At 54.0% G+C, this 57,108-nt stretch carries 58 protein-coding genes and 1 pseudogene (2 of these 59 cut by a window edge); 29 read left to right on the top strand and 30 right to left on the bottom strand.

Features of this window, described 5'->3' with window-relative positions; genetic code table 11:
- Positions 1-693: the 5' portion of a DUF481 domain-containing protein gene (locus tag M987_RS14725; RefSeq protein ID WP_014069898.1), read on the bottom strand. The gene continues 66 nt to the left of window position 1, outside the view; the window shows 693 of its 759 coding nt (coding positions 1-693); the start codon lies at positions 691-693; the stop codon falls past the left edge of the window.
- A 294-nt stretch (positions 694-987) separates the two neighbouring features.
- On the opposite strand from M987_RS14725, the gene pfkB reads away from it, so the two are divergent.
- The 3 genes from pfkB to M987_RS14710 all read left to right on the top strand — a co-directional run bounded on the left by pfkB (position 988) and on the right by M987_RS14710 (position 3,280).
- Positions 988-1,920, top strand: a complete 933-nt coding sequence (pfkB, locus tag M987_RS14720) for a 6-phosphofructokinase II (RefSeq protein ID WP_014069897.1) — start codon at positions 988-990, stop codon at positions 1,918-1,920.
- A gap of 103 nt (positions 1,921-2,023) precedes the next feature.
- Positions 2,024-2,314 (top strand): type V toxin-antitoxin system endoribonuclease antitoxin GhoS, encoded by a 291-nt coding sequence (gene ghoS / locus M987_RS14715; RefSeq protein ID WP_064555877.1) that lies wholly within the window; start codon positions 2,024-2,026, stop codon positions 2,312-2,314.
- 105 nt (positions 2,315-2,419) lie between these two features.
- The gene (locus M987_RS14710) at positions 2,420-3,280 is read left to right on the top strand and encodes a fructosamine kinase family protein (protein ID WP_014069895.1); all 861 of its coding nucleotides are present in this window, start codon (positions 2,420-2,422) and stop codon (positions 3,278-3,280) included.
- A 36-nt stretch (positions 3,281-3,316) separates the two neighbouring features.
- Here the strand turns inward: M987_RS14710 and M987_RS14705 are convergent, their stop codons facing one another.
- A complete protein-coding gene (locus M987_RS14705) occupies positions 3,317-3,853 on the bottom strand; it encodes a YniB family protein (protein WP_014069894.1) in 537 nt (178 codons plus the stop codon).
- A gap of 149 nt (positions 3,854-4,002) precedes the next feature.
- Here M987_RS14705 and hxpB point away from each other — a divergent pair, with 149 nt between their 5' ends.
- From hxpB to M987_RS14685, 4 genes are all read left to right on the top strand, one after another.
- Positions 4,003-4,674, top strand: a complete 672-nt coding sequence (gene hxpB / locus M987_RS14700) for a hexitol phosphatase HxpB (protein ID WP_014069893.1) — start codon at positions 4,003-4,005, stop codon at positions 4,672-4,674.
- 136 nt (positions 4,675-4,810) lie between these two features.
- Entirely contained in the window at positions 4,811-5,572 is a 762-nt protein-coding gene (gene kduD, locus M987_RS14695; RefSeq protein ID WP_014069892.1) for a 2-dehydro-3-deoxy-D-gluconate 5-dehydrogenase KduD, read from the top strand.
- Between the two features lie 94 nt (positions 5,573-5,666).
- Positions 5,667-6,257, top strand: coding sequence for a metal-dependent hydrolase (locus M987_RS14690; protein ID WP_014069891.1), 591 nt, complete (start codon positions 5,667-5,669; stop codon positions 6,255-6,257).
- 126 nt (positions 6,258-6,383) lie between these two features.
- On the top strand, positions 6,384-7,775 hold the full coding sequence (locus M987_RS14685; RefSeq protein ID WP_014069890.1) for an L-cystine transporter: 1,392 nt from the start codon (positions 6,384-6,386) through the stop codon (positions 7,773-7,775).
- A 48-nt stretch (positions 7,776-7,823) separates the two neighbouring features.
- Here the strand turns inward: M987_RS14685 and cedA are convergent, their stop codons facing one another.
- Positions 7,824-8,078, bottom strand: a complete 255-nt coding sequence (gene cedA, locus M987_RS14680) for a cell division activator CedA (RefSeq protein ID WP_071881293.1) — start codon at positions 8,076-8,078, stop codon at positions 7,824-7,826.
- 188 nt (positions 8,079-8,266) lie between these two features.
- On the opposite strand from cedA, the gene katE reads away from it, so the two are divergent.
- Complete coding sequence (katE, locus tag M987_RS14675; RefSeq protein WP_014069888.1) at positions 8,267-10,516, top strand: catalase HPII; 2,250 nt, start codon at positions 8,267-8,269, stop codon at positions 10,514-10,516.
- A 90-nt stretch (positions 10,517-10,606) separates the two neighbouring features.
- Here the strand turns inward: katE and chbG are convergent, their stop codons facing one another.
- The 7 genes and pseudogenes from chbG to osmE form a co-directional block, all read right to left on the bottom strand.
- Positions 10,607-11,365 (bottom strand): chitin disaccharide deacetylase, encoded by a 759-nt coding sequence (chbG, locus tag M987_RS14670; protein WP_014069887.1) that lies wholly within the window; start codon positions 11,363-11,365, stop codon positions 10,607-10,609.
- Between the two features lie 11 nt (positions 11,366-11,376).
- Positions 11,377-12,732: a 6-phospho-beta-glucosidase gene (locus M987_RS14665; RefSeq protein ID WP_014069886.1), complete on the bottom strand. Its 1,356-nt coding sequence runs from the start codon at positions 12,730-12,732 to the stop codon at positions 11,377-11,379.
- A gap of 111 nt (positions 12,733-12,843) precedes the next feature.
- A pseudogene (gene chbR, locus M987_RS14660) lies at positions 12,844-13,674 on the bottom strand (transcriptional regulator ChbR); the annotation flags it as partial.
- Between the two features lie 17 nt (positions 13,675-13,691).
- The gene (chbA, locus tag M987_RS14655) at positions 13,692-14,039 is read right to left on the bottom strand and encodes a PTS N,N'-diacetylchitobiose transporter subunit IIA (protein WP_014069884.1); all 348 of its coding nucleotides are present in this window, start codon (positions 14,037-14,039) and stop codon (positions 13,692-13,694) included.
- A 47-nt stretch (positions 14,040-14,086) separates the two neighbouring features.
- Positions 14,087-15,445 carry a PTS N,N'-diacetylchitobiose transporter subunit IIC gene (gene chbC / locus M987_RS14650; protein ID WP_014069883.1) on the bottom strand — a complete coding sequence of 453 codons (1,359 nt, stop codon included), beginning with the start codon at positions 15,443-15,445 and terminating at the stop codon, positions 14,087-14,089.
- Positions 15,446-15,524: 79 nt separating this feature from the next.
- Positions 15,525-15,842 carry a PTS N,N'-diacetylchitobiose transporter subunit IIB gene (gene chbB / locus M987_RS14645; RefSeq protein WP_014069882.1) on the bottom strand — a complete coding sequence of 106 codons (318 nt, stop codon included), beginning with the start codon at positions 15,840-15,842 and terminating at the stop codon, positions 15,525-15,527.
- Positions 15,843-16,123: 281 nt separating this feature from the next.
- Positions 16,124-16,468, bottom strand: coding sequence for an osmotically-inducible lipoprotein OsmE (osmE, locus tag M987_RS14640; protein WP_014069881.1), 345 nt, complete (start codon positions 16,466-16,468; stop codon positions 16,124-16,126).
- Between the two features lie 231 nt (positions 16,469-16,699).
- Here osmE and nadE point away from each other — a divergent pair, with 231 nt between their 5' ends.
- Positions 16,700-17,527, top strand: a complete 828-nt coding sequence (gene nadE, locus M987_RS14635; RefSeq protein ID WP_014069880.1) for an ammonia-dependent NAD(+) synthetase — start codon at positions 16,700-16,702, stop codon at positions 17,525-17,527.
- A 117-nt stretch (positions 17,528-17,644) separates the two neighbouring features.
- Positions 17,645-18,523, top strand: a complete 879-nt coding sequence (gene cho / locus M987_RS14630; protein WP_014069879.1) for an excinuclease Cho — start codon at positions 17,645-17,647, stop codon at positions 18,521-18,523.
- On the opposite strand, the gene ves is transcribed toward cho, so the two are convergent.
- The 7 genes from ves to astC form a co-directional block, all read right to left on the bottom strand.
- Positions 18,501-19,058 (bottom strand): environmental stress-induced protein Ves, encoded by a 558-nt coding sequence (ves, locus tag M987_RS14625; RefSeq protein WP_014069878.1) that lies wholly within the window; start codon positions 19,056-19,058, stop codon positions 18,501-18,503. The genes cho and ves overlap by 23 nt on opposite strands.
- A gap of 298 nt (positions 19,059-19,356) precedes the next feature.
- Positions 19,357-19,851, bottom strand: coding sequence for an ATP-independent periplasmic protein-refolding chaperone Spy (spy, locus tag M987_RS14620; RefSeq protein ID WP_014069876.1), 495 nt, complete (start codon positions 19,849-19,851; stop codon positions 19,357-19,359).
- Between the two features lie 371 nt (positions 19,852-20,222).
- The gene (gene astE, locus M987_RS14615) at positions 20,223-21,188 is read right to left on the bottom strand and encodes a succinylglutamate desuccinylase (RefSeq protein ID WP_014069875.1); all 966 of its coding nucleotides are present in this window, start codon (positions 21,186-21,188) and stop codon (positions 20,223-20,225) included.
- 10 nt (positions 21,189-21,198) lie between these two features.
- Entirely contained in the window at positions 21,199-22,524 is a 1,326-nt protein-coding gene (gene astB / locus M987_RS14610) for an N-succinylarginine dihydrolase (protein WP_014069874.1), read from the bottom strand.
- A complete protein-coding gene (astD, locus tag M987_RS14605; RefSeq protein WP_014069873.1) occupies positions 22,511-23,998 on the bottom strand; it encodes a succinylglutamate-semialdehyde dehydrogenase in 1,488 nt (495 codons plus the stop codon). Before astD ends, astB begins: the two co-directional genes overlap by 14 nt.
- Positions 23,995-25,029, bottom strand: coding sequence for an arginine N-succinyltransferase (astA, locus tag M987_RS14600; RefSeq protein ID WP_014069872.1), 1,035 nt, complete (start codon positions 25,027-25,029; stop codon positions 23,995-23,997). Before astA ends, astD begins: the two co-directional genes overlap by 4 nt.
- Complete coding sequence (gene astC / locus M987_RS14595; protein WP_014069871.1) at positions 25,026-26,246, bottom strand: succinylornithine/acetylornithine transaminase; 1,221 nt, start codon at positions 26,244-26,246, stop codon at positions 25,026-25,028. The genes astA and astC overlap by 4 nt, the downstream gene beginning before the upstream one ends.
- Positions 26,247-26,679: 433 nt before the next feature.
- Here astC and xthA point away from each other — a divergent pair, with 433 nt between their 5' ends.
- The 6 genes from xthA to M987_RS14565 all read left to right on the top strand — a co-directional run bounded on the left by xthA (position 26,680) and on the right by M987_RS14565 (position 32,880).
- On the top strand, positions 26,680-27,486 hold the full coding sequence (gene xthA / locus M987_RS14590) for an exodeoxyribonuclease III (RefSeq protein WP_014069870.1): 807 nt from the start codon (positions 26,680-26,682) through the stop codon (positions 27,484-27,486).
- A 6-nt stretch (positions 27,487-27,492) separates the two neighbouring features.
- The gene (locus tag M987_RS14585; protein ID WP_014069869.1) at positions 27,493-28,173 is read left to right on the top strand and encodes a TVP38/TMEM64 family protein; all 681 of its coding nucleotides are present in this window, start codon (positions 27,493-27,495) and stop codon (positions 28,171-28,173) included.
- Between the two features lie 22 nt (positions 28,174-28,195).
- On the top strand, positions 28,196-29,359 hold the full coding sequence (locus tag M987_RS14580; protein WP_041162216.1) for an ABC transporter substrate-binding protein: 1,164 nt from the start codon (positions 28,196-28,198) through the stop codon (positions 29,357-29,359).
- Positions 29,332-30,867, top strand: coding sequence for an ABC transporter permease family protein (locus M987_RS14575; protein WP_014069867.1), 1,536 nt, complete (start codon positions 29,332-29,334; stop codon positions 30,865-30,867). Before M987_RS14580 ends, M987_RS14575 begins: the two co-directional genes overlap by 28 nt.
- Complete coding sequence (locus M987_RS14570) at positions 30,867-31,487, top strand: ATP-binding cassette domain-containing protein (protein WP_014069866.1); 621 nt, start codon at positions 30,867-30,869, stop codon at positions 31,485-31,487. The genes M987_RS14575 and M987_RS14570 overlap by 1 nt, the downstream gene beginning before the upstream one ends.
- Before the next feature lie 85 nt (positions 31,488-31,572).
- Complete coding sequence (locus M987_RS14565; protein ID WP_014069865.1) at positions 31,573-32,880, top strand: rhodanese-like domain-containing protein; 1,308 nt, start codon at positions 31,573-31,575, stop codon at positions 32,878-32,880.
- Here M987_RS14565 and M987_RS14560 read toward each other — a convergent pair.
- Both M987_RS14560 and M987_RS14555 read right to left on the bottom strand, forming a co-directional pair.
- A complete protein-coding gene (locus M987_RS14560) occupies positions 32,877-33,494 on the bottom strand; it encodes a CDP-alcohol phosphatidyltransferase family protein (protein WP_014069864.1) in 618 nt (205 codons plus the stop codon). The two genes, M987_RS14565 and M987_RS14560, sit on opposite strands and share 4 nt — an antisense overlap.
- Positions 33,487-34,056, bottom strand: coding sequence for a carboxymuconolactone decarboxylase family protein (locus M987_RS14555; protein ID WP_014069863.1), 570 nt, complete (start codon positions 34,054-34,056; stop codon positions 33,487-33,489). Before M987_RS14555 ends, M987_RS14560 begins: the two co-directional genes overlap by 8 nt.
- 75 nt (positions 34,057-34,131) lie before the next feature.
- Between M987_RS14555 and M987_RS14550 the strand changes: the two genes are divergently transcribed.
- Positions 34,132-34,548: a pyrimidine (deoxy)nucleoside triphosphate diphosphatase gene (locus M987_RS14550; RefSeq protein WP_014069862.1), complete on the top strand. Its 417-nt coding sequence runs from the start codon at positions 34,132-34,134 to the stop codon at positions 34,546-34,548.
- Here M987_RS14550 and M987_RS14545 read toward each other — a convergent pair.
- Positions 34,508-34,765 carry a YnjH family protein gene (locus M987_RS14545; RefSeq protein ID WP_425359148.1) on the bottom strand — a complete coding sequence of 86 codons (258 nt, stop codon included), beginning with the start codon at positions 34,763-34,765 and terminating at the stop codon, positions 34,508-34,510. The genes M987_RS14550 and M987_RS14545 overlap by 41 nt on opposite strands.
- A gap of 242 nt (positions 34,766-35,007) precedes the next feature.
- Here M987_RS14545 and gdhA point away from each other — a divergent pair, with 242 nt between their 5' ends.
- Positions 35,008-36,351, top strand: coding sequence for an NADP-specific glutamate dehydrogenase (gene gdhA, locus M987_RS14540; RefSeq protein WP_014069860.1), 1,344 nt, complete (start codon positions 35,008-35,010; stop codon positions 36,349-36,351).
- A 69-nt stretch (positions 36,352-36,420) separates the two neighbouring features.
- Here the strand turns inward: gdhA and M987_RS14535 are convergent, their stop codons facing one another.
- From M987_RS14535 to M987_RS14525, 3 genes are all read right to left on the bottom strand, one after another.
- Entirely contained in the window at positions 36,421-38,328 is a 1,908-nt protein-coding gene (locus tag M987_RS14535; RefSeq protein WP_014069859.1) for a DNA topoisomerase III, read from the bottom strand.
- A gap of 4 nt (positions 38,329-38,332) precedes the next feature.
- Positions 38,333-39,376: a selenide, water dikinase SelD gene (gene selD, locus M987_RS14530; RefSeq protein WP_014069858.1), complete on the bottom strand. Its 1,044-nt coding sequence runs from the start codon at positions 39,374-39,376 to the stop codon at positions 38,333-38,335.
- A 116-nt stretch (positions 39,377-39,492) separates the two neighbouring features.
- The gene (locus M987_RS14525) at positions 39,493-40,044 is read right to left on the bottom strand and encodes an NAD(P)H nitroreductase (protein WP_014069857.1); all 552 of its coding nucleotides are present in this window, start codon (positions 40,042-40,044) and stop codon (positions 39,493-39,495) included.
- Positions 40,045-40,211: 167 nt separating this feature from the next.
- Here M987_RS14525 and sppA point away from each other — a divergent pair, with 167 nt between their 5' ends.
- The 4 genes from sppA (at position 40,212) to chiD (ending at position 45,263) form a co-directional block, all read left to right on the top strand.
- Positions 40,212-42,068, top strand: coding sequence for a signal peptide peptidase SppA (gene sppA / locus M987_RS14520; protein ID WP_014069856.1), 1,857 nt, complete (start codon positions 40,212-40,214; stop codon positions 42,066-42,068).
- A gap of 60 nt (positions 42,069-42,128) precedes the next feature.
- Complete coding sequence (ansA, locus tag M987_RS14515) at positions 42,129-43,145, top strand: asparaginase (RefSeq protein WP_014069855.1); 1,017 nt, start codon at positions 42,129-42,131, stop codon at positions 43,143-43,145.
- 9 nt (positions 43,146-43,154) lie between these two features.
- A complete protein-coding gene (gene pncA, locus M987_RS14510; protein WP_014069854.1) occupies positions 43,155-43,796 on the top strand; it encodes a bifunctional nicotinamidase/pyrazinamidase in 642 nt (213 codons plus the stop codon).
- A gap of 210 nt (positions 43,797-44,006) precedes the next feature.
- Positions 44,007-45,263: a chitinase ChiD gene (chiD, locus tag M987_RS14505; RefSeq protein WP_014069853.1), complete on the top strand. Its 1,257-nt coding sequence runs from the start codon at positions 44,007-44,009 to the stop codon at positions 45,261-45,263.
- 59 nt (positions 45,264-45,322) lie between these two features.
- On the opposite strand, the gene M987_RS14500 is transcribed toward chiD, so the two are convergent.
- Positions 45,323-45,601: a YeaC family protein gene (locus tag M987_RS14500; RefSeq protein WP_014069852.1), complete on the bottom strand. Its 279-nt coding sequence runs from the start codon at positions 45,599-45,601 to the stop codon at positions 45,323-45,325.
- 41 nt (positions 45,602-45,642) lie between these two features.
- Positions 45,643-46,056 carry a peptide-methionine (R)-S-oxide reductase MsrB gene (gene msrB / locus M987_RS14495; protein ID WP_014069851.1) on the bottom strand — a complete coding sequence of 138 codons (414 nt, stop codon included), beginning with the start codon at positions 46,054-46,056 and terminating at the stop codon, positions 45,643-45,645.
- 341 nt (positions 46,057-46,397) lie between these two features.
- Between msrB and gapA the strand changes: the two genes are divergently transcribed.
- Both gapA and M987_RS14485 read left to right on the top strand, forming a co-directional pair.
- Complete coding sequence (gene gapA / locus M987_RS14490) at positions 46,398-47,393, top strand: glyceraldehyde-3-phosphate dehydrogenase (protein WP_010430074.1); 996 nt, start codon at positions 46,398-46,400, stop codon at positions 47,391-47,393.
- Between the two features lie 75 nt (positions 47,394-47,468).
- Entirely contained in the window at positions 47,469-48,353 is an 885-nt protein-coding gene (locus M987_RS14485; RefSeq protein ID WP_014069850.1) for a D-hexose-6-phosphate mutarotase, read from the top strand.
- Between the two features lie 51 nt (positions 48,354-48,404).
- On the opposite strand, the gene M987_RS14480 is transcribed toward M987_RS14485, so the two are convergent.
- The gene (locus tag M987_RS14480) at positions 48,405-49,259 is read right to left on the bottom strand and encodes an aldo/keto reductase (protein WP_014069849.1); all 855 of its coding nucleotides are present in this window, start codon (positions 49,257-49,259) and stop codon (positions 48,405-48,407) included.
- Positions 49,260-49,348: 89 nt separating this feature from the next.
- Positions 49,349-50,095, bottom strand: coding sequence for a MipA/OmpV family protein (locus tag M987_RS14475; RefSeq protein ID WP_014069848.1), 747 nt, complete (start codon positions 50,093-50,095; stop codon positions 49,349-49,351).
- A gap of 432 nt (positions 50,096-50,527) precedes the next feature.
- Between M987_RS14475 and yeaG the strand changes: the two genes are divergently transcribed.
- Together yeaG and M987_RS14465 are read left to right on the top strand one after the other, a co-directional pair.
- Positions 50,528-52,462 (top strand): protein kinase YeaG, encoded by a 1,935-nt coding sequence (gene yeaG, locus M987_RS14470; RefSeq protein WP_014069847.1) that lies wholly within the window; start codon positions 50,528-50,530, stop codon positions 52,460-52,462.
- Between the two features lie 95 nt (positions 52,463-52,557).
- On the top strand, positions 52,558-53,841 hold the full coding sequence (locus M987_RS14465; protein ID WP_041162043.1) for a YeaH/YhbH family protein: 1,284 nt from the start codon (positions 52,558-52,560) through the stop codon (positions 53,839-53,841).
- Between the two features lie 33 nt (positions 53,842-53,874).
- On the opposite strand, the gene M987_RS14460 is transcribed toward M987_RS14465, so the two are convergent.
- Positions 53,875-54,771, bottom strand: coding sequence for a diguanylate cyclase (locus tag M987_RS14460; RefSeq protein ID WP_014069845.1), 897 nt, complete (start codon positions 54,769-54,771; stop codon positions 53,875-53,877).
- Between the two features lie 161 nt (positions 54,772-54,932).
- Here M987_RS14460 and M987_RS14455 point away from each other — a divergent pair, with 161 nt between their 5' ends.
- The gene (locus M987_RS14455; protein WP_014069844.1) at positions 54,933-55,433 is read left to right on the top strand and encodes a YbaK/prolyl-tRNA synthetase associated domain-containing protein; all 501 of its coding nucleotides are present in this window, start codon (positions 54,933-54,935) and stop codon (positions 55,431-55,433) included.
- Positions 55,434-55,454: 21 nt separating this feature from the next.
- Here M987_RS14455 and yoaI read toward each other — a convergent pair whose 3' ends face one another.
- Complete coding sequence (gene yoaI, locus M987_RS25060) at positions 55,455-55,559, bottom strand: small membrane protein YoaI (RefSeq protein ID WP_088201837.1); 105 nt, start codon at positions 55,557-55,559, stop codon at positions 55,455-55,457.
- A gap of 148 nt (positions 55,560-55,707) precedes the next feature.
- On the opposite strand from yoaI, the gene M987_RS14450 reads away from it, so the two are divergent.
- The gene (locus tag M987_RS14450; protein WP_014069842.1) at positions 55,708-56,154 is read left to right on the top strand and encodes a DUF441 domain-containing protein; all 447 of its coding nucleotides are present in this window, start codon (positions 55,708-55,710) and stop codon (positions 56,152-56,154) included.
- Here the strand turns inward: M987_RS14450 and M987_RS14445 are convergent.
- The gene (locus M987_RS14445; protein ID WP_014069841.1) at positions 56,138-56,929 is read right to left on the bottom strand and encodes an AraC family transcriptional regulator; all 792 of its coding nucleotides are present in this window, start codon (positions 56,927-56,929) and stop codon (positions 56,138-56,140) included. The genes M987_RS14450 and M987_RS14445 overlap by 17 nt on opposite strands.
- Before the next feature lie 99 nt (positions 56,930-57,028).
- On the opposite strand from M987_RS14445, the gene M987_RS14440 reads away from it, so the two are divergent.
- A protein-coding gene (locus M987_RS14440; protein WP_014069840.1) for a CynX/NimT family MFS transporter crosses the window boundary here: on the top strand, positions 57,029-57,108 show its 5' end (the start). It continues 1,111 nt past the right edge of the window; the window shows 80 of its 1,191 coding nt (coding positions 1-80); it begins with the start codon at positions 57,029-57,031; the stop codon falls past the right edge of the window.

Raw genomic sequence — 57,108 nt, 5'->3', positions numbered from 1 at the left:
TGAAGAGTTCCAGGTCACGTTGTAAGCCACTTTTAAACCAAAGTGTTCATTGATTGCTACATTCAGCGCCGTTTCAGAGTTTAGCGTTGTATCATCGGCACCGAATACAGAAACACCCTGAGTAAATTTGGTGTTGTCGGTCATCTGCCAGGCATAAGTACCAGACGCATAGCCTAACGGTTGGGTTTTGGTATCGCCATCGGTGTACTCGTCATAACGTACACCAGGACCGAATTCAAAACGGAAGCTGTGAACAGGCCCGTTCAGGAACTGGCGACCATAACCTGCGGTGAAGACATCACGCTGGCGATAGCCATTGTACCGGTCGGTTAACCAGCTGGCCTGGCCGAACAGGTAGTCGTAATCGGTCATATTGTAACGGCTACGTCCACCTACTGCGTATTTTTCGGAAGAGCGTTCGTCGTTAGCGGAGGTGTTGCTGGCGTTACCCCATAAGGACCAGGCCGTGTTGCTACCGTACCAGGTCAGCGTGCTGTCCGCCGTCAGCGAAGAACTTTTCGTGTTACCGGATTGCGCCAAATATCCGGCGTTCAGGTTACCTTCAAAGGGCTTTTGCGCCGTGGTGGGATCGTCCATGACAGTAAAAACGGTATCATCGGCGGTCGCATTCATTGACGCAAACACGCCACCCGCCAGCATCAGTGCAGCGGGTACTGTCTTCAAAAGCTTCATTTTATTAAGGAGTCCGTACAACAAAAAAAGAGACCATCACGGTCCCGGAAACTTTCTTGAGGATCAATGACAAGGCGTCCAGAGAAAGGTAAGAAATTATAAAAAGGCTCAAATAACATAGCAATGTTTTCTTATTTCATTTTTTGAATAAGAACGATCCCAAAACGCGTTTTATTTTATAAAACAATTTGGTTACTTTTTAATTATTCATAATGAAAATCATGATGTTAATTACTTTGCCTTCTGATGAATTGGTGCCAGTATTACTGATACCCATACTAAAAGGAGGTAATGATGGTTTCTATTTATACACTCACGCTCTCCCCTTCCCTCGACTCCGCCACCCTGACGCCGCAGATTTACCCGGAAGGTAAACTGCGCTGTAGCGCCCCTGTATTTGAACCAGGCGGCGGTGGGATCAACGTGGCGCGCGCCATTACGCACCTCGGCGGAAAGGCGACGGCAATATTCCCCGCCGGCGGCGCTACCGGGGAGCATCTGGTCGCACTGCTGGCAGATGAAAAGGTCGCAGTTTCAACCGTTAACGCCCAGGACTGGACGCGGCAGAACCTGCACGTCCACGTGACATCCAGCGGCGAACAGTACCGTTTCGTTATGCCCGGCGCGAAACTGAGCGAAGATGAATTCCGCCAGCTTGAGGAAAAAGTTCTGGCCATCGAGAGTGGTGCCTTGCTGGTCATTAGCGGCAGCCTGCCGCCTGGTGTCAAAACGGAAAGGCTGACGCAGTTGATCCGGGCCGTCCAGAAGAAGGGGATCCGCTGCATTGTTGACAGCTCTGGTGAAGCACTTCAGGCCGCCTTAGAGCCAGGGCAACTTGAGCTGGTCAAACCCAACCAGAAAGAACTAAGTGCGCTGGTCAACCGTGAGCTCACCCAGCCTGACGATGTCCGCACTGCGGCGCAAGAACTGATTCACAGCGGCAAAGCCCTGCGCGTGGTGGTGTCTCTTGGTCCACAAGGGGCGTTAGCCGTTGATGGCTCCGGTTTTGTGCAGGTGGTCCCGCCGCCGATGAAGAGCCAGAGCACCGTGGGTGCAGGCGACAGCATGGTGGGTGCAATGGCGCTGAAACTGGCGCAAGGGGCCTCGTTACTGGAGATGACGCGCTACGGTGTGGCGGCAGGTAGCGCAGCAACGATTAACCAGGGTACACGGTTGTGTTCTCTTGCCGATACGCTAAAAATTGTGGATTACCTTTCCAGAAGTTAAGACATTCTCCCCTTCTTCATGGAGGGGAAATGCTCCCCGGGTTCGCCAAACGCGTACTATCGACTATGCTAAGAAAACTTTCATGATAACAATGAGGTGAAATATGAGCAGTGGAGATATCACTCGCTATGTCATAACCGTCAGTTTTCATGAAGCATCACTGACCGAACTCAATGAAATCAACAACGCCTTTACTCGTGCCAATTTTTTACTCACGCTAACGGATGAAGAAGGCAATATTCATGAACTCGGCACGCTGACATTTGGGCTGATAAGCGCGTTATCCAGAGATGAAGTCAGCGCGCTGGCAAGCAGCCTGATTGAAAGTGCCACCCACAAAACAGCCGACATTGACGTAGACACCTGGGAAAACTGGCAAAAAAAAGAACAATAAGTGCCCTGCGTGGATCCAAACGGCTCAGGTGTGCGTTAGTTCGTATTTTTTTACAGCGGTTTTGCGCTAACTTTATGATCTGGCAGACAACATGGGAGAGACATCATGTGGCAGGCTATCAGTCATCTTTTAAGTGAGCAACTGGGTGAAGGTGAAATTGAACTGCGTAACGAACTGCCAGGCGGAGAGATCCACGCCGCATGGCATTTACGCTACGCAGGACGTGATTTCTTCGTAAAATGTGATGAACGGGAGCTCCTCCCTATCTTCACGGCCGAAGCCGACCAGTTAGAGCTGTTATCCCGCAGCAAGACCGTTACGGTACCTCAGGTCTGGGCGTTAGGCAGCGATCGTGACTACAGCTTCCTGGTCATGGATTATCTCCCTGCCCGTCCGTTAGATGCCCATAACGCCTTTATCCTCGGGCAGCAACTGGCGCGTCTGCACCAGTGGAGCGACCAACCCCAGTTTGGGCTCGATTTTGATAACGATCTCTCCACCACTCCGCAACCCAATGCCTGGCAACGCCGCTGGTCAACTTTCTTTGCCGAACAACGCATCGGCTGGCAGCTTGAGCTGGCTGCGGAAAAAGGGCTGGAATTTGGCAATATCGACGCCATTGTCGAGCACGTTCAGCAACGTCTTGCTTCGCATCAGCCTCAGCCTTCGCTTCTGCATGGCGATTTATGGTCAGGAAACTGCGCGCTGGGGCCAGATGGACCGTATATTTTTGACCCGGCCTGCTACTGGGGCGACAGAGAGTGCGATCTTGCCATGCTGCCGCTCCATCCTGAGCAGCCTGCGCAAATCTATGACGGGTATCAGTCAGTGTCGCCACTCCCGGCAGACTTCCTTCAGCGCCAGCCGGTTTACCAGCTTTACACCCTGATTAACCGCGCGATTTTGTTTGGCGGCGAGCACCTGGTAAATGCCCAGCGCGCGCTGGAGCGCGTACTGGCGGCATAAGACAGGAACGGGTGGCCAGATGCCACCCGTTTGTTCTTATATGAAACCGAGTAACGAGAAGAAGAAATATCCGGCCACGATAATTATCACCGGCAGGACGTAGAGCGGAAAAATCTGTAGGAAAATGGTGTGACGCGGAACCACGATGCGGGACTCAATCTGCTCGCGGCTCAATCCTTCCGCCCCTTTCGCCTGCTCCAGGATCAGTTGGTCTTCCACACCTTCACGCAAAAAACGCGTCTGGCGACTCATTCTGGCACCCGACGCCTGGAGCGCCATTGCGACAAAGATCAGCGCATAGATTATCCAGAAGCCGACATTGAGCTTCTGGTGAAAATCGGGCGTTGGTGAGTTGAACCAGAAGAAGTTTAAAAAAGGCGTATTAAAACGCATCATTTCAATCATGACATGCGCAAAATCAAGCATTACCGCATTGATACCCGGCTGTTTTTCGCTGTGATCGTACATAAACTTAAGTACGGAAATCAGCGTGGAAATCACGGCCGGAATAAAGATCACCCACCCGGCAATACGTTTTAAGACAGCAATGCGTCCAGCTTGTTGATACGTCATCAGTTCCCCTTCCAAAAGACGCGTTATTTGTGCCTAAGTCTACCTGCTGCACATCATTTTCGCCCGCTCTTTAAAGGCAATATGCTAAATTGCAGACTGCACTTAGCACTTATCGTCTGTCGTACACCCTGAATTAAGGAGAAGTTGTGATGTCGACACCGCGCCAAATTCTTGCCGCTATTTTTGACATGGATGGATTACTTATTGATTCCGAGCCGCTGTGGGATCGTGCAGAACTGGATGTTATGGCCAGCCTTGGCGTGGACATTCGTCGCCGTAACGAACTCCCCGATACGCTGGGGTTACGCATCGATATGGTGGTTGAACTTTGGTACGCCCACCAGCCGTGGGTTGGGCCTGGCCGCGACGAAGTGACTGCGCGCATCATCAATCGCGCTATTACGCTAGTGGAAGAGAATCGCCCGTTGTTGCCTGGCGTGCGTGACGCAATCGCCCTGTGCAAAGCGCAAGGCCTTAAGGTTGGGCTGGCTTCGGCTTCTCCGCTGCATATGCTGGAAAAAGTGCTGACCATGTTCGAGCTGCGTGACAGCTTTGATGCGCTGGCATCGGCAGAAAACCTCCCTTACAGCAAGCCGCATCCGCAGGTCTACATGGACTGCGCCGCGAAGCTTGGGCTTGATCCTCTCACCTGCGTTGCGCTGGAAGATTCCGTTAACGGCATGGTGGCATCAAAGGCTGCGCGGATGCGCTCAATTGTCGTCCCTGCCGAAGAAGGCCAGCATGATCCGCGCTTTGCGCTTGCTGACGTTAAACTTGCCTCACTGACCGACCTGACCGTGCAACACCTGCGCGGTATATAACGCATTTCCTCAGGCAGCACCCGCTGCCTGAATTTGCAAATCAAAAAATAAAACATCGTTTCATTTTATTTGCTTTTCTGCTTATTGCCTCCTATTCTTGGGTCAGAACGACAATAACCCTACTTCTGAGGCACGTATGATACTGGATACCTTCACTCTTTCTGGAAAAGTGGCCATCGTCACCGGGTGCGATACCGGGCTTGGACAAGGCATGGCCGTTGCCCTGGCTCAGGCCGGGTGCGATATCGTGGGGGTAAACCGAAAAATTCCTGAAGAAACGGCCGCCCGGGTCACCGGCCTCGGCAGACGTTTTTTGGCGATCCGGGCCGACCTCGGCAAGCAGGAAAGTCTCCATGACGTCGTCGCGAAAGCGGTTGCAGAGATGGGGCGCGTCGATATTCTGGTGAATAACGCGGGCACCATCCGCCGTGAAGACGCGCTTTCCTTCAGTGAAAAAGACTGGGACGAGGTCGTTGACCTGAATCTGAAATCAGTCTTCTTCCTTTCTCAGGCGGTCGCCCGGCAGTTTATTGCCCAGGGCCAGGGCGGTAAAATCATCAACATTGCCTCCATGCTCTCGTTCCAGGGCGGCATCCGTGTTCCCTCTTATACGGCCTCGAAAAGCGGCGTGCTTGGCATCACTCGCCTCCTGGCAAACGAATGGGCGGCTCAGGGGATTAACGTCAATGCCATTGCGCCAGGTTATATGGCCACCAACAATACGCAGCAGTTACGTGATGATGAGCAACGCAGCCAGGCGATCCTGGACCGTATACCTGCGGGGCGATGGGGATTGCCCGACGATCTGCAAGGCCCGGTGGTATTCCTGGCATCACCGGCATCAGACTACATTAATGGCCACACCTTAGCCGTTGATGGTGGCTGGCTCGCGCGTTAACGTAGTTTTGTGACAAAGAGTTACACCGTCACCTCTTCCGCCCACTGTATAAAAACCCTATACTGTATGAATTGACAGTTTCCTGGGTTTTATCATGACGGCGGAAGGCCACCTGCTTTTTTCTATTGCTTGCGCAGTGTTTGCCAAAAACGCTGAGCTAACGCCCGTGCTGGCCCAGGGTGACTGGTGGCATATTGTGCCTTCAGCGGTGCTCACCTGCCTGTTACCCGATATTGATCACCCTAAATCATTTCTTGGACAGCGGTTGAAGTGGTTTTCCAAACCCATCGCCCGGGCGTTTGGTCACCGGGGATTCACTCACAGCCTGCTGGCCGTGTTTGGTCTGTTGACCCTCTTCTATTTAAAGGTTCCTGAAAGCTGGATTGTGCCCGCAGATGCCATTCAGGGCATGGTGCTCGGCTATCTGAGCCATATTCTCGCCGATATGCTGACCCCTGCGGGTGTGCCGTTACTGTGGCCGTGCCGCTGGCGGTTCCGCCTGCCGATTCTGGCACCACAGAAAGGTAACCAGCTGGAGCGCGTTTTATGTATGGCGCTTTTTGCCTATGCCGTGTGGATGCCGCAAACCTTGCCCGAAAATGGTGCAGTTCGCTGGTCTTCCCAGATGATCAATTCGCTGCAATTTCAGTTCAATCGATTTATTAATCATCAAATAGAACATTAAAGCCGCAAAATAAGCGTATTTGTCATAACCCATTCCATTTGGATATAAGCGCTACATCACACTTCTGCTAACCTTGCGCCAACAGGTTCGGTAAAACCGACCACATAATAAATCAGGAGAACGGGGATGAACTTTCCACTCATCGCGAACGTCGTTGTGTTCGCTATTTTGCTATTGCTTCTGGCTCAGGCGCGTCACAAACAGTGGAGCCTGGCGAAGAAAGTACTGGTCGGTCTGGGTATGGGGGTCGTATTTGGTCTGGTATTACAGGCTATTTATGGCTCAGATAATCCGGTACTGAAGGACTCTATTCAGTGGTTCAACATCGTGGGTAACGGCTACGTACAGCTGCTACAGATGATCGTGATGCCGCTGGTGTTTGCTTCCATTCTGAGTGCGGTTGCACGTCTGCATAACGCCACTCAGTTAGGTAAAATCAGCTTCCTGACCATCGGTACGCTGCTGTTCACTACGCTGATTGCCGCACTGGTGGGCGTTCTGGTAACCAACCTGTTTGGTCTGACCGCAGAAGGTCTGGTGCAAGGCTCTGCTGAAACCGCGCGTCTGGCGGCCATTCAGTCTAACTACGTAGGTAAAGTCGCCGACCTGACTGTGCCACAAATGGTGCTCTCCTTCATTCCGAAGAACCCGTTTGCTGACCTGACCGGTGCGAACCCAACCTCTATTATCAGCGTGGTTATCTTCGCGGCATTCCTGGGTGTGGCAGCGCTGAAGCTGCTGAAAGACGATGCCCCGAAAGGTGAACGCGTTCTGACGGCTATCGATACCCTGCAAAGCTGGGTCATGAAGCTGGTGCGTCTGGTAATGCAGTTAACGCCTTACGGTGTACTGGCCCTGATGACCAAAGTCGTTGCTGGCTCTAACTTGCAGGACATCATTAAGCTGGGTAGCTTTGTGGTTGCCTCTTACCTGGGTCTGGGCATCATGTTCGTGGTGCATGGCATCCTGCTGGGTGTGAACGGCGTTAGCCCGCTGAAATACTTCCGCAAAGTATGGCCGGTACTGACATTTGCCTTTACCAGCCGTTCCAGCGCAGCATCCATTCCGCTGAACGTTGAAGCGCAAACCCGTCGTCTGGGTGTGCCTGAATCTATCGCCAGCTTCTCTGCGTCCTTTGGCGCCACCATTGGTCAGAACGGTTGTGCAGGCCTGTACCCGGCAATGCTGGCTGTGATGGTTGCCCCTACTGTGGGTATCAACCCGCTCGACCCCGTGTGGATTGCAACGCTTGTGGGCATTGTCACCGTGAGCTCCGCAGGTGTTGCTGGTGTGGGCGGTGGTGCTACCTTCGCCGCGCTGATCGTACTGCCTGCGCTGGGTCTGCCGGTCACTCTGGTTGCGCTGCTGATTTCCGTCGAGCCGTTGATTGATATGGGCCGTACCGCACTGAACGTGAGCGGCTCCATGACCGCGGGTACGCTGACCAGTCAGTGGCTGAAGCAGACTGACAAAGCGGTTCTGGAAAGTGAAGACGACGTGGAACTGGCGCACCGTTAATCACTGCTGAATTAAAAAAACCGCCTGATGGCGGTTTTTTTATAGCTGTTATTCTTCAACCTCTTCATCCTGGCGGGTCTGTACCGCCCAGCGCTGCGCCGATTCCGGCACCGTAAACGCAGGGGAACGACGGAAGTGTTCGCCGATCAGCACAAAGGCCACGTATTTACCCCGTAGCTGCCAGACATCGCGAAAACCATCCACTTTCAGAGCATGGTCAGGCGGAGCGGGTTCAACGCGGGGCACATAGCTAATAACCTGGCGGTTTTGTTGACGAAGAGGTTTCATAAGAGACTGGTTCACTAAAGCAAATTCTGGAAACAGGAAAATTCTATGATAGCCGATCCTTCCCCCACGCGTCGCGCCTTCCATGCTTTACGCCGCTTCTTTCGTTAACAATAGCATCTGAAAACTCTGAGTTCGCCAGCCACCTCATCACATTGTTCTACCCTTAATAAGGTTTTTAGCAATGAATAAAGGAGACGCGTGCAATGTCGAACAAAGATAAAACACATCAATCACCCATTCATGGCACTGAAGAATCTCAACCGGGCATGGACTCACTCGCACCTGCGGATGGGTCGCATCAACCTTCCCCCGGCCTTTCAGCCCCAGGCGAACAACCTACGGCATCAGGAAGTCTGAAATCCCCGGATACGGGGAATGAGAAGCTGAAATCGCTTAACGCTCAGCGCAAAAACGGCGAAGACTTTGCCCTCACCACCAATCAGGGGGTACGTATCGCCGATGACCAGAACTCCCTGCGCGCAGGGACGCGTGGGCCAACCCTGCTGGAGGACTTTATCCTGCGGGAGAAAATAACCCATTTCGACCACGAGCGGATCCCGGAGCGGATTGTTCACGCTCGCGGTTCCGCTGCACATGGATATTTCCAGCCCTATAAAAGCCTGAAAGCGATCACCAAAGCGGGCTTTCTTTCCGACCCGGAAAAAATCACGCCAGTGTTTGTCCGTTTCTCCACCGTTCAGGGTGGCGCAGGTTCAGCAGACACGGTGCGCGATATCCGCGGGTTCGCGACCAAGTTTTACACCGACGAGGGCATTTTCGATCTGGTTGGCAATAACACCCCGATATTCTTCATTCAGGATGCGCATAAATTTCCTGACTTTGTCCATGCGGTAAAACCTGAGCCCCACTGGGCCATACCGCAGGGACAAAGCGCGCACGATACGTTCTGGGATTACGTCTCTCTGCAACCCGAAACGCTGCACAACGTCATGTGGGCAATGTCGGACAGAGGCATTCCTCGAAGCTTGCGCACGATGGAAGGGTTTGGTATTCACACCTTCCGCCTGATTAACGCCGAAGGTAAAGCCACCTTTGTGCGCTTTCACTGGAAGCCTGTTGCGGGCAAAGCCTCACTGGTGTGGGATGAAGCCCAAAAGCTGACCGGGCGTGATCCGGACTTCCACCGCCGTGAACTGTGGGAATCCATCGAAGCGGGAGATTACCCGGAATACGAGCTTGGACTTCAACTGATCTCGGAAGAGGACGAATTCAAATTCGATTTCGATCTGCTGGATCCGACCAAGCTTATTCCCGAGGAGCTGGTTCCGGTGCAACTGGTCGGCAAAATGGTGCTCAATCGCAACCCGGACAATTTCTTTGCCGAGAACGAACAGGCGGCATTCCACCCAGGGCATATCGTCCCCGGACTCGATTTCACCCATGATCCTCTGTTACAGGGGCGTCTGTTCTCTTATACCGATACCCAAATCAGCCGTCTTGGCGGGCCGAATTTCCACGAGACCCCGATTAACCGGCCGACCTGCCCGTATCATAATTTCCAGCGTGACGGGATGCATCGCCAGGATATCGATACTAATCCGGCGAACTATGAGCCAAATTCAATCAACGATAACTGGCCGCGTGAAACCCCACCGGGCCCGCAACGCGGCGGTTTTGAGTCTTATCCGGAGCGTGTTGAAGGGACAAAAATCCGAGAGCGAAGCCCATCGTTTGGTGAATATTATGCGCATCCTCGCCTGTTCTGGAAGAGCCAGACCCCGATTGAGCAGCAACATATTATCGCTGCCTTTAGCTTTGAACTGAGCAAAGTCGTGCGAACTTACATCCGCGAGCGCGTTGTTGACCAACTGGCGCATATTGATGTTCAGTTGGCTCATGGCGTTGCCGATAAGCTCGGCATTACCCTGAGCGACGAGCAGCGCAATGCCGTACCGCCAAAAGACGTCAACGGGCTGAAGAAGGATCCATCCCTCAGCCTGTATGCGGTGCCAGGCGGCACGATTAAGGGTCGCGTGGTGGCTATCTTGCTGAACGACAAAACACGTGCCAGCGACGTGCTGGGCATAATGCAGGCGCTCAAAACGAAGGGCGTGCACGCTAAACTACTTTATTCTCGTATGGGGGAAGTGAACGCCGATGACGATTCAGTGCTGCCAATTGCCGCAACCTTTGCCGGTGCGCCTTCCCTGACCGTGGATGCGGTAATTGTGCCTTGTGGCGATATCAACAGCCTGCTCAACAACGGTGATGCCGTTTATTATCTGCTGGAAGCTTATAAGCACCTGAAACCCATCGCCCTTGCGGGCGAAGCGCGCCAGTTTAAAGCGTTGTTAAAGGTGGCAGATCAGGGCGAAGAAGGGATTGTCGAAGGCGATAACGTCGACGATGCATTTACGACGAAGCTGTTTGAATTGCTTGCCGCGCACCGCGTGTGGTCGCGCAGCAGTAAAATTGACCGGATACCGGCGTAAAAAAGCCGGGTGGCGCTTGCGCTTACCCGGCCAACATTTCGACTGGTTTTGTAGGCCCGGTAAGGCGAAGCCGCCACCGGGCTTTTTTACTCACAGATCCCTGAACGTCCCCAGACGATACCCGCGCTCGGCAATCGCATATTTCAGCGACGCCGACGTCAGGACATCCAGCTCCGCCAGGCGTGGCCAGCAGTAGGCGCTCTTGCGCACGATGTTGTCGACAAACGCAGGATGCGCCATCACCTCTACCGAGAGTTCACCGCGCGCGACAGAATCATCCAGCACTTTCAGAAACAGTGCTTCGCTAATTTCATCACCGTAAAACGCGCTACTGAAACCGTCGGTCGTTGCCGCAGAAGATAACAACAGCCCGTGCAGCGCCTGCACTTCACGATCCACGCGCATCGCCACCCCTTTACGTTGGGCAAAATCCGCAACAATCGGGAAAATTGCCGGGATCATATGCACGTGATGATGGCTATCAATGTGCGTTGGCTCACGACCGAAGAGATCGACAAAACGGTTGAACTGACAATCCAGTTCACGGGTAATTTCCTCGAGTGGCAAGGCATTCTGCTCGGCCATTTCCCAAATCCATTTACCCAACTGTCCGTCGCGTGTCAGTCCCGGCATCGGTGAAATCGGCATCCCGAGCGTGAGGACAAAATGCATCCCCACGCCCAGCTCCGGAACTTCACTGCTCAGCGCTGCCGCATGGTCAACCGCCTCGCCGTTGACAAGCGTCGTGGTCGAAGTCACCACACCCCGACGACAGGCTTCAATGATGCCGTAGTTCTGCCCTTTCGACAGGCCAAAATCGTCGGCATTTACGATCAGCAGGTTTTCCATCGCTCTCCCTCTTAACGGTGGTTGAACTTCAGTTTCTCAACCGTTGCAGCAAAGTTTGGCAGCCATTTTTCATGCGCCAGGATCATCTCGCTCGCCAGCTGTTCTGCGTCACGATCGGAATGCACCAGCGGGCTCAGGTTCAGCGCCAGCAGGACATCATTCAGCTCGCCGCTCAGTGCCGCGTTGCTTGCCGCCACTTCAAACCCTTTGATGGTATGGATAAGTCCCATCACTTTGTCATCAAAGTGAGTGATACGCGGATGCGGTTTCGCGCCATCGCGACCCAGGATGCAGGTCATTTCAACCGCCCAGTCAGCCGGGATGTTGTCGATGTGTCCGTGGTGCGGCACGTTGACGTAGTGCTCGGCCTGTTTGTCGTTGTAGATAGCGTTGATCACTTCACAGGCCGCATCTGAATAGTACGCCCCGCCGCGCTGTTCCAGCTCTTTTGGTTTCACGTTCAGGTTTGGATCTTTGTACAAATCAAACAGTTGTTTTTCAACTTTCTGCACGACCTGCGCGCGTGCTCCGCCTTTATAGTACTCGCCCATTTCGATGGCCAGCATCTCTTTCTGCTTGAAGTAATAAAGCAGATACGAACATGGCAGCAGGTTCAGGGAACGGATCAGCCCTTCACTGAACGGCAGATCGAAGATATTTTTAACCGATGCCGCGGTCAGGCGACCGGAAGCTACGCCGTCGAGCAGTTCAGCAAAGCGCGATTTACCGTTAACAATCACATCCTTGATAAAGACCATGTGGTTCAGGCCGAACAGATCGATGGAGAGATCGTCGCTGTCGCTCAGTTCCAGCACGTCGCGGATAAACATTTTCATGCCGATAGGAATGTTACACACGCCGATAAAGCGTTTAAAACCGGTGTGACGATAGACGGCTTCGGTCACCATGCCGGCCGGGTTGGTGAAGTTAATCACCCACGCCTTCGGACAAATTTCTTCCACATCTTTGATGATGTCGAAAATCACCGGAATGGTACGCAGACCTTTAAACAGACCGCCCGCACCGTTAGTTTCCTGGCCCAGATAACCGTGGCTCAGTGGGATGCGCTCGTCCAGTTCGCGGGCTTTCAGCTGGCCTACTCGCAGCTGCGTCGTCACGAAATCGGCATCTTTCAGTGCCAGACGGCGATCCAGTGTTTTATGCACGGTTAACGGTACGCCCGCTTTTTCGACCATGCGCTTGCACAGTTCGAAAATAATATTCAGCTTCTCTTGCCCTTCTTCTACGTCCACCAGCCATAATTCGCTGACCGGCAATTCATGATAACGTTTCAGAAAACCTTCGAGTAATTCCGGGGTATAACTGCTGCCGCCGCCAATGGTTACGACTTTTAATTTCTGTTGCATAATATCTCCCTTAACGTATCAGGTTAACCGCCTGCAAAGTATAGCGCTCTCGTCCCGCTATTTTGGGCAAGCAATTACGTCAATATTTCTGGCGGATAATACCGCCGATAGTCAATTAATTACCGTCAAACTTTTCCGGTAACTGTTAGGCGTGAATGAGGTGAATTTTTTAAATGTTTTAATAAACAGGCTGGGACTACTGTAGCCGGACTCATAAGCAATGTCGGTTACGGAGTAGTTGGTAATTTCCAGCTGTTTTTTGGCAAAGTTAATGCGGATCTCATTAATAATTTGCACCGGTGTCTTACGATAATAACGCTGAGTTGCCCGGGTTAAATATTCCTGAGATTTTCCTGACAGCGTCACCATATTCTCCAGCGCATTGTCACTGAACTGGCCTTTATCGTGCATAAGCTCAACGGTGCCACGTAACCACTGTGGGATATCGTCAATCACTTGCTGCTCTTCACGATGGTGGCGCAGGCGATTCATCACGTAAAAGGTTACCGTTTCAATAAACTCATCGAACTCATTGTCACGGAAGTTAAGCGAGGCTATGACCGTTTCTATCCAGGTCATAAACTCATTTTTAACGCGATACACCTGCGACGCCACAAAGCAGAACGGCACCAGCGGCAGATAGTGTTTCTCAAAGAAGCGTTTGCTGACGCCGACATTGAGGATCCGCGTTGCGCCAAATTCGTAAAAGCTCTGGTGGTAAGAACCCATCGGCAGGAAGACAAAATCACCACGCTCCAGCAGGACACGCTTACCGTTAATCTCCTGGTAGTAACGTCCGGTCAGAACAATAGTGAACTCGTAGTAGTCATGCTGGTGCAAGCCACTGGCGCTCTCCGTCTTGTTGTAAATAACCACGTGAAAATTCTTGCCATTAAACAGTTGCTGCTCAAGTGCGGTTTTAATTTCCATCGTGCTGACCTCCTGCTTACGGCTCTGACTTAGTGCATTTTTTCGTGAAGCTCGATTAACTCAGCCACCAGCTCGCGCGCCAGCATCGAGGTCATCAGGTGATCCTGGGCATGAACCAGCACCAGACTCACTTTCATTTTCCCTTCGCCCTGGTCGCCTTCGATGAGCTTTGTCTGTACAAGATGCGCTTCATTCAGTGCGGTACGGGACTGATCCATCATGGTTTTCGCTGCGGCGAAATCGCCCTGCTTAGCCTGTTTGAGTGCGGCATAAGCCAGGCTGCGTGCTTGTCCGGAATTGATGATAAGGCCCATCACTACTTCTTCCAGATCGTTCTCTTCGGTTTCTTCAGCAACGATACTATCCAAATCTAACATCTTTTAGCTCCTTTTAGCTGGCGCGGGTTGCCCCGCGCCGGTCAAACTTAGAATTTCAGTGAGAGGGCAATATCCTCTTCGCTCTCTTCTTCATCGATGATGGTTGCAGCTTTGTTCGCAATCGCCACGAACGGCATGTAAAGCAGTGTTGCAATCCCGAGGTTGAATATCGCCAGCAGGAAGGCCGCGATGCTACCGTTGGTGTTGAAGAACGCACCCAGACCTGCCGGCATTGTCCACGGAGCAATGTTGGTGATTGGCGGGATAATACCCAGGTAATACGCCGTCAGAGTAATAGCGGCCAGCAGCGGCTGAATCAGGATGAACGGAATGAACATTACCGGGTTCATGATGATTGGCAGACCAAACAGAATCGGCTCGTTAATCTGGAAGATGCCTGATGGCAGCGCCAGCTTCGCAACCTGACGGTAGTCAGCGCGACGAGAGACAATAAAGACCGCGATGATAAGACCCAGCGTAGCCCCTGTACCACCCAGGAAGATATAGGAGTCAAGCATCGGCTTCGCCCACACATGGAAGGTTTTACCGGCTGCCAGTGCCGCATCAACGGAACCGTACTGCTGGTAAAGCGCAACGTTTTCCAGTGCCCACGGGGTCATGATGCCGCTGTCCAGCGCTGCCAGTGCCAGTGAACCATGCACGCCGAAGAACCACAGCAGAGAAGTGAAAATCACGTACGCCCAACCGACCACGCCACCCATCGACGCCAGTGGCGTAGAGATAGAGTCCATGATGATCTGGTGGAAGTTTGTACCCCAGTGAGAAAGCGCCCAGGCAATAATCCCCATGATGGAGAGAATAATGAAGCCTGGAATCAACGCGGAAAATGAACGGGAAACAGATTCAGGAACACTGTCCGGCAAGCGAATAACCCAGTTACGGCGGACAATAAAAGTGAACATCTCTGCAACCACCAGACCGATCACAATACCGGAAATAATGTTTGCACCACCCAACCAGTTAGCGCCTACAGCATACGCTTCGCCCACGCTGTAAGGGGTAACGGTCATAAAGGCAGCAACGGATAATAAGCCCGCTGCCAGCGGATCCACTTTACGCTCTTCTGCCAGCGCCATCCCGATAAAGAATGGCGCCATCAGCGACATAATACCCAACGTACCGTTGTATACGTTGCCGCCGATGGCTTTAAAACCATTAAGGGTTTCAATTGTAGAAGCGTCTAACCGAATTCCTAATGAATAAAAGAAGGAACCTTCACCAAAGCTCAGAAAAACGTTGTTAATTAAAACGAACATTGCCCCAGCCAGCGTCAACGGCATTAATTTAATAAAACCGTTTTTGATGGCATTAACGTGAGGCTGCTTTCCTATTTTAACAGCAAAAGGAAGGAGTACCTTTTCAAGTGAAGCGATGACTTTACTCATAGGAAAATACCCTTAAATGCCGCAACTCATGTTACGGCGTATTGTGTGTGAAATAACTCTTTGACGGGAAAAATAAAAATTAATTAGCAGCTTTTTTAATTGCTGCAACAGCAGCTTTCAATACACCTAAACCATCGATCTTGCCGTACAGCCCCGAGTCGATAACTTCGACCGGTTTATTTGGTAACAGACGTTGAATTTCTGGCAACATGTAAGCGATTTGCGGCCCTAACAGGACAACATCGGCACTCTGGCCCTTTTCACCCGCCAGCGTTTCAGGAAACGCTTCAATCACCACAGGGACTTCATATTTTTCAGCCTGCGCACGCATCTTGGAAACCAGCAGCGAGGTTGACATGCCCGCAGAGCAGAACAGGTAGATATGTTTCTTTTCCATAGTAACTTCCCTCTTTTTTAACCACCCGACGTCGCGTTCTCACTCGACTCGCTATCCCGGCTGACGGATGGTTTGCTTACCATTGTTTGTCGTTGGAGTGAGTATACGCAATGGTACAGAGAGGGGATAATTCTGAACAGACTCAAATTGTCTCTCATTGACCTGGCTTGTTGACTACCTTCACATTTCGGGTAAATAATTCGCGCAAAGAAATAAGATTTCCATATACATAAAAAAACCGGCCATCTGGCCGGTTTGTTAACATCCTCAGGCAAGCAGGGTTACTGCGCCTTAGGTGCCTGCGGATCGGTATCGTATTCGGCACAGGTCTGATAACCGGAATTGATCACGTGTCCAGTATCATCCAGTGCAACAAAGTAGGTTTCAGCCTTACCATCCCGTTGACCCAGGATATATGTCTGGCAGGTACCTTTTGCATGGATCATCGTAATCTCAGAAGAAGGTTTACCGGCAATCGCAGCAACCTGCGAACGCGTCATGCCTTTTTTGACATCTTTAACTACGGGCTGTGTGAACTGATCTTTGGTGCGATCGTAAGCTGTACACCCTGCCAGCATAGTCAGAACCGCCGCTGCACTTAGAATTCCTGCTACATTCTTGTTCATATTCCGTCCTCTTGTATTTCAGCGTGTTACCTAAGCATGGGATAAAAAGTACTATTGTTCAACTTTGTGAGTTTCGCCAGAGGAATTTCGGAGGATTCCGCTAAAACAAAGATAACCTGCTAAATCGCCGTAAATTCCCGCACTCAAAACTGTGATCCTTGTCGTTTTACGCCCAAAGGGTTAGTTTTAACAGATCATACATTCTGTTTAGTTCTGCATATGGAGGGCGTAATGGCTCTGCAACAAGAGATTATTCAGGCGCTTGGCGTCAAGCCAGCGGTCGATGCACACGAAGAAATCCGCCGTAGCGTCGATTTTTTAAAATCCTATTTAAAAACGAACCCTTTCCTGAAGTCACTGGTACTGGGCATCAGCGGTGGTCAGGATTCCACGTTGACCGGCAAACTGTGCCAGCAGGCTATTTCAGAACTGCGTGAAGAAACTGGAGACGTTGCGCTGCAATTTATTGCGGTGCGCCTTCCGTATGGTGTGCAGACCGATGAACAGGATTGCCAGGACGCCATTACCTTTATTCAGCCCGACCGCGTGCTTACCGTGAACATCAAAGGGGCGGTGCTGGCAAGTGAACAGGCGCTGCGCGAGGCAGGTATTGAGCTGAGCGATTTTGTCCGTGGTAACGAAAAAGCGCGTGAGCGTATGAAAGCACAGTACAGCATTGCGGGTATGACCAAAGGCGTCGTAGTCGGAACGGACCATGCCGCAGAGGCCGTTACCGGCTTCTTCACCAAATATGGTGACGGTGGTACCGACATTAACCCTATCTTCCGCCTCAACAAGCGTCAGGGTAAGCAGTTACTTGCCGCGCTCGGTTGCCCGGAACATTTATATAAGAAAGCCCCTACAGCCGACCTGGAAGACGATCGCCCTTCTCTGCCGGATGAAGCCGCGCTGGGTGTGACCTATGAAAACATCGATGATTACCTGGAAGGTAAAACGCTGGATGCAGGTATCGCGAAAATTATCGAAGGCTGGTACCTGAAAACCGAGCACAAGCGCCACACGCCGATTACGGTGTTCGACGATTTCTGGAAGAAGTAGCCACCTTTTGCCGGGTGAGTAAAAACGCCACCCGGCAATCCTCCCTGAACCACAGCCTCTTTTTTAACCACCCCACACCTGCTAGACTGTATACATAAACAGTATCCGGAGTGCTATGTGAGCAGGCGTCAATCTGCCCCGCGTCTTGAGTTTGAAGCGGCGGCTATTTATGAATATCCCGAACATCTTCGCCCCTGGCTTGAAGCGTTACCGAAACAGCCAGGTGTGTATCTCTTTCACGGTGAAAGCGACACCCTGCCACTGTATATCGGCAAAAGTGTTAATATTCGCAGCCGGGTTATGTCCCATTTCCGTACGCCGGATGAGGCGGCAATGCTTCGCCAGTCCCGGCGGGTCACCTTTATCCGGACGGCTGGCGAGCTGGGGGCACTGCTGCTTGAAGCCCGCCTGATTAAAGAACAACAACCGCTTTTCAATAAACGCCTGCGCCGCAACCGCCAGCTCTGCTCTTTACAGGTTATCAACGGCAAGCCGCAGGTGGTTTACGCACGCGACGTCGATTTCGCGCACACGCCCAACCTGTACGGCCTGTTTGCCAGTAAACGCGCTGCGCAGCAAACGATGCAGACGCTGGCTGACGATCTCCAGCTCTGTTACAGCCTGCTGGGGCTTGAAGCCACAACCAGAGGCCGCGCCTGTTTTCGCTCCGCGCTGAAGCGCTGTGCCGGAGCCTGCTGTGGAAAAGAGAGTATTGCGGATCACCAGGCACGATTTCTTGCCGGGCTGGAGGCTATCAGCATCACCTGCTGGCCGTGGGAAGGCGCCATTGCGCTAAAAGAAACCGGGGATGAAATGACACAATATCACATCATCCACAACTGGCTATGGTTGGGGGCGGTCGATAATTTAGACGACGCGACAACATTACTGCGCATACCCGCCGGATTCGATCACGATGGCTACAAAATTCTCTGTAAACCATTATTCACCGGCGAGTATGAGGTTATTTCACTCAGTGGCCTGCCAGCCAGATAATCTCGCCAAACAGCAGCGTGCCTTCGGATTCAAGCAGGCGCAGGGTATGCGTGCCGTCATCCCAGCTGGCGCCCTGATCCGCCGTCAGCAGTTTATCGCCAAGCTGCCAGGCACCGCTTAGCACAAACGCCACACCGCCACGTGAAGCAAAGGTGGTGAAGGTCCGGTCGGCCACACGCACTTTCGCTTTACAGCGATCCCGACGGGTCATGACGTTGAAGTCCATCGACATCTGGCCATCACTGAGCAGAGCCTTCACCGGCAGATCGCCTGTGAAGCTAAAGGGCTGGTGGTGCTTCAGGGTATGGCAAAATGCCTGACCGGCATCCAGCGTCACTTCCCCACCTTCCAGCAGGGTAATGACCCGGTCGACCCCCGGGAAAGACGAGAATTCGCCGTTGCTGGCGATAGTTGCAATACTGGCGCGCCAGGAAAAATCGCGCGTCGCGGGAGGAAAACAGCAAATTTCACGTGTCTCGCCGGCACCATTGCGCCAGAGACTGACCGGCATTTTACGGATATCAAAGAACTCCATCACCACTCCTGAAAGGCACAACATGTGCCAGGGCAGCAATATCACTATCGCTGCATTCTTGGTTGTTATCGTTGGGAACTCACAGACGTATTATCGGCAGCAGAACACGCAGGCCTTAGACGGGCGTAAAGAAAAAAATAACGCCATGACTCTGCTGAACATTCTCTGGAGCGACTACAGGAGGATACCGCGCTTCTGGCGGCAGACAAGTGGCTGTAAAAGAAAAAACCGCCGGTCCTGTCCACAGCGTTTGCGCTTTTGTGGACAGGATCCCGGCGGTCTTAAGGTGTTGAACCGATTATTCGGTTGGTGCTGGCATTTTACCTTCCGGCGTCGGGCGTTCTGTCAGACGCTTCTCAAAATTGGCATTAAATTGTTTTTTCTGTTCCGGGGTCAGAATGTTGTAGATCTTGTTCTGGGTTTCCATGCGAGCCAGCATTCCTGCTTTGTGCTGCTCAGCCATTTTGTCGATCTGCGCTTCGGCTTTTGCTTTATCGAAGCTATCGCTGGCGATGATGTCATGCATCGCGCGGCGTTCTTCCAGCGGCGGACGTTTCATCTGGTCACGCTGGCTTTTCATGATGTCGCGAACCTGCTGTTTCTGTGCATCAGTCAGGTTCAGATCTTTAAACATCATGTCGTGGTGCATCCCCGGCTTGCCTTTATGATGCATCATCATTTTGCCTTCAGTTGGCGCGGCAGTCGTGGTGGTCGCGGTATCTGCGGCGAATGCCATGCCGGTAGCGCCCAGAGCCAGGGTAGAAGCAACAAACAGTGCAGTTAACTTACGCATAATTTATTTCCTTACTTTCAGTTATTCTTCGGCGCTATGCCGTGTTGACGAGATTAACTTTACGGGGTTTATCGTCAATAAGTCAGAGCAACGGTAAAACAATGAAAGTGTAAAAAACAAATTTTCGCCAAATGTGGAGGAATTAAGGATAAAGCGTGGAGAGTTGAAACGAAAATATACAACACCTTGATTTTAAAGAGATTATGAAGGAGTATATAGAATCGATGATTATTTTAAAAGCAAATAACCAGGAATAATCTGCAAAAAACGGCACTCCGCAATAATAGCTAAGAAAATAAGTTTGTTAGGGTCAGAGAAAATAAACATTCAGGACTGCGGCCCTCCGCCTGCTGTCGAGGGCCGCGACGGTATTAACTGATTTTTTCCAGCATCAGCCCTGCCCGTAGGCCAAACGCAACGGAAGGGTTTGGAAACAGCACATACTCTGTTTTTTCATGCACTTCATAACGCTCATCGCCATCCTCTGCCAGTAAAACCCCCTGACGAAACGGCGTGAAGTTCAGCGTATGTGCGGCCATGTGCAGCTGGAACGCATCGCTGCGCCGCGTGATCTGTTGCACCACCCGATAGCGCTCAACATGTTCCAGACAATGTTCTGGTAAAGTTCCCCCCAGTAACGCCCGCAGCGCCAGATGCGTAGGGGCAAAACGTGAGAGGTCGTTCTGCCCGAACGGCAGCGCTTTGCCCAGCTCCAGCGTACAGGCCAGCGCGCCGAAATTGTCGCAGGTGAAGTGGGTAAATGTACCGCCGGGTGACTGATGGAATACCAGCGCCTCCAGGCCCGCATCGCCCAGCCAGGCCAGGAATGTCTCATCCCACGGCTGATTACGCTGCGGTAAAACGCCAAATCGCACGTGGTATGAAGCGCGGATCGCCGTATGCAGATCGAGATGCCAGCGGTTTTCCCCGGCAGTGGCAAAAAAATCTGACACGACATTTTCCAGCCACTGCGCGCGGTCGGTTTCATCACTTTGCGGGAACTGCGACCAGCGGCCACCAAACATCCGGTTAATGTCACTCACGACATAACGTTTGTTTTGCGCCAGCGCCTTCGGGTTTCCCAAGACCACTAGCAGCCTGCAATGCAGGGCGACATCACCGCGATACAGCGCGTGTAACAGCAAATCGACAATCTCAACCGGCGCAGTTTCATTGCCATGAATTCCGCAGGAGAGCACCAGCGACCGCTCGCTGACCTCAAACGGCGTCAGTTCAAGCACGCCCCGCCCCAGCCATCGCCAGTGGAACGAGGGGCCGTCACCTTCATGCTGCTCGGGTGTTTCATCCGCCAGCGTCAGCGCCAGTAAATTCTCCATAACGCCTCCTTTAACGCTGGAACGGGTAAACAGAGCCCAGTTGCAAAATAGTGGTGAGGTCATCCAGCGCCTCACGCCCTTCACGCAACAGTTGTGGGTCTACCAGATCAGCCTGCGTTAGCCTGTCGCGGTAGTAGCGATCCACCCAGTTGTTCAGGGTGTTAAACAAGGTTTCATTCATCATCACCGCAGGGTTAACCGCCTGCATCTCCTGCTGGGTTAACACCACGCGCAGACGCAGACATGCGGGCCCACCACCATTTGCCATGCTTTCGCGCAGGTCAAAGACCCGCAATTCATCGATAGGATTATCCGCCTTCACCAGTTCGCTCAGATAACGCCACACACCGGCGTGATTGCGAGACTCTTGTGGCAGCACCAGCACCATACTGCCGTCATCCCGGCTCAACAGCTGACTATTAAACAGGTAGGTTTCTACTGCATCCTGCACGCTTACCGCATCTGTTGGCACCTGCACTGGCATAAAGCCAGGCACGCGTTCATGCAGCGTGGCCAGGAGTTTGTCCTGATGCGCAAACGCCTGTTCATGGCAGAACAGCACCTGGCGGTTAGATACCGCAATCACGTCGTTATGGAACACGCCCTGATCGATAACATGCGGATTTTGCTGGGCAAAAATCACCTGCTGCGGGTTAACCTGATTCAGACGTGCTACCGCCTGGCTTGCCGCCAGCGTCTGACGAGCGGGATAACGAGACGGCGCCGTACTGCCCCCCTCTTCACGCCCGTATATAAAGAGTTGCAGGCCCGGTTCCCCATAGTCGCCGCCCAGACGATTGTGGTTAGCAGCACCTTCATCGCCAAACATCGCCACCTGCGGCAGCGCCGGATGCACGCTAAAATGCGCATCATTACTGAAAATAGCGCGCAGGACCCGCTCGGTGGTTTCTGCTTCAGTGGCGCGATGGAATTTGTTGTTCAGGTTTGCAACGGTCAGGTGCACTTTACCATCCAGCGTATCCGCTGATGGCGCGACGGTTGCGGCATTCGCCACCCACATCGAAGACGCGGAACTGGCCGCAGAGAGCAGAGAAGGCACCTGAGTTCCGGCTTTCTCTATCACCTGCTCATCAGTGCCGCTGAATCCCAGCTGACGCAATACTGGCACATTCGGGCGCTCCTGCGGCGGGATCACCGCCTGCGGGAACCCGGCATCTGACAGCGCTTTCATTTTCAAAAGCCCCTGCTTCGCCGCCAGCTTCGGGTTAGAAACCTGAAAACGGTGCTTTGTCGAGGCTTCATTACCAAACGACAGCCCGGCATAGTGGTGCGTAAGCCCCACCAGCCCGTCAAAGTTAACCTCACGCGCTTTCATGACCATTCCCCTGCGTAAAATCCAGACCCGGGTTCAATGTTTCCGGCAGCGTCAGCGCAGGCGTTTCGAGGCTAGCCATCGGCCACGCGCAATAGTCTGCGGCATACCACGCGCTCGCACGGTGGTTACCCGACGCCCCCACGCCACCAAACGGCGCGGTGCTTGCTGCACCGGTAAGCGGTTTATTCCAGTTCACAATCCCGGCTCGCGCTTCCAGCAGAAGCTGGTCAAATTTTTCCCGATGCGGGGAAATCAGCCCGCTCGACAGTCCGTAACGGGTGTTATTCGCCATCGCAATGGCGCTGTCAAAATCGTCATAACGCCAGACGCACAGCAGCGGGCCAAACACCTCTTCATCCGGTACGTTGCTCGCACCGCTCATCTCAATAATGCACGGCGTTAGCAGCGAAGCACCCGCCTGCACCTGTTTCGGCTCCAGCAGCGTTTTTGCCCCACGAGCCACATGATCCTGCCAGGCTTTCAGCACATTCAGCGCAGCCTGCTCGGAGATCAATCCGCCGATAAACGGTTGTGGATCGGCATCCCATTTTGCGGGCGTGAGACGCGCAGTAACCTCAACCAGACGTTTCAGGAACGCATCACCCTGCGCGCCACGTCTTACCAGCAGACGACGCGCACAGGTGCAGCGTTGCCCGGCGGTAATAAAGGCGGACTGAATAGTGAGATGCACTGCCGCATCGATGTCATCAGGATCTTCAACAATCAGCGGGTTGTTACCGCCCATTTCCAGCGCAAGGATTTTCTCCGGCTGCCCCGCCAGCTGGCGATGCAGCTGATATCCGGTTCCGGCGCTGCCGGTAAAGAGCAAGCCGTCGATATCGCTAAGCGCACTCAGCGCCTGCCCGGTTTCACGTCCACCCTGAACCAGGTTCAGCACGCCAGGCGGTAAACCAGCCTGTTCCCAGAGTTTGACCACGGCTTCACCGGTCAGCGGCGTTAACTCACTGGGTTTAAAAATCACACTATTGCCCGCCAGCAATGCTGGCACAATGTGTCCATTTGGCAGATGGCCCGGGAAGTTGTACGGCCCAAACACCGCCAGCACGCCGTGCGGACGATGGCGCAGCGTGGCCGCACCATCCGGCATCTCTGTCTGTTGCTCACCGGTACGGGTATGGTAAGCCTTCACCGAAATGGCGATTTTATTGATCATCGCCGTGACTTCAGTGGCGGCTTCCCAGCGCGGTTTACTGGTTTCCGAAGCAATAATGCGCGTCAGCTCAGCTTTATTGGCGTCGAGCAGTGCGGCAAATTTCTCAACGACCGCCTGGCGCGCGGTAAAAGGCTGTTTGGCCCAGGCCGGGAATGCGCGTCTGGCCGCCGTACATGCCTGTTCCACCTGCGCGACACTGGCATCGTTCCCCTGCCACAGCACCTCTTTGCCCACCGGGTTGGTTTTAACGCGTTGTTCACCTTCGCCCGTAACCCAGTCACCATTAATCCATAAACTCATGCTGTTTTCTCCTCAGGGCAGAGTCTTACCAGGCGAACCGTGTCGCCGGCATTACATTTCAGGGCATCCAGTTGCGCAGGCGTCAGCACCAGACGTTCACATTTCGGGTTGGTGTGGACCAGCATGGCGCGGAAATTGTCATAGTGCTCGTTGGCAACCAGGCAGGCTGGCCACTCACCCGGCGCGGGCTGGCCTTCAGAAACGCCCACGAGGCGGCTTTTGCGGATCGCACGAACCCGGTCGATATCGCACTCAAGCGTTGGCCCACCGTCGAAGATGTCCACATAGTTGCGGTAGCGGAAACCTTCTTTCTCAAGCACCGCTCGGGCAGGCGCAGTTTGCGGATGCACTTCACCGATCACCGCCTGCGCTTCGGGGCTTAAGAAATGGGTATAGATAGGATGTTTAGGCATCAGTTCGGCAATAAAGGCTTTCTGCCCGGTGCCGCACAGGTAATCCGCACGGCTAAACTCCATCGAGAAAAAGCGCTCGCCCAGGCTTTCCCAGAACGGGGAATACCCTTTGTCATCGATAACACCACGCATCTCGGCAACCACTTTTTCATTAAAACGATCGCGAAACGCGGCCATAAACATAAAGCGCGATTTCGACAGCAGATACCCGTTGCCCTCTTTGCGCCAGGCCGGATCCAGAAACAGGGTACAAAGTTCGCTGGCCCCGGTGTGGTCATTACAGAGAAAGAGCGTGGGCAACGCGTTATAGACGTTCAGTTCTTTCGATGCATGAACCATGGTGCCAACACGGTAGTTGTACCACGGGTCGTTTAGCCCAACCGCCACTTCGATCGCGCAAATCCCGGCAACGGTTCCCGTTTCAGTATCTTCCAGCACGAACACATAGCCCTGTTCGCTTTTTGGCAACGTCCCCTGCCAGGTATGCAGGGCGCGCTCAATGCGCGCCGACAGCGTTTTTTCATCAGCAGGAAGCGAGGTCAGCCCGCCTCCCGTCTTTCCGGCAAGCAGCATGAGCCCGGCGAGATCGCCGCGCTCAACGGGACGGATGACCATCATGATGACACCCCGGACTTCACATGTTCACAGGCCAGCGCAAAACGGTCTAAACCGGTTTTAACCTCTTCTTCGCTGACGATAAGCGCAGGGGCAAACCGCACCACGTTAGCACCGGCAATCAGCACCATCACGCCCATTTTTGCTGCTTCCTGTGAAATAAGTTTAGCTTTTCCGGCAAATTCCGGCGTGAGTTCGCAGCCAATTAACAGCCCCAGACCGCGGATCTCTTTAAACAAGCCCGTCTTGCTGTTGATAGCGTTCAGACGTTCGACAAACCAGTCATGGCGCTGCTTCACGCCATTAAGCACTTCTGGCGTATTGATGATGTCCAGCACCTGTCCGGCCACAGCAGAGGCCAGTGGGTTACCGCCGTAGGTGGTCCCGTGGGTGCCCACTGTCATCACGCTGGCGAATTTATCGGTGGTCAGCATCGCCCCGACCGGGAAGCCGCCGCCCAGCGCTTTAGCGGTAGAGAGTACGTCCGGCGTCACGCCGTAGTGCATATAGGCATACAGTTCGCCGGTACGACCGACCCCGGTCTGCACTTCATCGAAAATCAGCACGGCGTTATGACGATCGCACAGCTCACGCAGCCCTTGCAGGAAGGCTGTTTGCGCCGGAAGCACGCCGCCTTCGCCCTGCATCGGCTCAACAATCACCGCACAGGTGGTATCGTCAATCAGCCCAGCGGCCGATTGCAGATCGTTGTAAATGGCGTGGCGGATATCCGGTGGCAGTGGTGCAAAGTCCTGGGAGTAGGACGGCTGACCGCCCGCACTCACCGTGAAGAGCGTGCGGCCGTGGAAGGCGTTCTTGAAGGCAACAATCCCGCTCTTATGCGCGCCGAATTTATCGTGGGCATATTTACGCGCCAGCTTCAGTGCCGCTTCGTTGGCTTCCGCCCCGGAGTTACAGAAAAAGACTTTTTCTGCGAAGGTGGCATCAATCAGTTTTTTCGCCAGACGCAGCGCAGGCTCGTTGGTATAACCGTTACCTGTGTGCCAGAACTTCGCCGCCTGATCGTTCAATGCCTGACGCAGCGCCGGGTGCGCATGGCCCAGCGCGTTTACCGCAATCCCACCCGCAAAGTCGATATACTCTTTGCCCTGCTGATCCCACAGGCGCGAGCCTTCCCCACGAACCGGAATAAAAGCCGCCGGAGCGTAAACCGGCATCATCCATTCATCGAAATTTTCACGCGTAATTGACAGAGACATAGCGACCTCATCCGGTAAATAAAAGGTTGTTTAAATGTTAAATAATTGAGTGTTTGCACTGTGAATGTAGATTGCAGAGTTCGTGCCAGCCAGCGATAAAAGTGCATAAAAGGGATGATGGGACAGAATATCAACACGTTACGATATGGAGTTATTCACTGTTATTGCATAAAAAGTGAATATTTTTACGATAAGCGGCGGTTTGCCGAACGAAAACGTGAAAGACTATTCACAGGCCAAATATAATTCTGGAATTGTGATCGCCAGCGAAATTTATTGGCCGTTTACGCACCGTTTGAGGGCGTGACGCGTTGGAATGGTGCAAATTTTGCACCGTTGGCATTATCTGTCGCAGTTATTGGTCATACCCGGTAACAGATGCGCCAAATTCTGCTACCATCCATGCACTATTCACCTTGCATTGGCAGCGACTATGAAATTTGTCTCTTTTAATATCAACGGCCTGCGTGCCCGCCCTCACCAACTGGAAGCCATCGTTGAGCAACATCAACCGGATGTGATTGGCCTACAGGAGACAAAAGTTCACGACGATATGTTCCCTCTCGAAGAGGTAGCGAAACTGGGTTACAACGTCTTCTACCACGGGCAAAAAGGCCACTATGGCGTCGCGCTGCTGACCAAAGAAACACCGGTTTCCGTTCGTCGCGGCTTCCCGGGTGATGATGAAGAAGCCCAGCGTCGGATTATCATGGCGGAGATCCCCTCTCCGCTGGGAAATATCACGGTGATCAATGGCTATTTCCCGCAGGGAGAAAGCCGTGACCACCCAACCAAGTTCCCGGCAAAAGCCAAGTTTTATCAGGACTTACAGGATTATCTGAACACCGAGTTAAACAAGACCAACCCGGTGTTAATTATGGGTGATGTGAACATCAGCCCAACGGATCTGGATATCGGGATCGGTGAAGACAGCCGTAAACGCTGGCTGCGCACCGGGAAATGTTCTTTCCTGCCGGAAGAGCGCGAGTGGATGCAGCGCCTGATGGACTGGGGCCTTGTCGATACCTTCCGTGCGGCTAACCCGGAAGCACAGGATCGCTTCTCGTGGTTTGACTACCGCTCCAAAGGTTTTGATGACAACCGTGGTCTGCGTATAGACCTGCTGCTGGCAAGCTCTCCGCTGGCCGAGCGCTGCGTTGAAACCGGTATCGATTATGACATCCGCAGTATGGACAAACCGTCTGACCACGCGCCGGTGTGGGCTAAATTCAAACTGTAATTGCATGTGAACATTCGAAAAATCCTCTTCCTGTGCGCCCTTCTGGGCGCCTTTGTTTTGGCATTTTCCTTTCTGCCACCGGGAATGCTTTCCCTCGATTCGGTACGAACCCATCACCAGGCGTTGCAAGCCACGGTTGCACACTCCCCGCTGCAAAGTGCGGCACTCTATTTCGCGGTGTATGTGGTGGTGTCTGCTCTGTCTATTCCCGGGGCAGCCATTCTGACGTTACTGGGTGGTGCGCTGTTCAGCGTATGGCAAGGGATTGTGCTGGTTTCGTTTGCGTCCACGCTTGGCGCCACACTGGCAATGCTCGTGAGCCGTTACCTGCTTCGCGACTGGGTACAGCAGCGCTTTTCCCAGCAGATGAAAACCGTTAACGCCGGTATGAACCGCGATGGCGCTTATTATCTTTTTGCGCTTCGCCTGATGCCGCTGTTCCCCTTTTTCGTGGTCAACTTACTCGCCGGGCTGACACGTCTTGGCGTGTGGCGTTACTGGTGGGTAAGCCAGCTTGCCATGCTGCCCGCCACGGCTATCTTTCTTAATGCCGGACGCGAACTGGGAAATCTGACCTCCCTGCGCGATATTCTGTCGCCGGGAATGGTAATCGCCTTTACACTACTGGGGTTATTACCGCTGGTCACTCGCTGGCTATTTTCTCGCTACTTTCACTCTTTGCATTAAACAGGGAGGCATTATGCGCCGTGTGCGTTTTTGCGCGTTTCTGACAGGCCTGCTGCTGGCAAGCTCATCCTTTGCCGCGGATAGCTGGCAAGACATTCAACATCAGGCCCGTGGGCAAACCGTCTGGTTTAATGCCTGGGGCGGCGACCCGGCGGTAAACCGCTACCTTGACTGGGTAAGCGGTGAGATGAAATCGCACTACGCCATCACCCTGAAAATCGTCCACCTGGCAGATGCGGCCGATGCGGTTAAACGCATCCAGACTGAATACGCTGCCGGACGGAAAACCAACGGGTCGGTCGATCTTCTGTGGGTGAACGGTGAAAATTTTCGCACCTTAAAAGAGGCCGGTTTACTGCAAACCCAGTGGGCGCAAACGCTCCCTAACTGGCGATTCGTTGATACCCGCAAACCGGTGATGGAGGATTTCTCCCTCGCCACAGACGGCGCGGAATCGCCCTGGGGTGGCGCACAGCTGACTTTTATCGCCCGTCATGCAACCACCCCGACGCCGCTGCGAGATCCTCAGGCATTGCTGGAATATGCAACACGCCATCCTGGCAAAGTCACCTATCCGCGCCCGCCCGATTTCACCGGCACCGCGTTTCTTGAACAGCTTTTGCTGACGCTCACCACCCAACCGGATGCGCTAAAAAACGCGCCGGATACCCGTACCTTTGCGGCGGTGAGCGCCCCGCTATGGGACTATCTCGATACACTACACCCACTGCTGTGGCGTGAAGGGAAGGATTTTCCGCCCTCACCGGCACGTATGGATGCGCTGCTTGCCAGCGGAAGCCTGAATCTGTCGCTGACGTTTAACCCCGCCCACGCCCGACAAAAAGTGACCAGCGGTGAGCTACCTGCCGACAGCTATAGCTTTGGCTTTGAGCAAGGGATGATTGGCAACGTCCATTTTGTTGCGATCCCGGCAAATTCCACGGCCAGTGCGGGCGCGAAAGTGGTGGCTAACTTCCTGCTTTCCCCTGCCGCGCAGACGCGTAAAGCCGATCCCGCTATCTGGGGCGACCCGAGCGTGCTGGATACCCGGAAATTACCGGCGGCCGAAGCTGCGCAACTGAACGCTCACACCACCGACGGGCTACCGAATATGCTGGCTGAGCCGCACGCCGCCTGGGTTAATGCACTGGAGCAGGAATGGCTGCGCCGCTACGGCACGCGCTGAGCGGGGTTGTCTGGCTGGCAATGGCGGTCATTTATGTACCGCTGATCCCGGCTGGCGTGATGCTGATAACGCCAGCGTTTTCAGCTGCCAACTGGCAATCCCTGCTGAATGACCCTCAGCTACCCCAGGCATTTATCGCCACCCTGGTATCGACCCTGATTGCCACAGCAGGCTCACTGTTTATCGCCCTGTGTATGGTTACCGCCCTCTGGCCTGGCAAGCACTGGCATCGGTTAAGCACACGGCTGCCGTGGATGCTGGCCATTCCGCACGTTGCCTTCGCCACCAGCGCCCTGCTGGTTTTTGCCGAAGGCGGCCTGTTTTATCAGTACGTTACTTTTTTATCGCCCCGGCAGGACAGCGCAGGTATCGGATTAGGGTTGACGCTCGCCATCAAAGAGAGTGCGTTCGTCCTGTGGGCCATTTACGCCGTGTTGCCGGAAAAACAGCTGGCGCAGCAAAACGTGGTATTGCAGAGCTTTGGCTACGGGCGTATTCAGCGCCTGTGCTGGCTGGTTCTTCCGGCCATGGCTCCCGCGCTGGGCGCCGTGATGCTTGCCGTGCTGGCATGGTCACTTTCGGTTGTTGATGTGGCCATCGTTCTCGGGCCAGGGAATCCCCCGACGCTTGCGGTGCTGGCCTGGCAGTGGCTGAATCAGGGTGACAGCGAACAACAAATCAAAGGGACCTTATTATGCCTGCTGTTACTGTTGCTGCTGGCGATCCTGGCCGCGGCCGGTCTGTGCATCTGGAAAATGTGGCGGCGCACACTGCCGGACGTCAGCGGCGTTCGTCATAGCAGCCATCACGCTGTGCCGGTAAAAACGCTCGGCTGGTTAGTGCCGGGCTGCGGGCTGTTTTGCGCACTGGTGCTCGTTTTCCTCGCCAGGGGCAGTGATACCGCCCTCACCCCTTATGCCACCAGCTTCTCTCTGGGTATGGCATCCAGCCTGCTGGCGCTGATCATTCTCGTGTTGTGGCTGGAATGGGGGCCGCAACGTGGGGCCTTCTGGATCTGGCTTCCGCTGGCGCTTCCTGCATTACCGCTGGTGTTCGGGCAATACGTTGTTGCACTGCGACTGAGGATCGACGGGCAATATACCGCCGTCCTGTGGAGTCATTTGCTGTGGGTGATCCCCTGGATGTTGCTGGTGCTTCAGCCCGCCTGGCGTAGAATTGACCCGCGACTCGTACTGATTGCCAGAACGCTGGGCTGGTCGCGCGCCAGAATATTCTGGTTAGTCAAATGTCCGTTGCTGGCTCGCCCGGCGCTGCTTGCCGTCGCGACGGGGTTTTCCGTCAGTATGGCGCAGTACATGCCCACCCTGTGGGTGGGTGCCGGACGCTTTCCCACGCTCACGACCGAAGCTATAGCCCTCAGCAGCGGCGGCAGCCCATCCATTCTCGCTAACCGCGCGCTTGGCCTGCTGCTGCTCACGGGCACACTATTTGGCCTTGCTGCGCTCTTATCCCGGCTTGCAGGTCGCTACCGACAAGGACTACGTTAATGCTGAGCGTCAACAATCTCTCCATTGAGCCCCTTTTTCGCGAGGTTAACTTCCGTGTACCACGCGGAGAGATCGTAACGCTGATGGGGCCATCCGGCAGCGGTAAATCCACGCTTTTTTCCTGGATGATTGGTGCGCTGTCTGCGGATTTTAACGCTCAGGGCGAGCTGCGGCTGGATGGAAAACGCTGCGACACGCTCCCGGTCGAAAAGCGCGGTCTGGGGATTTTATTTCAGGACGCCCTGCTGTTTGACAGCTTTAGCGTGGGGCAAAACCTGATGCTGGCCCTGCCAGCGCATATTACCGGGCAACGACGCAAGGACGACGTGCAACATGCACTGCACTCTGCGGGGCTGGCCGGACACTACGCCAGCGATCCTGCAACGCTTTCCGGCGGGGAGCGCGCCAGGGTGAGCCTGCTGCGTGCTTTACTCGCGCAACCGCAGGCGCTGCTGCTGGACGAGCCCTTCAGTCGTCTTGATAAAACGTTACGCGCATCGTTTCGGGCCTGGGTTTTCGATGCCGTTCGCGCGCGCAATATTCCGGTGGTACTGGTCACGCATGATGAAGAGGATATCCCGCCCGGGGGTGACGTTATCCAGCTTTCTCGCTGGCAATAAACGCCCCGGCCCTGTGCTAACGCAATGTTTTCTGTTTCAGGTGAGATAACAATGAGCCCCTCTTTTACTGACGTCAGGCTTTTCGATGAAACGTGTTTCTCAACTGACTGCGCTGGCCCTGCTTTGCGGCCTCGCTTCAATGTCCTCTCTGGCGGCTGAGATGCCCCACTCCCTTACCCTGGAACAGATCCAGCAACAGCATGGCGCGGTGATCGATACGCGCGCCAGCGCGTTCTACAACGGCTGGCCGCAAACCCTGACCGGCACATCCGGGCACGAACCGGCGGCACTTAACCTGTCTGCCTCCTGGCTTGGCGCGATGAGCGACGAGCAGCTTGCCAACTGGGCGAAACAGCACCAGCTCACACCTGAAACGGCAATTGCGCTGTACGGCAGCGATGCCGATAACAAGGCAATACAAGCGCGTCTGGAAAAAGCCGGATATCGCCGTGTCTCACTGTTAAGCGATGCGCTGCAAACCGCTAGCCGCCTGCAACGTTTACCGCACTTCGAGCAGTTGGTTTATCCACAGTGGTTGCATCAGTTACAGCAGAAAAAGCCAGTCGTCGCTGCCCCGACGGGAGACTGGAAAGTGCTTGAAGCGGGCTGGGGAGCTCCGAAATATTACCTGCTAAGCCATATTCCGGGTGCTGGCTATATTGATACCAATGAGGTTGAAAGCGAGCCGCTGTGGAATAAAGTCTCTGATGACAAACTCAAAGCGATGCTGGCCAAACACGGGGTCCGCCACGACACCACGGTGATCCTCTACGGCCGTGACGTCTATGCCGCAGCCCGCGTTGCGCAGATCATGCTCTACGCGGGGGTGAAAGATGTGCGCATTCTGGATGGCGGCTGGAAAACCTGGTCAGACGCCGGGCTGCCTGTTGAACGAGGTACGCCAGCCGATGTGAAACCCGCCCCCGACTTTGGCGCACCGGTACCCGGCCAGCCGCAGTTGATGGTTGATATGGAGCAAGCCCGCGGAATGTTGCATCGTCAGGATGCTTCGCTGGTCAGTATCCGTTCCTGGCCTGAGTTCACCGGCGTCACCAGCGGCTACAGCTACATTAAGCCAAAAGGTGAAATCGCCGGGGCGCGCTGGGGCCATGCCGGCAGTGATGCCACACACATGGAAGACTTCCATAACCCGGACGGCACCATGCGCAGCGCCGACGATATTGCCGCGATGTGGAAAACGTGGAATATCCAGCCTGAACAACATGTTGCATTCTATTGTGGTACCGGCTGGCGGGCGTCCGAGGCCTTTATGTACGCACGAGCGATGGGCTGGAAAAACGTCTCCGTTTACGATGGCGGCTGGTACGAATGGAGCAGCCACCCGCAAAACCCGGTTTCCACCGGGGAGCGCGGGCCGGAAAGCTCACGCTAGCGGGTGAGCGATTTTAACGTCACGTAACCGCTCCAGATGCGCGTTGTGGTGGTAAGCCAGCACAACGCGCCAAATACCCAGGCGAAGAGTGAAAAGTGCGCCGGAAACAGACAGCACAGCACGAACAGCGCAATGGTCTCCGTTCCTTCCGTTAAGCCACCAATGTAGTAAAACGACTTGTGCGCATAGCCGGGGTTATCAATATTGTGTTTTGCAGCCAGTGCCGCAAAAGCCAGAAAACTGCTGCCCGTGCCCATAAAAGCAAACAACAGCCAGGCCGCCGCCAGCGCATTTTCCGCAGGTGCTGCCAGCGCAAAGCCAAACGGTACCAGCGCGTAGAAAAGAAAATCGAGCGCGATATCCAGAAACCCGCCTGCGTCACTTAACCCGCGACGCCGCGCCAGCGCACCGTCAAGCCCGTCCAGCAGGCGATTGAGCGCAATCGCGATCAGCGCCGCCAGATAACTGTTCAGCGCCAGAAAGGGTAGCGCCAGCACCCCAATGGCAAACCCCGCCAGTGTTAACCCGTCCGGGGAGATAAACGGCCTGTCGAGCAACGCCGCAAGCCGGTTCAGCGCCGGTTTCAGACGCGGATGCAGGTGACGGTCAAGCATCAGGTTTCCCTTTAAACGTGGCGCACAACCCTTGCGCCGGGATATCCAGCGCGGCATTAAAGCGCGCGGATAAGTTCTGAAAAGCAATTAACGCCGTCATCTCGGCAATCGCCTCATCGGTGTAATGGCGTTTGAGCTGCGTTTTTATCGTCTCATCCACCTGCGGCGGCGTGGCAGTGACTGCTTCGGCATAGGCCAGTGCAGCGCGTTCCTTTTCACTGAACATGTCGGCGTCGGGCCAGTTACTCACCGCCTGCACTTTATCCATCGCCCCGCAGCGCTCGGCCAGACGCAGGCTATTGGCATCAATGCAGAAATCACAGTGGCAAATCTGAGAGACTCGCGTCATCAGCAGGGAGCGCAGCACAGGGCTCAGGCGCGCATGACGACGCTCCAGAAAACCCACAAACAGAGCCACCAGCCAGAACAGGCGCGGCATTCGTCCCCACCAGCGGGTGGGATTCAGCACCGCGCCGTAGTGTTTTTTCTGCATCGCTGCGATCGGTTTTAAACTGACGGGAAGGTTTTTTAAGGGGGCTACCCAGGCGGGTGTCTCTTTCACCTGACTCTCCTGATGGCTGGACTCTTTGAAAGGGCACGATAATATGTCGTTTTTCGTTATCAATTATTGACGACCATGCTGAAAACCATCGATGTAGTGGCAGCCATTCTTGAAAAAGAGGGCAAAATTTTGCTGGCGCAGCGCCCGCCCCATGCCGATCAGCCCGGCATGTGGGAATTCGCTGGCGGGAAAGTGGAAGCCGGAGAAACGCAGTCCGAGGCGCTTGTCCGCGAATTACGCGAAGAGTTAGGCATTAACGCCGAACCTGCACGCTATGTGGCAAGTCATCAGCGAGAAGTCTCCGGGCGACTCATCCACCTTCATGCCTGGCATGTCCCCACGTTTGGCGGCGAGCTGACGGCGCATTACCACAGCGCGCTGGTGTGGTGTACGCCGCAGGAGGCGCTAACCTATACCCTGGCACCTGCGGATATCCCGCTACTTAACGCGTTTATCCTTTTACGCGACGCCAGACCAGCGGATTTGTGCTGACGGCTCGTTCATCACGCTGACACTGCAACAGCACGCCGTCAGCCTTCACTACCGCCCCTTCTGAATAGTTCTGATCCTGATAGATACAACACTGGTTGCAGGGCTGCGAACTTTGACCGCTGGAGCTGAATACCTCCGGCGGGACATTGACCTGTATATCCGGGCGAATTCGGTCGGCCTGCGCGCCTGCGGATAAAAGGGCAAACAAAGCGGTCATCACATAACGGTTCATAGAAGTCTCTTCCTGTTGTCTCCTGATAATGACTATAACGGTAAACCTGGCAGAACCTTTAATTTCTCTCGTCATCGTTTTTTGTTATGACCCGGACGCGATGATGAATTTCCCTTTAGGGGGAAATTTCTTCTTGCCTCACAAAGCGGTGCGGGTGATATAGTCAAAAAAACGTCATAAAACGTCTACGCAACACACATAAATTAAAATAAGAGGTTCTTATATCTATGGATCAGACACGCTCTCTGGAAACTTTTCTTGCCCACGTTCAACAGCGCGATCCGCACCAGAGCGAGTTTGCTCAGGCCGTTCGTGAAGTCATGACCACCCTGTGGCCATTCCTGGAAGAAAACCCGCGCTATCGCCAGATGTCACTACTTGAGCGCCTGGTCGAGCCGGAGCGTGTGATTCAGTTCCGCGTGACCTGGGTTGACGATCGCAATCAGGTACAGGTTAACCGCGCATGGCGTGTGCAATTTAACTCGGCAATTGGTCCGTTTAAGGGCGGGATGCGCTTCCACCCGTCCGTTAACTTATCCATTCTGAAATTCCTCGGCTTTGAGCAGACCTTTAAAAACGCCCTGACCACGCTGCCTATGGGTGGCGGCAAAGGCGGCAGCGATTTCGATCCTAAAGGCAAAAGCGAAGGCGAAGTGATGCGTTTTTGTCAGGCATTAATGACCGAGCTGTATCGTCATCTGGGCCCGGACACCGATGTTCCGGCAGGTGATATCGGCGTGGGTGGCCGTGAAGTGGGCTTTATGGCCGGGATGATGAAAAAACTCTCCAATAACAGTGCCTGCGTGTTTACCGGTAAAGGCCTCTCCTTCGGCGGCAGCCTGATCCGCCCGGAAGCCACGGGTTACGGGCTGGTCTATTTCACCGAAGCCATGCTGAAGCGCCATGGTCTGGGGTTTGAAGGGATGCGCGTTGCGGTGTCTGGCTCCGGTAACGTGGCGCAGTACGCTATCGAAAAAGCGATGCAGTTTGGCGCGCGGGTTGTTACCGCCTCCGATTCCAGCGGGACGGTGGTCGACGAAGCAGGCTTTACGGCTGAAAAACTGGCGCGTCTTTGCGAAATCAAAGCCAGCCGCGACGGTCGCGTGGCGGATTATGCCCGTGAGTTTGGCCTGACCTACCTCGAAGGCAAGCAGCCATGGGCGGTGCCGGTGGATATTGCCCTGCCGTGCGCGACCCAGAACGAACTGGACGTGGACGCCGCGCGTACCCTTATCGCCAACGGTGTGAAAGCCGTTGCAGAAGGGGCGAACATGCCAACCACCATCGCCGCAACCGATCTATTCCTGGAAGCAGGCGTGCTGTTTGCACCAGGCAAAGCCGCGAATGCAGGCGGTGTGGCAACCTCGGGTCTGGAGATGGCGCAAAACGCCGCGCGTCTGGGCTGGAAAGCGGAAAAAGTGGATGCGCGTCTGCATCACATCATGCTGGATATTCACCACTCCTGCGTGGAGTTTGGTGGAGAAGCATCACAAACCAACTACGTGCGTGGCGCGAATATCGCCGGGTTCGTGAAGGTAGCAGATGCGATGATTCGGCAAGGTGTGATCTAAGCTTTATCGTGCGGCCGGGTGCCCTCACCCCGGCCCTCTCCCACGGGGAGAGGGAGAAAACCGGCGTTATCAGGCTGCACTTTTCTTCTTTTTGAACGGCTTCTTCGCACCGCCACCCGGAGCAACCATTCCTCTGAACGTCTTCACCGGCGTACTGCGCGCCTGATCTATCAGCTGATAAAGCGTCCCCACCAGCGGCTGCATAAAGTCCTGGTAACGACACTGCTTCTCGCTGATTTGCGTCAGGATGGATTCCCAGTGCGCCGTCATGTCCGGCCTTGCCGCCAGCTCTGGCAGCGAGTGGATCAGCGCCCGTCCAGGCTCCGTCGAATGGATATAACGCCCTTTCTTCTCCAGGAAACCCCGCTTAAACAGCAGTTCGATGATCCCTGCGCGGGTCGCTTCCGTACCCAGCCCGTCGGTGGCGCGGAGGATCTTCTTCAGGTCTTTATCCTGCACAAATCGGGCGATACCTGTCATGGCTGACAACAGCGTTGCATCGGTGAAATGGCGTGGTGGCTGAGTCTGACGTTCAACCACTTCGCCCTTTTCGCAAAGCAGCTCATCATCTTTGGCGACCACCGGCAGCGGCGTGCCGTCGTTTTCTTCATCACGTTCTTTGTTGCCCAACAGGGTACGCCACCCCGCTTCTGCCAGGAAACGCGCTTTGGCGACAAACTTACCTTTGGCAATCTCCAGTTCGATGACGCATTTGCGGAACACCGCATCCGGGCAGAACTGCATCAGATACTGACGGGCAATCAGGTTATACACCTTCGATTCGTTTTCCGTCAGATTCACATTACTGGTGCGTGCCGTAGGGATGATGGCGTGGTGGGCATCCACTTTTTTATCGTCCCAGCAGCGGTTACGCGTGTCCGGATTGACGGCGGGCTGTGGTAGCAGATCCGGCGCGTGAACACCGATCGCATTCATCACCGAATGGCGCCCGGCATAATGTTCTTCCGGCAGATAGCGGCTATCCGAACGCGGATAAGTGATCAGCTTATGGGTTTCGTACAGCTTCTGGCAGATATCGAGCACGTTTTGCGCGCTCAGACCAAAGCGTTTAGCCGCTTCAATCTGCAATGCCGAAAGCGAGAACGGCAGCGGAGCAGGTTCTGATTCCCGTTTATCGTTATAGCTGGTGACAATGGCGGGCTGGCCGGTAATGCGGTTGACCACGTGGTCCGCCAATGGGCGATGCAACAACCGCCCTTCTTCATCCTGATACGACTCGCAGGCATCGCTTGGTTGCCAGGTTGCTGTAAAACGTTCCTCTTTTGGCGTCACGATGTGAGCTTTGACTTCAAAGAAGTCTTTGGCGACAAAGTTTTCGATCTCTTCATCGCGACGCACCACCAGCCCCAGCACCGGAGTCTGCACGCGTCCGACCGAGAGCACGCCCTGATACCCCGCGTTACGGCCCAGAATGGTATACGCGCGGGTCATGTTGATCCCGTACAGCCAATCGGCACGCGCACGCGCCAGTGCGGAAACGCACAGCGGGATAAACTCGCTGTTGGCGCGCAGGCGTGAAATCGCGCGCTCCACGGCCTGCGGGTTAAGGTCGTTAATCAGGCAGCGCTGGACCTGCTGGCGCTTTTCCGGTGCCAGCTCCAGGTAATCCAGCACCTCGTCCACCAGCAGTTGCCCTTCCCTGTCCGGGTCACCCGCATGAATGACTTCAGAGGCCTCATGCAGGAAGCGCTTAATGACGTTGAGCTGTTTGGTGACGGACGGACGAGGTTGCAGGCGCCATTTTTCCGGAACGATAGGCAGGTCGTTCAGATTCCAGCGGGCGTAGCGGCTGTCGTAGACATCCGGTTGCGCCTGCTCGAGCAGGTGTCCAATACACCAGGTCACCACCTGCCCGTTACCGCACTCGATAAAACCATCACCTTTGCGGTGCGGCTTAGGCAGCACATCGGCGATGGCACGGGCCAGGCTCGGCTTTTCGGCAATAAACAACCGCATCGAATTAACGGATCTCGATCATCGGGCGGCCACCGCGAGCGTCCACCAGTTCGCCGATGGCCGTCAGAGTGATACCAAACTCCGCAGCCGTTGCCTGTACTTCTGCTTCCGCGTCCGGCGTGACCGCCAGCAGCAGACCGCCAGAGGTTTGCGGATCGCACAGCAGGTCGCGCCACGCTTCTGGCATGTCACCCATCAGATGCCCATAGCTGGCAAAGTTACGCTGAGTACCGCCCGGCACTGCGCCCTGGGCAATGTAGTCTTCCACGCCCGGCAGCTTTGGCACGTCCTGATACCAGACCTGCGCCTGCACACCTGCGCCCTGACACACTTCGCTCAGGTGGCCCAGCAGACCAAAACCGGTTACGTCGGTCATGGCCTTCACGCCATCGATATTGGCAAACGCTGCACCCGCAAGGTTCATCTGACACATCACTTCCGTTGCCAGGCCAATGTGTTCTGGTTTAAGCAGGGATTTTTTCTCGGCAGTGGTGAGCACGCCAATGCCCAGCGGCTTGGTGAGGAACAGTTTGCAGCCCGCCTGCGCGGTACTGTTGCGTTTAACACGTTCAGTTGGCACCACGCCCGTTACGGCCAGGCCGAAGATAGGCTCAGGGGCATCGATCGAGTGGCCGCCAGCCAGCGCAATCCCCGCCTGCTGGCAGGCAAAGCGCCCACCTTCAATCACCTCGCGGGCGATTTCTGGAGCAAGGGTGTTGATTGGCCAGCCCAGAATGGCAATCGCCATAATCGGCTTACCGCCCATCGCGAAGATATCGCTGATGGCGTTGGTGGCCGCAATACGCCCGAAGTCGAACGGATTGTCGACAATCGGCATAAAGAAGTCGGTGGTGCTGATAATGCTGGTGCCGTTACCTAAGTCATAAACCGCTGCATCGTCACGCGTTTCATTGCCGACAAGCAGGTTCGGGTCGACAAACTTCGCCTGTTCACTGTGCAGGATGGTTTCCAGCACTTTTGGGGAAATTTTACAACCGCAACCGGCTCCGTGGCTGTATTGCGTTAAACGAATGGTTTGCTCGCTCATGGACATCTCCTGTCATTGCAATCGCGCTATGGTAGCGCTCATTCCATAAAGAGGTAAGTATGACTGTCTGAATTCTGCGGCAGATGCTCAGAATCCAGACAGTTTAGCGCGCGTTATCAGAAACGGCTGACGAAAGGCGTGGTGTCCGGCACGTTTATCGTGCTGGATGCTTTAAGCTGCGGGGTACCGAGATAGAGGAAGCCAACAATTTTGTCGTGCTCGCCGCAGGACAACCCTTCGCGGACGACCGGGCTTTCGGTGAGTGCGCCGGTACGCCAGATGCCGTTAAAGCCCTGAGCGACCGCCGCCATTTGCATCGCCATGACGGCGCAGCCCGCAGACATTTCCTGTTCCCAGACCGGCACTTTATGTTCAGCCTGGCATTTTGCGACCACCGCGATGATCATCGGTGCGCGGAACGGGCCGGTGCGCGCTTTTTCGATGCCCTTCTCGTCCTGTCCCGCGGCTACCGCACCCTGCTCCAGCAGCGCGCTGAAACGATCGCGGCCTTCGCTTTCAATAATAAAGAAGTGCCACGGCTGTAATGTGCCATGATCTGGTGCGCGCATCCCGGCACGCAGAATGTTTTCCAGCTGCTCGCCCGCTGGCGCCGGTTCGGCCAGGCGCGAAGCACTACGACGGTTAACAAGCAGTTCAAGTGCGTCCATTGGTTAGCTCCTGTCTTGAATTTTCCTAACAAAATTAACACGGCGGCAGATTTTGTTACAGCGTGACGGGCGATTCCTGCTGACAAGTGGCGGTCGGGTCATTACGATAACCCCACATTGCCGTCCACTGGCGACGGATACAGTCATTTTCTGGTTAGGGAGTATACATGCGAACCCTTTGGCGAATCTTTGCCGGTTTCTTTAAATGGACGTGGCGACTGCTCAACTTTGTCCGCGAACTGGTGATGAATGTGTTCTTCATCTTCCTGATTCTGGTTTGCGCGGGCATCTGGATGCACATCAGCAGCACAAGCCAGGCGCAGCATTCCACGCGCGGCGCATTGTTGCTGGATATCACCGGGGTCGTCGTCGATAAGCCCTCCACCAGCAATCGCCTGGGCGTGATTGGCCGCCAGCTGTTCGGCGCGACATCCGATCGCCTTCAGGAAAACTCCCTGTTTGATATCGTTGAAACCATCCGTCAGGCAAAAGACGATCGCAACATTACCGGGATCGTGCTTGATCTGAAAGATTTTGCCGGTGGCGACCAGCCTTCCATGCAATACATTGGTAAAGCCCTGCGCGAATTCCGCGACAGCGGTAAGCCGGTTATTGCCGTGGGCGACAGCTATACCCAGGGTCAGTACTACCTGGCGAGCTTTGCCAATAAAATCTGGCTCTCGCCGCAGGGCACGGTGGATTTGCACGGCTTTGCAACCAATGGGCTGTACTACAAGTCGCTGCTCGACAAGCTGAAAGTCACCACCCATGTCTTCCGCGTGGGCACGTATAAATCCGCCGTTGAGCCATTTATCCGTGACGATATGTCCCCGGCCGCCCGTGAAGCAGACAGCCGCTGGATTGGCGAACTGTGGCAAAACTATCTGGGCACGATCGCGGCCAACCGCCAGATTACGGCTGAACAGGTGTTCCCTGGTGCTCAGGGGATGCTCGACGGCCTGCGCAAGGTTGACGGTGACACCGCCAAATATGCACTTGAGAACAAGCTGGTTGATTCACTGGGTAGCAGTGCAGATATCGAAAAAGCCCTGACCAAACAGTTCGGCTGGAGCAAAGAAGACAAAAACTACAGCGCTGTTAGCATGTATGACTACACGACGAAAAAACCGAGCGAAAACGGTGATAGCGTGGCGGTGGTCTTTGCTAACGGTGCGATCATGGATGGTCAGGAAACGCCGGGGAACGTGGGCGGTGATACCACGGCTTCGCAGATCCGCGATGCGCGTCTTGATCCGAAAGTGAAAGCCATTGTTCTGCGCGTCAACAGCCCTGGCGGCAGCGTCAGCGCATCGGAAGTGATCCGTGCGGAACTGGTTGCGGCACGTGCTGCGGGCAAACCTGTGGTTGTTTCGATGGGCGGTATGGCGGCCTCCGGTGGTTACTGGATCTCAACGCCGGCTAACTACATCGTTGCCAACCCAAGCACGCTGACGGGCTCAATTGGTATTTTCGGGGTCATCAACACCGTTGAGAACAGCCTTGATTATCTGGGTGTTCATACCGATGGGGTATCGACATCACCGCTGGCGGATGTGTCCGTGACAAAATCTTTGCCACCGGAAGTGTCAGAGATGATGCAGCTCAGCATCGAGAGCGGTTACAAGCGCTTTATCACCCTGGTTGCCGACTCCCGTAAGAAGACGCCGGAGCAGATTGACCAGATTGCTCAGGGCCACGTCTGGACCGGACAAGATGCCAAAAACAATGGTCTGGTAGACAGTCTGGGTGATTTTGATGACGCCGTCGCGAAAGCGGCTGAACTGGCAAAACTCAAACAATGGCATGTTGAGTATTACCAGGACGAGCCATCGTTCCTCGATTTGGTGATGGATAGCATGTCCGGCTCTGTTCGCGCCATGCTCCCGGAAGCTATTCAGGCGTACCTGCCTGCCCCTGTGGCCACTGCGGCGAAAGCAATGAAAGCAGAGGGCGATAAGCTGGCCGCTTTTAACGATCCACAAAGCCGTTACGCATTTTGCCTGACCTGCGCTAACGTCCGTTAAAACCTGTCCCCTCTTTTCGCGAAGAGGGGATTTTTCTTTGAAGCAAAAGAACTCACTATCATGCAGAAGAAATCAATTTATGTCGCCTACACCGGCGGTACCATCGGGATGCAGCGCTCTGAAAATGGCTATATTCCTGTGTCCGGTCACCTGCAACGCCAGCTGGCATTAATGCCAGAATTCCATCGCCCCGAAATGCCTGACTTCACCATCCACGAGTATGAGCCGCTGATGGACTCCTCGGATATGACGCCGGAAGACTGGCAGCATATTGCAGACGATATCAAAGCGCATTACGACGAATACGATGGCTTCGTGATCCTGCATGGCACCGACACCATGGCGTTTACCGCGTCGGCGCTCTCTTTCATGCTGGAAAACCTCAGCAAACCGGTTATCGTGACCGGCTCGCAGATCCCGCTGGCGGAGCTGCGCTCTGACGGGCAAATCAACCTGCTGAACTCTCTGTACGTGGCGGCCAATTACCCGATTAACGAAGTTTCGTTGTTCTTCAACAACCGTCTGTATCGCGGTAACCGTACGACCAAAGCTCACGCGGATGGCTTTGATGCTTTTGCTTCACCAAACCTGCAACCGCTGCTGGAAGCAGGTATTCATATTCGTCGTCTGGGAACCCCACCTGCACCGCATACGGCGGGTGAACTGGTTGTTCACCCGATCACCCCACAGCCGATTGGCGTAGTCACCATTTATCCAGGTATCTCCGCGGATGTGGTGCGCAACTTCCTGCGCCAGCCTGTTAAAGCGCTGATCCTGCGCTCCTACGGCGTAGGTAATGCCCCGCAGAACGGTGAGTTCCTGAAAGAGTTACAGGAAGCAAGCGAGCGAGGGATTGTGGTGGTTAACCTGACCCAGTGTATGTCCGGTAAGGTCAATATGGGCGGGTATGCCACCGGCAACGCCCTGGCTCATGCCGGTGTTATTAGCGGTGCCGACATGACCGTCGAGGCCACGCTGACTAAACTTCACTATCTACTGAGTCAGGATCTGGATGTTCAGGCCATTCGTACCGCGATGATGCAAAACCTGCGCGGCGAACTGACGCCAGACGAATAAGGAGAGGTTATGGCCCAACGAGCTCTGTTACTGGTTGACTTACAAAATGATTTTTGTGCGGGCGGCGCGCTGGCCGTGGCGGAAGGCGATAGCACCATTGATGTGGCTAATTCGCTGATCGCCTGGTGTAAAACGCGTGGTGACGCCGTTGTGGCAAGCCAGGACTGGCATCCAGCCAACCACGGTAGCTTCGCCAGCCAGCATAACGTTGCGCCCTACAGCCAGGGTCAACTCGACGGGCTGGCGCAAACCTTCTGGCCCGATCACTGCGTTCAGCAGACTGAAGGCGCCGAACTGCATCCGTTACTGAATCAGAAAGCCATTGATGCCGTTTTCCACAAAGGGGAAAACCCGTCCATCGACAGCTACAGCGCGTTTTTTGATAACGGTCATCGTCAGAAAACGGCACTGGATGAGTGGTTGCGCCATCACGATATCGCCGAACTGATTGTGCTGGGGCTGGCGACCGATTATTGCGTGAAATTCACCGTGCTGGATGCGCTGGCGCTGGGTTACAGCGTTAATGTGATCACTGACGGGTGTCGCGGCGTAAACATTCAACCACATGACAGCGCGCTGGCGTTTATGGAGATGTCCACCGCCGGTGCAACGCTGTATACGCTCGAAGACTGGCTCGAGACGCAGGCGTAAGCCTTTTTAGCCGGGTGGCGGCTTCGCCTTACCCGGCCTACTTTCTCTGGTTTTGTAGACCGGGTCCCCCCGGAAACCCCTCTCCGATCTCCCATAAAGTGAACTGCCTCGCATCGCAAGCGCAGCGGCAATGCTATTCTCTTCAGGTTGTTTTTTCGCCACGCTTTTTCCGTGGCGTGGTTATGTTTGTTATGTCAAAGAGGAACTTATATGAAACGTTTGCCATTGCTGGCAGCATTACCCTTGCTTTGCGCGTCAGTTGCCTCCGCCAATACCCTGATGTCCGTGGGCTACTTTAACGGAGGTGGCGATGTTACCGCCGGCCCGGGCGGAGATATCAATAAACTCGACGTTCGTCAGATAACACACCTGAACTACTCGTTTGGCCTGGTCTATAACGACGAGAAAGACGAAACCAACGCCGCACTCAAAGATCCGGCAAAGCTCCATCAAATCTGGTTATCGCCAAAAGTGGCCTCTGATCTGGCGTTAATCCCTGCCCTGCGTAAACAGAACCCCAATCTGAAAGTGCTGCTTTCCGTCGGTGGCTGGGGGGCTCGTGGTTTTTCTGGCGCGGCGGCCACTAAAGAGACTCGCGCCGTATTTATCCGCTCTGCACAGGAGGTTGTTGATAAATACGGTCTGGACGGCATCGACCTCGACTGGGAGTATCCGGTGAACGGCGCGTGGGGGCTAGTCGCAAGCACGCCCGCCGACCGGGATAATTTCACCGCGCTGCTCAAAGAGATGCGCGAGGCCTTCGGGCATAAAAAGCTGGTTACCATTGCGGTAGGCGCTAATGCGGAAAGTCCGAAAAGCTGGGTGGATGTGAAAGCCATCGCCCCGCTGCTCGATTATATCAACCTGATGACTTACGACATGGCGTACGGCACGCAGTACTTCAACGCCAACCTGTATGACTCCAGCGCCTGGCCAACCGTTGCCGCCGCCGATAAATACAGCGTGGATTTCGTAGTGAACAACTATCTTGCGGCAGGGTTGAAACCCAAACAGATGAACCTCGGGATCGGTTTCTACGGGCGCGTACCGAAACGTGCGGTTGAGCCAGGCATCGACTGGACGAAACCGGATGCACAAAAAAATCCGGTGACACAGCCCTACTTCGGCCCACAGGAAATCGGTCTGTTCAAATCGCTCGGCTATGACCTGACCAAAGACACCTACGTGAAGTACAACGACATCGTGAAAAAACTGCTGAACGACCAGCAGAAACGCTTTACCGAACACTGGGACGAACAGGCGAAAGTGCCATGGCTTTCGGTGAACTCTGCCGACGGCAAAGCGCTGTTCGCCATCTCTTACGAGAACCCACGTTCAGTTGCCATCAAAGCGGACTACATCAAGGAGAAAGGTCTTGCCGGGGCGATGTTCTGGGAATACGGCGCAGATGACAATAATCAGTTAGCGAAACAACTGGCGGAGTCGCTCGGGATCCCGCATAAGTAGTAAGACATCAAGCCCTCTCCCCGTGGGAGAGGGCTTGATGAGGGCATCAACCCGCACTGTTATTGCATTTTCAGGGTCGCAATCGGTTTTGGCGTGATGCCAAAATCTTCTTTCAGCTCGCGCTTGCTCTTCATCACCATCTGACCCTGGGTATCGATGGTCATGTGCTGGGCGTCGGTGTTGTTACGTGCCTGCCACAACATCACCAGCTGCAAACTGTTCTCTTTTTGATCCGGGGTCAGGGCTACACCATCAGGCCATTTTCCCAGTTCAACTGCCGTCACCAGACGCTGATAAACTTCCGGTGTCATGCCACTAATCATGTCATCAATATTCATGATGTCTCCCATTCAAAGGAATAATTTGCTGAATCGTTTTTTCAACCTTTGGTCTGGTCGCCATTTTCGTCATCAGTGAAGCTTAATGACGCTGAGTTGACGCAGAAACGTTCGCCTGTTGGCTGAGGACCGTCCGGGAAGACATGCCCCAGGTGGGCATCACATTTGCCACAGCGAATTTCAATACGCTGCATCCCGTGCGACGAGTCATCCAGGTAGCGGATTGCGTCATCGCTAACCGGCTCGTAAAAGCTCGGCCAACCGCAGCCAGAATCGTACTTGGTCTGGGAGTTGAACAGGGGCGCATCGCACACCAGGCAGTGATAAACACCGTCTCGCTTATTGTGCAACAAACGCCCGGTAAATGGGGGCTCAGTCCCGTGATTCTGGGTCACGTAGAACTGCATTTCTGTGAGGTTATTTTTCAGGTCATCAGGGTTACGTTGGTTCGACATATGCTTACATCTCGCTGTAGAAACAGGCATCTTATACCCCGGATTCTAACAAAACATTAACACCCACGCGTGCACTTTTGTTCTAAACTTATGTGTCGCGAAAAGGTGGTCAGCCAAATGTGATCAATTTCACATTTTTATACTGGCAGGCCTTTAAAATTCCGGGCGCAGCCCCCATGTGGTTGCTAGCTCAAAGGGAAAGTGAGGCGAGTCAGTCGCACAAACGTTAGTCACAGGATTGATTTGTCGCAATGATTGACACGATTCCGCTTGACGCTGCGTAAGGTTTTTGTAATTTTACACGCAACCTTTTATTCACTAACAAATAGCTGGTGGAATATATGACTATCAAAGTAGGTATCAACGGTTTTGGCCGTATCGGCCGTATTGTTTTCCGTGCTGCTCAGAAACGTTCTGACATCGAAATCGTTGGTATCAACGATCTCCTGGACGCTGAATACATGGCGTACATGCTGAAGTACGACTCAACTCACGGTCGTTTCGACGGCACCGTTGAAGTGAAAGACGGCCACCTGGTTGTTAACGGCAAAACCATCCGCGTTACTGCTGAGAAAGACCCAGCTAACCTGAAATGGAACGAAATCGGTGTTGACGTTGTAGCTGAAGCTACCGGTATCTTCCTGACCGACGAAACCGCGCGCAAACACATCACCGCTGGTGCGAAAAAAGTTGTTCTGACTGGTCCATCCAAAGACAACACTCCAATGTTCGTACGTGGTGCTAACTTCGAAAAATATGCTGGCCAGGACATCGTTTCCAACGCATCCTGCACCACCAACTGCCTGGCTCCACTGGCTAAAGTTATCAACGACAACTTCGGTATCGTTGAAGGCCTGATGACCACCGTTCACGCAACTACCGCTACTCAGAAAACCGTTGATGGCCCGTCTCACAAAGACTGGCGCGGCGGCCGTGGCGCAGCTCAGAACATCATCCCATCTTCTACCGGTGCTGCTAAAGCTGTAGGCGTTGTACTGCCAGAGCTGAACGGTAAACTGACTGGTATGGCGTTCCGCGTTCCAACTCCTAACGTTTCCGTAGTTGACCTGACCGTTCGTCTGGAAAAAGCTGCTTCTTATGAAGAAATTAAGAAAGCAATCAAAGCTGCTTCCGAAGGCGCAATGAAAGGCGTTCTGGGTTACACCGAAGACGACGTTGTTTCTACCGATTTCAACGGCGAAGTTTGCACCTCTGTGTTCGATGCTAAAGCTGGTATCGCACTGAACGACAACTTCGTTAAACTGGTATCCTGGTACGACAACGAAACCGGCTACTCTAACAAAGTACTGGACCTGATCGCTCACATCTCCAAATAAGTTGAGATGAGAAACTGATCCAAAAAGGCGACTTCGGTCGCCTTTTTTATTGCTTTAAAGACAGAGGATTGCTTAATGATTAATAAAATTTTTGCACTTCCGGTAGTCGAACAACTTACCCCTGTGCTCTCCCACCGCAAAATCGATGATGCCGATATTATCGTTATTGATCACCCACGCGTTAAAGCTTCAGTTGCGCTCAACGGTGCTCACCTGCTCTCCTGGAAACCAGAAGGTGAAGCAGAAGGTCTGTGGCTGAGTGATATTACCTCGTTCAAAAAAGGCGCGGCGATCCGCGGTGGCGTACCGATCTGCTGGCCGTGGTTTGGCCCAGCGGCAGAACAAGGCCTGCCTGCGCACGGTTTTGCCCGCAATCAACAGTGGACGCTGAAAGCGCACAATGAAGATGACAACGGCGCGGTGTTGACCTTTGAGCTGCACAGCAACGATGAGACTCGTAAACTCTGGCCACACGACTTCACGCTGTATGCGCGTTTCAAACTGGGTAAAACCTGTGAAATTGAGCTGGAAGCCCACGGGGAATTCGAAACGTCTTCTGCCCTGCACACCTATTTCAACGTAGGTGATATCGGTGCAGTAAAAGTCAGCGGCCTTGGCGATACCTTCATCGATAAAGTCGACAACGCGAAAGAAGGGAAACTGAGCGATGGCGTGCAGACGTTCCCGGATCGTACCGACCGCGTTTATCTGCACCCGGAAGCGTGCAGCGTGATCCACGATACAAACCTCAATCGCCGGATTGAGGTTATCCACCACCACAATAGCAACGTTGTAGGCTGGAACCCGGGCCCGGCGCTCTCTGTGAGCATGGGTGACGTGCCGGATGACGGCTATAAAACCTTTGTCTGTGTCGAAACCGCCTGCGTTTCACCTCTGCAAAAAGCCAGTGCCGAGAAGCCTTCTCGTCTGGCGCAGACCATTAGCATTGTTAAAGGCTAATCGTCTTCAGCAGCCTCTCTCCCCATTGGGGGGAGAGGAAACTCCACACCGTTAAACCACATCTAATGGCGTTTTATGAGCCGGTGCCGGGAATGCACGCTCCAGTTTGAGCAGCTCCTGCGCGGTAAGCGTAATATCTAACGCCCCCGCATTTTCTTTTACATGTTCCACTGATGCCGCTTTCGGTATCGCAATCACGCCCTGATGACTAATGACCCATGCCAGCAGAATTTGTGCGGCGGTGGCGTGATGGTCGCGGGCAATCTCATTAACCACCGGATGATTCATTAACCCGCTGCGTAAGCGTCCGGCCTGGGCTAACGGGCAGTAAGCCATCACCGGTATGGCCTGTTGCTGGCACCAGGGCAGTAAATCGTATTCAATTCCGCGTGAAGCAAGGTGATACAGCACCTGATTAGTGGCACAGGCCGCGCCGCCCTCTACGCGCCATAATTCCTGCATGTCGTCGTAATCCAAATTCGACCCCCCCCAGCGGCCAATTTTCCCCTGTTGCTGGAGCTTCTCCATCAGTTCAACCGTCTCTTCCAGGCCAAAACCACCCCGCCAGTGCAGCAGATACAGGTCAATGTGGTCGGTGCCAAGTCGTCGCAGGCTGGCTTCACATGCCGCCATTCCCTTCTGACCGCCGGCATTCCACGGGTAGACTTTCGACACCAGATACACGTTATCGCGCAGGCCTTTAATTGCTTCACCGACAACCTCTTCAGCACCGCCTTCAGCATACATCTCTGCGGTATCAATCAGCGTGAGTCCCAGGTCAATGCCCGCACGCAGTGCATCCGCTTCGGTTTTACGCAGGCTTGCTTTTTCGCCCATATACCAGGTGCCCTGCCCGATTGCCGGAAGGGGTCGTGCACCGGAAAATGTCACCGTTTTTGCGCTCATCTCACTCTCCTGTTATCTGCACCACCATAAAGCAAACGGGGCGCAAGCGCCCCGTTTTGATGCATAGATTGCACTGTGAAAACGCACAATCAGAATTTGTAGGTCACACCCACTGAGAAGATACCGGACCAGGATTTGTCGACCATCGGGCTATCTTTCACTTCATCGCTCAGACGCACATAGCGGCCAGTGCCGTACACACTCCAGTCACCGAGGAAGTTATAGCTTGCGGTGAGTTCCAGGTACGGATCCCAGCCGTCATCAGCGCCATAGGTTTTCAGGCCGCTACGACGAGATTCGTTTTTGGACACGCCATAATAGTAGTCGTTGTAGTTCTCACTGCTGTACTGCACACCGATACCTGGCGTCAGGGTCAGTCCGCCATTGGTGTAGCGGTACAGCCAGGCCAGATCCCAGATAAAGCCGTTGCTGTTATCCAGCGTGTCGCCTGCCAGCGCGGTACGCAGGAAACCATACTGAGTGTTATGCACGTAAGAAAGCCCGGCCATCATGGAGCTTTTACGTTTGTCGAGGCGGCGCAACTGGTTGTTATCACTATCGCCTGGTTTGAAGTGCATTGGATCGTAGTACGCCATGATAGAGAGTTTGTCGGCGTTATCGTTCCACAGATAGTAGCCGCCGCCCAGGCCGTGGAACCAGAAGTTATCGCCTTCATAGGTCACGACCGGAACCGGATAAATATCGCGGTCATACTGTTTGTACGGGCTGTTAATCACGCCTACGCCCGCGCCAACAGTCCACTGATCCTCCGCCTGCGCGGTGCTAACTGAGGTGGCGGCCAATAAGCCTAATGCCAGAAGTTTGAGTTTGGTCACAATCCATTCTTTCCTGTAGTCAAATAATCAGCGGGTGCAGTGTAACCGCCCTTCCCCTACAACCCAAAATTTTTTGCCTGCTAATGAGTTTGATAAACCCGGTATTTTCCATTTTTCAGATGACCGCCCGCTTTCATTTATGTGACGACAGGATGAAAAGCGCAAAAATGCCTTATAACAAAGGCGGAAATTTTTGGATGAGTTATTGATATGTCATTGAAATTAGATTTTGCCGACATGCAAGTTTTGCAAATGCCATCTACGCTTTAATTTAAGAGGAGAAATTCCTGAGTGCCTTGTGATTCCTGGCGACCGACCTGGCACACAGGTTGCTGCTCTGGCATTACGGTGCGAGAAATTCTCTTCCGGGAGCCTCCACTACTCATACGAACGGCTCTTATCCTGTGCTAAAAAACGAAAGGACGGCATGCCATGAATATATTCGATCACTATCGCCAGCGCTATGAAGCTGCCAAGGACGAAGAGTTCACACTGCAGGAGTTTCTTACCATCTGTCGGCAAGATCGCAGTGCCTATGCCAATGCGGCAGAACGGCTATTGATGGCTATTGGTGAGCCAAACATGGTTGATACTGCCCTGGAGCCACGGCTTTCCCGTCTCTTTTCGAATCGGGTGGTCGCCCGATATCCGGCGTTTGAAGAGTTCTATGGTATGGAAGATGCCATTGAACAAATCGTCTCCTATCTGAAACATGCCGCTCAGGGTCTGGAAGAGAAGAAACAGATCCTCTATTTATTAGGCCCTGTGGGTGGCGGTAAATCGTCGCTGGCCGAACGTCTTAAAGCGCTGATGCAGCGCGTGCCTATTTATGTGCTGAGCGCCAACGGTGAACGCAGCCCGGTTAACGACCATCCGCTGTGCCTGTTCAACCCGCAGGAAGATGCGCAGATTCTGGATAAAGAGTTTGGCATCCCGCACCGCTATCTCGGCACCATCATGTCGCCGTGGGCAGCGAAACGTCTCCACGAGTTTGGTGGCGATATCACCAAATTCCGCGTCGTGAAGGTGTGGCCTTCTATTCTGGAGCAGATTGCCATCGCCAAAACGGAACCAGGTGATGAGAACAACCAGGACATCTCTGCTCTGGTCGGTAAAGTCGATATCCGTAAACTGGAAAACTACGCGCAAAACGACCCGGATGCCTACGGCTACTCGGGCGCGCTGTGCCGTTCAAACCAGGGGATTATGGAATTCGTCGAGATGTTTAAAGCACCGATTAAAGTGCTGCATCCCTTGCTGACCGCCACCCAGGAAGGGAACTACAACGGGACGGAAGGTATTTCCGCCCTGCCGTTCAACGGGATTATCCTGGCTCACTCGAACGAATCCGAATGGGTCACTTTCCGTAATAACAAAAACAATGAGGCGTTTCTTGACCGTGTGTACATCGTCAAAGTGCCTTATTGCCTGCGGATCTCTGAAGAGATCAAAATTTACGAAAAACTGCTCAACCACAGTGAGCTGGTTCATGCACCTTGCGCCCCGGGGACACTGGAAACGCTGTCGCGCTTCTCTATCCTCTCGCGCCTGAAAGAACCTGAAAACTCCAGCATTTACTCGAAAATGCGTGTCTATGATGGCGAAAGCCTGAAAGACACCGATCCAAAAGCGAAGTCCTACCAGGAATACCGGGACTACGCCGGGGTCGACGAAGGGATGAATGGTCTGTCCACGCGTTTCGCGTTTAAGATCCTCTCCCGCGTGTTTAACTTCGACCATGCGGAAGTGGCTGCGAACCCGGTTCATCTGTTCTATGTGCTGGAGCAGCAGATTGAACGTGAACAGTTCCCGCAAGAGCAAGCCGAACGTTACCTTGAGTTCCTTAAAGGCTATCTGATCCCGAAATATGCCGAGTTCATTGGCAAAGAGATCCAGACAGCTTATCTGGAATCTTACTCGGAATACGGTCAGAACATTTTCGACCGCTATGTGACCTATGCTGACTTCTGGATCCAGGATCAGGAGTATCGCGACCCGGATACCGGCCAGCTGTTTGACCGTGAATCCCTGAACGCAGAACTGGAAAAAATTGAGAAGCCGGCGGGGATCAGCAATCCGAAAGATTTCCGTAATGAGATAGTCAACTTCGTGCTGCGTGCAAGAGCGCACAACAGCGGGCGGAATCCGAACTGGACCAGCTATGAAAAACTGCGCACGGTTATCGAGAAGAAAATGTTCTCTAATACCGAAGAGCTGTTGCCGGTCATTTCGTTTAACGCCAAAACCTCAACCGATGAGCAGAAAAAACACGACGACTTTGTCGACCGTATGATGGAGAAAGGCTATACCCGCAAACAGGTTCGCCTGCTGTGTGAATGGTATCTGCGCGTACGCAAATCGTCTTAACACAAGTGCCCGGTAGCGCCTGCGCTTACCGGGCCTACAAAAAATGTCCGGCATTTCAGGACACTGCAAGTTGGCAAATGCAGTACGGGGGGTATATGACCTGGTTTATTGACCGGCGTCTTAACGGCAAAAACAAGAGCACGGTGAATCGCCAGCGGTTCTTGCGCCGTTATAAAGCGCAAATTAAACAGTCGATCTCCGAAGCCATCAACAAGCGTTCGGTGACTGACGTCGATAGCGGTGAATCCGTTTCGATCCCGACGGATGACATTAGCGAACCGATGTTCCATCAGGGACGCGGCGGCCTGCGCCATCGTGTCCATCCAGGTAATGACCACTTCGTTCAGAATGACAGAATCGAACGCCCGCAAGGTGGCGGCGGTGGTTCGGGAAGCGGTCAGGGACAGGCCAGCCAGGACGGCGAAGGTCAGGATGAATTTGTTTTCCAGATTTCGAAAGATGAGTATCTCGATCTGCTCTTTGAAGATTTGGCTCTGCCGAATCTAAAAAAGAACCAGCATCGTCAATTGAACGAGTACAAAACCCATCGTGCGGGCTACACCGCCAACGGTGTGCCTGCCAATATCAGCGTCGTGCGTTCATTGCAGAACTCACTGGCGCGACGTACGGCGATGACGGCAGGGAAACGTCGTGAACTGCGCGAACTGGAAACCAGCCTGAAAGTGGTTGAGAACACCGAGCCCGCGCAACTTCTTGAAGAGGAACGCCTGCGTAGAGAGATTGCCGAGTTACGTGCGAAGATCGACCGGGTGCCGTTTATCGACACCTTTGACCTGCGTTACAAGAACTACGAGAAGCGCCCGGAGCCGTCCAGCCAGGCGGTGATGTTCTGTCTGATGGACGTTTCAGGCTCAATGGATCAGGCCACGAAGGATATGGCCAAACGTTTTTATATCCTGCTCTATCTGTTCCTGAGCAGAACCTATAAGAACGTGGAAGTGGTTTATATTCGCCACCATACGCAGGCAAAAGAGGTGGACGAGCACGAGTTCTTCTACTCGCAGGAAACCGGGGGCACTATCGTATCAAGCGCCCTGAAACTGATGGATGAAGTCGTGAAAGAACGCTATGACCCGGCGCAGTGGAACATCTATGCAGCGCAGGCGTCCGATGGCGATAACTGGGCAGATGACTCACCGCTGTGTCATGAAATTCTGGCGAAGAAAATTCTGCCCGTGGTGCGGTACTACAGCTATATCGAAATTACCCGGCGCGCCCACCAGACACTGTGGCGTGAATATGAACACTTACAGTCGATGTTCGACAACTTTGCCATGCAGCACATCCGCGATCAGGATGATATCTACCCAGTGTTCAGGGAGCTGTTCCACAAACAATCCACTACCAGCAACGCGTAATCCAACAGCCAGCGACATCGCTGGCTGTTTTCTTTATGCGCTTACATTAAGACAATCCAGCCGCTGGTTAATCAAGATGGTACAGTTTCGGCCGCTATTTTTGCCTTTATACAGAGCCATATCCGCCCGCTCCAACACTTCCCGTAGCGGTTCATCCCGGTGGACTCGCGTTAACCCCGCCGAGAATGTAATGCGAATACGGTGTTCACCCGACATGGTTTCCACTGCGGCAATCGCCCGGCGAAGCCGTTCTGCCGCGACGGTCGCTGCACGCTCGCTCCCGGCCTGAAGCAGGATAATAAACTCTTCGCCCCCATAGCGATAAACGGACTCATCGCGACGAATATGGTCTTCCAGATTAATCGCCAGCGTTCGCAACACCATGTCACCCACTAAGTGGCCATAGGTATCGTTAATCTTTTTAAAATGATCGACATCGAGCAGCAGGAGATATAACCCATTTTCACTGTACTGGGCATTCATGCTGTCAAAAGACTCGTCCAGAATTCGGCGCAGGGGCAGCCCTGTCAGCGCATCGTAGCTGGTTCGCAATTGCAGTAAATGCACTTTATACCGCGTCAGCGAATCAGTGAATGCCAGTAGCGCGGTTTCAAACAGATCGAAATGACGCTGCCGCTGCGACGCACATTCCAGATCCGTAATAAGCTGACGGCAGGCCTGATGCACCGCGATATGTTTTTTATTAATATCGAGAAGGTAATTTCTGTCCACGCCTTCCGCTGCGAGCTGTTCATTCAGCCAGCCTCCGAATTCGCAGTGATTATGTGCCTCACCGCAGGTGATTTCTGGCAGTTCAACATCTCGGCTGGCCACAAAACGTAGCACCTTCACCAGCCATTTGAAGTGGGCATCGGTCGCACGATTCAGCCCCCGAACAATTGCGTCTATCTCCTTGTATTTCCTGTTCATTACTTCACCACTCCTGTGATAATACCGGAGCTTGATAATAACAAACTGAATTTCAACTTTTGTCACTCTGCGTATATAACCGCCAATTCTGAGGTACGCACCGGCGAAAAAATCTGTGTTAATGTACAACGCTGCGATTGGCATAAAACAGGTAAAACGCGATGTCGGATGAAGTAAAAGGTACTGATACCCACCAGCAACTTATCGCATTATTAACTCAGCAACAGGCGCAGTTTCGCGTGGTGGAACATGACGCGGTGGGAAAATGCGAAGCAGTAAGCGAAATCCGCGGAACCGATCTTGGGCAGGGCGCAAAAGCGCTGGTCTGTAAAGTGAAGGGAAATGGCGTTAAAAAGCACGTGCTGGCGATCCTTGCCGCCGATCAACAGGCCGACCTCAGCCAGCTTGCCAGCCATTTTGGTGGGCTTAAAGCATCTCTGGCCAGCCCGGCGGAAGTGGATAACCTGACAGCCTGCGTCTTCGGCGCTATACCGCCTTTTAGCTTCCACCCGGATCTGACGCTGGTCGCCGACCCGCTGCTGTTCGAGCGTTTTGACGAGATCGCCTTTAACGCGGGGTTACTGGAGAAATCCGTGATTATGGATACCCAGGATTACCTGCGCATCGCCCGGCCTGAGCTGGTTGCTTTTCGGAAAATATAACGACTGAGGCTGGCTAATCAGTCAGCCATGTTTTTCCAGAAAAATAACGGACGCCACCAGAATGATTGCAATGGTAAAAAACGAAGACGAGATAATCAGCGTTTCGACAAACATTTGATCGTTCATCATGTATACCCTTTTGCTGTGACTGGTTCTTTTTTATCCTCCGCAAATGACAGTCACATGACAGCGATAAGATCTTTTTATAAAAGCTGTTTGCCGGAATTTTTACGCGTAAAGTAAGCAGGCTTACTTTTTTTGGCAAGGATGAAACATGTTTGACCCTACCCTGTTAATTCTTATGGGGCTCGCTGCACTGGGCTTTATTAGCCATAACACCACGGTTGCCGTCTCAATACTGGTGCTTATTATCGTGCGCGTCACCCCGCTAAATACCTTTTTCCCCTGGATTGAAAAACAAGGCCTGACGGTCGGGATTATCATTCTGACGATTGGAGTGATGGCGCCGATTGCCAGCGGCACGCTCCCGGCATCGACGCTGCTGCATTCGTTTGTGAACTGGAAATCGCTGGTTGCCATTGCCGTCGGTATTTTTGTCTCCTGGCTTGGCGGGCGCGGGGTAACGCTGATGAGTTCCCAGCCATCGCTGGTCGCCGGGCTTCTGGTGGGAACCGTCCTGGGCGTGGCTCTGTTCCGCGGCGTGCCGGTTGGCCCGCTGATTGCCGCAGGCCTGGTGTCACTCTTTATTGGGAAGTCCTAGAAAGCCCCGCCACATAGCGGGCAGGCGTTTGCCCTAACCCTTTTCTGAACATCGTGATAAACGCGGTGGTGGAGTCATAGCCAAGCGACTGCGCCACCTGCTGCACGGATCGCCCGCTAATCAGCAGCTGTAGCGCCACAATGAGCTGCAACTGATGCCGCCAGCGACGAAAGCTCAGCCCGGTTTCTTTTACCACCAGCCGCGCCAGGTTGCGTTCGCTCATCGCAAAGTGGTGCGCCCATTGCGCCAGAGTCTGCCACTCGGCGGGCTCCTCGGCCATTCGTTCACTCATAAAGCGGATTTTAGGATGCGGTGATACTGGCAGTTGCAGGTGTTCCTGCGGCTGTTGCAGCAGTTCGTCAAACAGCACGTCAACCAGCCGTGACGTGGCCGGTAACTGAAGTTCTTCCCGGGTTCGTGAAGCAAGCGACAAGATAAGCTCCCGCACCAGCGGCGATATTTTGAGCGTACAGCAGCGGTCCGGCAGGCTGACCGCACCGGGTTCGATAAACAAAAAACAGAGCTGGGCGCTTGGCGTGGCTTTATTGCTGTGGGGAACCTGACCCGGGATCCACACTGCATACTGCGGTGGCACCATCAGCATGGCGTTTTCAACTTCACACGTAATTGCGCCGCCTAACGCCAGTATCAACTGCCCTTTGCGGTGCTGGTGTTGCGGTATGTGTTGCTCTTCTGCGACAACACGAATTCGAAACGCCACCGCAGCATCATGCTGGCTGTCGGGGTCGTAACCATCAAGTCCCAGGCCGATCATAAAGTTGTCCGATATTAGCGATAAACTGTCATTTTAGCTTGATTTCAACACGCAAAAAAATCGGTATCGTGTGCCCTCGCCTCAACGCTAGAGAAAATAATGACGACTGCTGATATTCGACCTTCAGGGAAACAGGGAGCACTGCTGATCGCAGGCATCCTGATGATTGCCACTACGCT

This window comes from Enterobacter soli ATCC BAA-2102 (genome assembly GCF_001654845.1).
In the GTDB taxonomy this organism is placed as follows: domain Bacteria; phylum Pseudomonadota; class Gammaproteobacteria; order Enterobacterales; family Enterobacteriaceae; genus Enterobacter; species Enterobacter soli.
This window is presented reverse-complemented; position numbering and strand designations above follow the sequence as displayed.

Coding starts and splice junctions, on each gene's coding strand:
- katE (WP_014069888.1), top strand. CDS start 8,267: ATGTCGAACAAAGATAAAACACATCAATCACCCATTCATGGCACTGAA.
- astC (WP_014069871.1), bottom strand. CDS start 26,246: ATGTCTCTGTCAATTACGCGTGAAAATTTCGATGAATGGATGATGCCG.
- M987_RS14465 (WP_041162043.1), top strand. CDS start 52,558: ATGACCTGGTTTATTGACCGGCGTCTTAACGGCAAAAACAAGAGCACG.
- M987_RS14445 (WP_014069841.1), bottom strand. CDS start 56,929: ATGATCGGCCTGGGACTTGATGGTTACGACCCCGACAGCCAGCATGAT.
- M987_RS14575 (WP_014069867.1), top strand. CDS start 29,332: ATGGCTGCGCCGCTACGGCACGCGCTGAGCGGGGTTGTCTGGCTGGCA.
- M987_RS14485 (WP_014069850.1), top strand. CDS start 47,469: ATGATTAATAAAATTTTTGCACTTCCGGTAGTCGAACAACTTACCCCT.
- gapA (WP_010430074.1), top strand. CDS start 46,398: ATGACTATCAAAGTAGGTATCAACGGTTTTGGCCGTATCGGCCGTATT.
- M987_RS14500 (WP_014069852.1), bottom strand. CDS start 45,601: ATGAATATTGATGACATGATTAGTGGCATGACACCGGAAGTTTATCAG.
- nadE (WP_014069880.1), top strand. CDS start 16,700: ATGGCTCTGCAACAAGAGATTATTCAGGCGCTTGGCGTCAAGCCAGCG.
- chbB (WP_014069882.1), bottom strand. CDS start 15,842: ATGGAAAAGAAACATATCTACCTGTTCTGCTCTGCGGGCATGTCAACC.
- msrB (WP_014069851.1), bottom strand. CDS start 46,056: ATGTCGAACCAACGTAACCCTGATGACCTGAAAAATAACCTCACAGAA.
- M987_RS14710 (WP_014069895.1), top strand. CDS start 2,420: ATGTGGCAGGCTATCAGTCATCTTTTAAGTGAGCAACTGGGTGAAGGT.
- astB (WP_014069874.1), bottom strand. CDS start 22,524: ATGAAAGCGCGTGAGGTTAACTTTGACGGGCTGGTGGGGCTTACGCAC.
- xthA (WP_014069870.1), top strand. CDS start 26,680: ATGAAATTTGTCTCTTTTAATATCAACGGCCTGCGTGCCCGCCCTCAC.
- M987_RS14570 (WP_014069866.1), top strand. CDS start 30,867: ATGCTGAGCGTCAACAATCTCTCCATTGAGCCCCTTTTTCGCGAGGTT.
- astA (WP_014069872.1), bottom strand. CDS start 25,029: ATGATGGTCATCCGTCCCGTTGAGCGCGGCGATCTCGCCGGGCTCATG.
- sppA (WP_014069856.1), top strand. CDS start 40,212: ATGCGAACCCTTTGGCGAATCTTTGCCGGTTTCTTTAAATGGACGTGG.
- M987_RS14535 (WP_014069859.1), bottom strand. CDS start 38,328: ATGCGGTTGTTTATTGCCGAAAAGCCGAGCCTGGCCCGTGCCATCGCC.
- chbA (WP_014069884.1), bottom strand. CDS start 14,039: ATGTTAGATTTGGATAGTATCGTTGCTGAAGAAACCGAAGAGAACGAT.
- astE (WP_014069875.1), bottom strand. CDS start 21,188: ATGGAGAATTTACTGGCGCTGACGCTGGCGGATGAAACACCCGAGCAG.
- M987_RS14460 (WP_014069845.1), bottom strand. CDS start 54,771: ATGAACAGGAAATACAAGGAGATAGACGCAATTGTTCGGGGGCTGAAT.
- M987_RS14665 (WP_014069886.1), bottom strand. CDS start 12,732: ATGCAACAGAAATTAAAAGTCGTAACCATTGGCGGCGGCAGCAGTTAT.
- M987_RS14705 (WP_014069894.1), bottom strand. CDS start 3,853: ATGACGTATCAACAAGCTGGACGCATTGCTGTCTTAAAACGTATTGCC.
- pfkB (WP_014069897.1), top strand. CDS start 988: ATGGTTTCTATTTATACACTCACGCTCTCCCCTTCCCTCGACTCCGCC.
- M987_RS14685 (WP_014069890.1), top strand. CDS start 6,384: ATGAACTTTCCACTCATCGCGAACGTCGTTGTGTTCGCTATTTTGCTA.
- ves (WP_014069878.1), bottom strand. CDS start 19,058: ATGGAGTTCTTTGATATCCGTAAAATGCCGGTCAGTCTCTGGCGCAAT.
- chiD (WP_014069853.1), top strand. CDS start 44,007: ATGAAACGTTTGCCATTGCTGGCAGCATTACCCTTGCTTTGCGCGTCA.
- M987_RS14550 (WP_014069862.1), top strand. CDS start 34,132: ATGCTGAAAACCATCGATGTAGTGGCAGCCATTCTTGAAAAAGAGGGC.
- M987_RS14455 (WP_014069844.1), top strand. CDS start 54,933: ATGTCGGATGAAGTAAAAGGTACTGATACCCACCAGCAACTTATCGCA.
- M987_RS14545 (WP_425359148.1), bottom strand. CDS start 34,765: ATGACCGCTTTGTTTGCCCTTTTATCCGCAGGCGCGCAGGCCGACCGA.
- yoaI (WP_088201837.1), bottom strand. CDS start 55,559: ATGAACGATCAAATGTTTGTCGAAACGCTGATTATCTCGTCTTCGTTT.
- pncA (WP_014069854.1), top strand. CDS start 43,155: ATGGCCCAACGAGCTCTGTTACTGGTTGACTTACAAAATGATTTTTGT.
- osmE (WP_014069881.1), bottom strand. CDS start 16,468: ATGAACAAGAATGTAGCAGGAATTCTAAGTGCAGCGGCGGTTCTGACT.
- M987_RS14560 (WP_014069864.1), bottom strand. CDS start 33,494: ATGCTTGACCGTCACCTGCATCCGCGTCTGAAACCGGCGCTGAACCGG.
- ghoS (WP_064555877.1), top strand. CDS start 2,024: ATGAGCAGTGGAGATATCACTCGCTATGTCATAACCGTCAGTTTTCAT.
- astD (WP_014069873.1), bottom strand. CDS start 23,998: ATGAGTTTATGGATTAATGGTGACTGGGTTACGGGCGAAGGTGAACAA.
- chbG (WP_014069887.1), bottom strand. CDS start 11,365: ATGGAAAACCTGCTGATCGTAAATGCCGACGATTTTGGCCTGTCGAAA.
- selD (WP_014069858.1), bottom strand. CDS start 39,376: ATGAGCGAGCAAACCATTCGTTTAACGCAATACAGCCACGGAGCCGGT.
- yeaG (WP_014069847.1), top strand. CDS start 50,528: ATGAATATATTCGATCACTATCGCCAGCGCTATGAAGCTGCCAAGGAC.
- M987_RS14450 (WP_014069842.1), top strand. CDS start 55,708: ATGTTTGACCCTACCCTGTTAATTCTTATGGGGCTCGCTGCACTGGGC.
- M987_RS14565 (WP_014069865.1), top strand. CDS start 31,573: ATGAAACGTGTTTCTCAACTGACTGCGCTGGCCCTGCTTTGCGGCCTC.
- ansA (WP_014069855.1), top strand. CDS start 42,129: ATGCAGAAGAAATCAATTTATGTCGCCTACACCGGCGGTACCATCGGG.
- kduD (WP_014069892.1), top strand. CDS start 4,811: ATGATACTGGATACCTTCACTCTTTCTGGAAAAGTGGCCATCGTCACC.
- M987_RS14525 (WP_014069857.1), bottom strand. CDS start 40,044: ATGGACGCACTTGAACTGCTTGTTAACCGTCGTAGTGCTTCGCGCCTG.
- hxpB (WP_014069893.1), top strand. CDS start 4,003: ATGTCGACACCGCGCCAAATTCTTGCCGCTATTTTTGACATGGATGGA.
- gdhA (WP_014069860.1), top strand. CDS start 35,008: ATGGATCAGACACGCTCTCTGGAAACTTTTCTTGCCCACGTTCAACAG.
- M987_RS14480 (WP_014069849.1), bottom strand. CDS start 49,259: ATGAGCGCAAAAACGGTGACATTTTCCGGTGCACGACCCCTTCCGGCA.
- M987_RS14690 (WP_014069891.1), top strand. CDS start 5,667: ATGACGGCGGAAGGCCACCTGCTTTTTTCTATTGCTTGCGCAGTGTTT.
- spy (WP_014069876.1), bottom strand. CDS start 19,851: ATGCGTAAGTTAACTGCACTGTTTGTTGCTTCTACCCTGGCTCTGGGC.
- chbC (WP_014069883.1), bottom strand. CDS start 15,445: ATGAGTAAAGTCATCGCTTCACTTGAAAAGGTACTCCTTCCTTTTGCT.